This window comes from Candidatus Hydrogenedentota bacterium (assembly GCA_013359265.1).
GTDB lineage: Bacteria > Hydrogenedentota > Hydrogenedentia > Hydrogenedentales > SLHB01 > JABWCD01.
Genome location: JABWCD010000026.1, coordinates 1 through 57,671, shown reverse-complemented (window position 1 = coordinate 57,671; position 57,671 = coordinate 1). Strand labels below are relative to the sequence as shown.

Here is a 57,671-nt window from a genome sequence, read left to right as displayed (position 1 = left end):
AAGCTCGAAGGCGTGCAGGAGAAGCTCGACAAGCACGAGAAAAAGCTGGACAAGGTGAGCTAAGTTCCGCGCGCGAACTGCGGGTTGACTGCCTTGGCAGCGTTCCGTACCATTCCATGCTTCCAGGTATTCATACTCATTCCACCGGCTTGCCGGAAGGACCATCCACCCCATGGCGCGCGTAGAACTGAAGAACGTCTGCAAAACGTACCAGGGCGGCGTCCATGCCGTGAAGGACGCGACGTTTGTCATCGAGGACAAGGAATTCGTCGTGCTGGTGGGGCCGTCCGGGTGCGGTAAATCGACGACGCTGCGCATGATCGCGGGGCTCGAGGACATCTCCTCCGGCGAGATTCACATCGACGGCAAGATCGTGAACGACGTCGCGCCGAAGGACCGCGACATCGCGATGGTGTTCCAGAACTACGCACTGTATCCGCACATGACGGTGTACAAGAACATGGCGTTTGGGCTGATGCTGCGGCACTACGCGAAATCCGCGATCGAAGAGCGCGTGCGCGAGGCGGCGCGCATTTTGAGCATCGAACACCTGCTCGACCGCAAGCCGAAGGCCTTGTCCGGCGGCGAGCGCCAGCGCGTGGCGGTTGGACGTGCGATCGTGCGGCACCCCAAGGTATTCCTGTTCGACGAACCGCTGTCGAACCTCGACGCGAAGCTGCGCGTGCAGATGCGCGCGGAGATCAATAAGCTGCACAATCGCCTGCAATCGACGATGATTTACGTCACGCACGATCAGGTCGAGGCGATGACGATGGGCGACCGGATCGTGGTGATGCTCGGCGGGGTCGTGCAACAAATCGCAAGCCCCCTCGAACTGTACAACCGGCCCGTCAACAAATTCGTAGCGGGCTTCATCGGCAGCCCGCCGATGAATTTAATCGAAGGGAACATCGCCGCGGAAAACGGCACGCTCCAGTTCCGCGACGATTCGGGGGAAATTCGGCTGCACGTCGACGCGGCGCACCGGGCCGCCCTCGATTCGTATGTTGGCAAACGGGTGATCGTGGGAATTCGGCCGGAGCACTTTGGCGAGAACGCCGCTCAGTCGGCGCACGAAGGAAAGAGCATTACGACGAAGGTGGATGTGGTCGAGCCGATGGGTTCGGAAATCTACCTGTATCTGGCCGCGGGCAAACAAATTCTTACCGCGCGGGTGAACACGGAGCGCGAACCCGCCGTCGACAGCGCCTACGTGCTCGATGTGGCGATGGACAAAGCGCACTACTTCGATCCGCAATCGGAGAAGGCGCTCCGGTAGCGATTGCCCGGCGGGCGGAGACAGCCACCGGCCAAACGCGCCGGCGACAGTCCGCCGTGACGAGTTCCTTTCCAGTGTTCGTACCGAATATAATGCGCGTGTCGGCTGCACGGACTATATCGCAAGGAGATCGGGCTTGAAACGAATTGCAGTTGTCGCCATTTCATGCGTCGTTTTCGCGGGGTGCGCGACGGTGGGCGCGTCGTCGGACGGCGCGGTAATCCGCGCGAAAAACAAAGTTGCCCCCGCGCTCGTCCATATTCGCCCTGTAAAGGAAGTGTTCTCGCAGGGCAAGCGCGAGGAAGTCACCGTCATCGGCAGCGGGTTCATCGTGTCGAACGACGGCTACGTCGTCACAAACGAACACGTCGCGGGCGAAAGTACACTGGTGCGGTGCGTCTTGTATAACAAGGAAGAGTTTGACGCGGACGTCATCGGAGTGGACAAATACACGGACGTTGCCGTGTTGAAGCTGAAGAGCGACCGAAAAGATTTCGCGAAAGTCGCTCTCGCCACTTCGAAGAACCTCGAGGCCGGGCAGACCGTGCTTGCACTCGGAAGCCCGCAGGGCCTCGCGCGCTCGGTGTCAATGGGCATCATCAGCGTAACGGACCGTTACCTCGGCGGGCGCGACGAATCGATCGCCCCGTATAACAATTGGATTCAGACCGACGCGGCGATTAACCCCGGAAACAGCGGAGGTCCGCTGGTCAATCTCAAGGGACAAGTCGTCGGTGTGAACGCGCGGCGGCTCGGCGGCGCGGACAACGTAGGCTTCGCCATTCCCATCGACATCGCAAAACAGGTAATGGACCAAATCATCGCTAACGGGCAGGTGACGCGGTCGGACATCGGCGTGACCTTCCAGGAAACGATGAGCAAGACGGACGACCCGAAACAGCAGGGCGTCGTCATTGCGGACGTCGATCCGCTTTCATCCGGCGCGGAAGCGGGGCTCACCCCGGGAGATGTGATGCTGTCGGTCGATGGTGCGCCAACCAACGCCCGGTTCGAGGAGGACTTGCCTGCGGTTCGAAAGCTCATCGCCGATTTGCCCATCGATACGCAGGTGGCGGTCAAGGTCCAGCGCGGCGACGAACAAAAGGACATTGCGGTCACCACGCAGGCGCTGAGCGACCTGCGCGGTAAAGAAATCGAGTTCGCCGAGTGGGGCTTCACCGCGTCACAACTTACGCCGGCCATCGTGCGGAGAGCGCAACTCTCGTCGAGTAGAGGCGTCCTGATTTCGGGCGTCCAGGTCGGTTCTGTCGCGGGGAACGCGGGATTGCAGCAGGGCGACATCGCGCTGAAATTCGACGGCGCCGACATCGAAAACCTCGACGCGTTCGCTGCAAACGTGAAAGAGCGGATCGCGTCAAAGACGAAGCTCGTGCTGCTTCAGGTGAAGCGCGGCGCGCTGACGCGATTTGTGATTGTGAAACAGGGCGAGCCCGGGCCGGCCACGACCGAACAGCCCGCCAACGGAGAGAATGGAAATGAGTAGTCGATTGTCCGCCGCCGTTCTGGCGCTGTGCGCCGCGGCGCCCGCGATTGCCCAGGAATTCACTGCGAAGCAACTGCAATCGTTCTACGACAAGGTGTCGCCGGCGGTGTGCATCGTGAACTATTCGTCGAACGTGACGAACCCGAACACGGGCGAGATCAGCAAACGCAACACGCGCGCGCTGGGCCTCATCGTAAGCCCGAAGGGCCTCGTGATGGCGCACGGCCACATGCAAATAGAAAACTCGGAACCGTTCAGCATCAAGATTTCCGTGGGGCAAGGCGATAACGAGAAGGATTACGACGGCAAACTGCTGACCAAGCCGGACGACGTGAACATCTGCCTGATCGAGATCGTCAACGATCAGGATGTGTCGTTTCCGCACGTCGATTTTACGCCTGGCCCGCTGAACCTGGGCGATCCCGTGGCGCTAATCGGCCTGATGGGCGACACGCTGGACTTCAACCGGGCCATCGTCGTGCGCCGGATTGGGTCCGTGCTGGAAAAACCGCGCAAGACTCTCTGCCTTGACGAGCGGCTGCTGTTCGGCTACGTGGGTTCGCCGGTGATGGACCTTGCCGGGCGCATCGTGGGCGTCGTCGGGTTCGACCTGTCGACGCAGGAAGGCGGCGATCTGTACGTGCGCAGCGGGCACCCCCTGGTCTATCAATCGGAACTATTCGCGAAGTACATCGCGAACCCGCCGGGCGAAAGCGCCGCAAAGAATGGAAGCGACGGCGCCTTTCTGGGCGTGTTTTCGCAGCCGTTGACGGACGATCTCGCGGAGTACTGGAAACTGCCGACCAACGGCGGAATTGTCATCAGCACGGTCATGCCGGACTCGCCGGCAAGCGCGGCCGGATTGCAGCCGGGCGACGTGATCGTGAACTTCAACAACATCCCCGTGACGTTCAAGCTCGACCGCGAAGTCGCCAACTTCACGAAACTCGTGCGCGACGCGGGGGCGGGCACGCAAGTGCCCGTCAAACTCCTGCGCGGCGGTCAGCCGGTCGAGGCGACGGTGACGCTCGTCGAGCGGCCGAAGTCCGCGCGCGACGCCGGCGAGTTCGAGGACACCATCTTCGGGTTAACGGTGCGCGAGATCACGCAGGACCTGCGCGTCGTGCTGAACCTGGGCACGGACGTGGAAGGCGTAATCGTGCGGCGCGTAAAGTCCGGGTCGTGGGCCCAACTCGGCGAGATGATGCCGGGCGTGATCATCATGAACTTTGGCGGTCACCCGGTGAAATCGATCGAGGACTTCAAGGCGGCGGTCGAGAAAGTCGCGGAAGCCAAGCCGGCCGAGTTCACGGTATTTGCGCGGGTCGGCGCACGTACCGGTTTCTTCCGCCTGCAACCGCGGTGGAACACCGGGAATTAACGATGTGGCGGGCGGCAGGCATTGTGCTGTGCGCCGCGTGCGCGGCGTGTTCGCCCCCGCCCGAGAAACCCGGTCTGTTCGAGGAAGGCGAGCGCCTGTACTTGGAAGGCAATTATTCTGCGGCGGCACAGGCGTTCAAGTCGCGCCTGCTGGAGAAGCCGGACGATGCGGGGGCGCATTTTTACCTTGGCACGTGCTATCTCTACGACAAGAAGAACAACTGGCTGGGCATCGCGCAGGGCGAACTCGAAACCGCGCTGTCCCTGTTTGAGCGCCAGGGCAAAGTCAGCCCCGTGCCGCGGTTTGACGCCGAGTATTTCGAAATCATTTGCCACGTAAACAAGGCGAAGATTTATCTGCTGCTCGTGTCACTGCTGATTGACAATTCCATTCGCTACCGCGATTTCCGCGGCGGTTCGCTTGTACCCGCAATCATCGAGAAATGCGAAGAGGAGGCGCGGCGGGCCGAGCGCGTGTCTGCCACGCATCCTGACGTCGTCTGGCTTAGACAGGAATTGAAGAAACTCACCGACGAATTCGGCCCGATGCTGCGACCGCGCGCGACGCCGGTGCCACAATTCTCGGCGTGACGCGCATCATTTCAGACTTTCTGCCCATTGCGGCGCTGATTCGCCGCGAACTGATTTCCAGTCTGCGCCAGGCGCGCTATTTCTATGCCGTGCTGGTCGCGGTCGCGGCAGCCGCGATTGTCGTGTTCACGATGTGGCCGCCGGACCGGCCCATGCCGTGGCAGATGCGCAGCGCGTCGGAGAGCTTGTTCATCCTGCTTGGCGTGACGCTGGGACTGGGCGCGGCGGTGACCGTGCCCGCGCTCGCGGGAAGCAGCATCGTGTCCGAGCGCGAAGAGGAAACGTTCGAACTGCTCGCGATGACAACGGCGCGCCCGTGGCACGTGCTGCTCGCGAAGCTCGTCAACTCGGCCGGCCACTACCTGTTGCTGGTCGTGGCGCTCGCGCCGTTCGCCGCGTGCGCGTTCTTCCTGGTGGGCATGAACACCGAGGTGCTCTGGCGCACGCTGCTTATCGTTTCCACCACCGCCTTGGTATGCGCGGCCGCGGGCGTGCTTTGCTCAGCCAAATTGAAGAAATCCATGGCGGCCGTCGGCGTTAGTTATCTCGCGATGCTCTTCATACTTGGCCTGCCGGTGCTGTTGTTCCTTATCGTGCTTGAACTGCTGGGCGTTTCGATTGCCGATGACTTCTTCGACGGCGTCGGCATGTACACCATGCCGATCATCTCGTTTGTCGTGGCAATGGGCGGTGGACCGGGCAAGAGTTCGGCGACGAGTAGTGTTGTTGTTTGCAGCTTCTTCAACGTTTTTGTTGCCTTCGTGCTGCTCGTTGTCGCGCATGCGGCGGTCTACCGCAATTGGGGTATGTCCGTCGACACCGCGCCCGGGGAACGGACCTCCCCACAGGAGAGGGCGCGGGGCTACCTGCCTGCCCGGCGATTTGGGATAAATCTCAATCCGCTCTTTCTGCGCGAGCGGTGGTACGAGTATCCTCTGCGCGGATGGATGGGCGTGCTGCAGTTCTGGACCCCGCTTGGGCTGGCGTTTAGCGCGACCAGTCTAATCGTGCTGGTCCGCGTCGTCGAAGGCAAAAACGATGCAGAGGCCGCGCTCGTCGGTTGGCAATTCCTCGAAGGGATGCTTCTGCCACTGCTCATGGCGGCGCTGACAGCGAACATGTTCACGAAAGAGCACGAGCGTCAAAACTTAGATGCGTTGCGCATGACGCTCATGCGCCCGCTCGAATTGCTGTCGGGAAAGCTCATGGCGTCGTTGCGCGTCGCGGCGCTGCTGCTGGCGGGCGCTGCGGTTGGCTCCATACCGCTATTCTTGTTTGCATTGGTCTCCGCATTGGTCCCAGGCGGCTGGAATACGTTGTCTGTCGGGGAACATGTCGCGCTTGCGTTTATCATGTTCGTAGAGTGTCTTGCGGTGACGTGGATCGTGACCGCATTTTGCTCGCTCGTGGCGCGGCGCATGTCGTCCGCACTGGTAATGTCTTACGTACTGGGCGCATTCATGCTCGGCGGGATTGCGATACTGGTGATCGTCGTGGGCGAGGGACTGCGCCTGTACGATGTCGACAATTGGGTCGGGATGTTTTCCCCGTACTTCGCGTACGGCCTAATCTTTGACTCGCCAACGAACATGGACTCCCGCCTGGGCTGGACGATGTCGCACGTCTTGATTGCTGCGACGATTCTCATCTTCCTGGCCATCAACGCCCGCATATTTACTTCTCGCCACATGCAGGACAAATAGCGTCAGAGCCCGCGCGGTGCGGCGCTCGCCGCCGTGCCGGGTGGCGGCTGTGAGTCCGTTGCGCCGCGGAACAATAGTCGTTCGAACAGCGGCAAACGCCGGGCGTTTCGCGCCATCTTTCTCGCATTGCGCATGACCTCGTGCGGGTCCATAAGATAGTTGTCAAGCGGTTTACGACCGAGCTTGAGCATGACTTGGCCAATGGGGCGTTTGAGCTTGGGTTGGATAAGAATGCTCTCCACGAGCGCCTCGGCGCCCAGCGTGAGCAAGGGCCCGGCGCCATAGCGCGGTTGGCCGATCCCCACGACATATAGGTTCTTATGCCGCTGCGGAAAGATGCCGTTGACGAGGTCCGGGTATCCGTCTTTCCACGTCACGACTTCCGGCGCGAGGAACGGAATGCTCACGTGAAATCCCGTCGCGTAGACGAGCAGGTCCACCTCGATCTTCGTTCCGTCGACAAATTCGACGGTCTTGCCGTCCAGGCGCTTCACGTCCGGGTGTGGCGTGATGCGGCCATGCTTCAGGTAGTACAACAACTGAGAGTTGATAGTCGGGTGACGCGAAAACACCGGATAGTCCGGCTCCTGCAAACCGTAGCGAGACATTTTGCCGACGAAGATGCGCAGAAGGGTCCTCATGACAACCCCCTGCATCCATCCGCGCATCCAGGGGCGCAGAAATTCGATCGACGGTATGCCGGCGATCGTTTGCGGCATAATCCATATGCCGCACCGCATGCTGATGTGCGAGTCCTCGCCGAACCGCGCCGTTTCCACGGCGATGTCGCATCCGGAATTCCCGCCGCCGACTACAAGTACGCGCTTGCCCTTTAGGATCGCCGGTGACTTGTATTGCTTCGAGTGAATCGCCTCGCCGGTGAATTCGCCGGCATACTCCGGATACCGGCAGTCCCAGTGATGACCATTGCAGATGACCACGCCGCCGTAGATGCGCGCTTCGCCGGACGCGAGCGTCACCTCCCACGTGTCGTTGTCGGCTGGCGCGATCCACGTGACTTCGGTGTTGAATTCTATCGTGTCGCGCAGACCGAAACGGTCTGCGTAAGCGTTAAGATAAGCGAGCATTTGCGCCGCGCTGGGGAAGTCAGGCCAATCGGTTGGCATGGGAAAGTCGCCGTATTGCGTGGTCCTGCGCGACGAGATGATATGGACGGTCTCGTATACGCCATGGTACCAATTCCCGCCAAGCCTGTCGTCCGCTTCGAGTTGGTCGTACGCAATCCCGCGGCGTTTAAGCGCCGCAGCGACGGCAAGCCCGGTGAACCCGGCGCCGATGACGCAGTGCCGGTCCGATCGATCGACCGAATTCGACATCGCGATTTCCCCTACTTCTCGATCATCTTGGTCGTCCAGCGCCAGACCGCGCGGTTGCCGGCCGGCCAGATGCGGTTCAGCCAATAGCCGAGCCACGACTCGGGCGAAACGGGCACGATGGCAGTATTCCGTTTGATCGCCTTCACGATCGCGCGCGCAACCTTTTCGGGCCCATAATTGCGCCTGTTGTAGAAAGCCATAACTTTGCTGCGCAGGCGGTCGGCATCGTCGTGGCCGGTGATGCGTGCCGCTTTCGTAATGTTGGTTTTGATGATGCCGGGGCAAATCACGGAGACACCAATGTTGTGATCCCGGAGGTCGCTTCGCATGCACATCGACAATCCGAACACCCCGAATTTTGCGGTCGAGTAGCCCACAATATCGGGGGTCGGATTGAAGCCGAGCATGCTCGATACGTTGACAATGTGCCCGCCCGAACCGCGCGCGGCCATCTTTGGCGTGAAGAGGTGGCAGCCATGGATCACACCCCATAGATTGATGCCGACAATCCACTGCCAATCCTCGTACGAGGTCGAGAGGATCGTGCCGACGAGCCCCACGCCGGCGTTGTTCACGAGGATGTCCACTGCGGGCACAAGGGCGTGGACCTTGTCCGCGAACGCGCGCATCTCGTCAATCGACGACACATCCACGCGCTCGGCCAGCAAACATTTCGAGAGCGCATCGATCTCGCGCCGGACGGGGTCGAGCGAATCCGCGTTGATGTCGCAGACGATCAGCCGTGCGCCTTCACGTGCCAGTGCCAAAGCCGTCTCGCGGCCAATGCCGCTGCCCGCGCCCGTCACCAGCGCGACTTTCCCGGAAACGTCGCGCATGTCCCCTCCCGTCCACCACGGGTAGCGTATTGCTGCCGGTGAGCTGGTGTCAACGGCAATCGGGTGTCGAAAACGTTGCGCTTGGCGTTTTGACACTGCGATTGCGCGAACACGCTCGATTTGACGAAAGGGTATCTATCCGATCCGTTGGCCATCGGAAACCCGATTTCCGCGTATGTGCATTTGATACATTTCCCCCGGCTGTGATACCGTTTTCTGACTCTGCGCGTGGCAGGGGGCTTTTGACTGCCAGAAGCCCCAACGAGCTCCCCCGTTTCGGTAACTCATGGCGAAACCGCAAATCCTTGTCACCAATGACGATGGAATACAAGCGCCCGGTTTGGCGATCCTCGCGGAAGCGCTGGAGCCGTTGGGCGACGTTTGGGTGTATGCGCCGGACCGGCAGCAGAGCGCGGTCGGTCACGGGGTATCGCTTCACCGGCCGCTCCGCGTAACGCCGTTCAAACCGCGCTGGTTCATGGTGGACGGCACGCCGACGGACTGCGTGATGCTGGCAGTTCGCGACCTGCTCGAGGCGCGGCCGGACATCGTCGTCTCCGGCGTGAACCCCGGTGCGAACCTGGGCGATGACGTAACCTACTCGGGCACGGTCGCCGGCGCGTACGAAGGAATGCTGCTGGGCATCCACGCGGTCGCGGTCTCCGACGTGGCGTACGAACCGATGCACATGGAAACGTCCGGTGCCATCGCGCGCCAGATAGCCGAGAAGGTGTTGGCGACCGGCTTGCCGCCGGACACGATGCTGAACGTAAACGTGCCGGATGTGCCGGTCGACCAACTGCGCGGCGTGCGCGTAACGCGCATGGGCCGGCGGCATTACGAGGACGAGATCGTCCGGCGCGAAGACCCGCGCGGGCGCTTGTACTACTGGATCGGCGGGAACGCGCCGAGCCATATCGTCGAGCCGGGGACGGATTTCGACGCGATTGAGCAATGCTGCGTCAGCGTGACGCCGCTGCACCGTGACGTGACGAACCACGCGGCGCTCGAAGCGATGCGGGGAGCGTACGAGAAGTAATTCGATGCGGCACTGACCGCATTGACTATAGATGACACGACGCCGATGCGAATGGACAAAAGGAGCGATCGAACATGTGCGGAATCGTAGGGTACATCGGAAAGAAGAACGCCGTTGACATCATCATGTCGGGCCTGCACCGGCTCGAATACCGCGGGTACGACTCCGCGGGTGTCGCGGTCATTCGCAACGGGTCGCTCGATTGCGTCAAGAGCGTCGGCAAGCTCGTAAAGATGGATGACAAACTGAAGCAGAATCCCCTCGACGCGCCGCTGGGCATCGGCCACACGCGCTGGGCCACGCACGGCGTGCCGAGCGAAGTGAACTCGCACCCCCACTTCGACAACGACTTGGAGATCGCCGTCGTCCATAACGGCATCATCGAGAACTACCAGGAACTGCGCGAGGAACTGAAGAAGGGCGGCGCGAATTTCCGCAGCCAGACGGACACGGAGACCATCGCGCACCTCGTGCGGAAATACTACCAGGGCGATCTGTTCGCGGCGGTCAAGCGCGCGCTGCAGGACGTCGAGGGGGCATACGCCATCGGCGTCGTGTGCAAGAAGAACCCGGACGTGATGGTCGCCGCGCGTCATGGCAGTCCGTTGATCGTCGGTCTTGGCGATGGCGAGGCGTTTATCGCCTCGGACGTTCCGGCCATCATGAAGTACACGCGGAAAGTGCTGTACATCGACAACGGGCAAGTCTGCGAAATACGCCGCGACGGATACAAGATCGAGGACCTGAAAGGCAATCCCGTCAACCTGGAAGTGAAGACGGTCGACTGGGACGATAGCGCCGCGGAGAAGGAAGGGTATCCGCACTTCATGCTGAAGGAGATCAACCAGCAGCCGGACGTGATCAAGAACACCTTGCGCGGCCGCGTGACCGAAGGGTCGGACACCGTGCAGTTGCCCGACATGCAGGTGACGGAACAGGAACTGAAAGACCTCAAAAAGATCGTCATCGTGTCGTGCGGCACGGCGTGGCACGCGGGGCTGGTCGGCAAGTATCTGCTCGAGAAGTTTGCGCAGGTGCCGGTCGAAGTCGATATCGCGTCCGAGTACCGCTACCGCGATCCGATCGTGCACCCAAATACGATGGTGATCCCGGTGACGCAGTCCGGCGAGACCGCCGACACGCTCGAAGCGATTCGCATCGCGAAGAAGAAGGGCGCGAAAGTCGTTTCGATTGTAAACGTGGTGGGATCGAGCATCGCGCGCGAGTCGCACGGCGTCATCTACACGCAAGCCGGACCGGAGATTGGCGTGGCGTCGACGAAAGCGTACACCTCGCAGATCACGGCGTTTGCACTGTTTACCATTTGGCTCGGCGAGACGCGCGGCGTACTCACCAAGGCGCAGGGCCGCGAGATGATTGCGCATCTGCGCGCGATTCCGGACAAAATCCAGTGGTGCCTCGACCATCAGGAAGATGTCATCCGCTGCTCGAAGGACCCGAAGTATCTGAACGCGCAGAGCGCGCTGTACCTCGGGCGCAGCTACAACTTCCCGAGCGCGCTCGAAGGCGCTTTGAAACTGAAGGAAATCAGCTACATCCATGCGGAAGGTTATGGCGCGGGTGAAATGAAGCACGGCCCCATCGCGCTGGTCACCAACGAACTGCCGGTTGTCTGCGTCGCGACGAAGGGCGACGTGTACGACAAGATGGTCTCGAACATCCAGGAAATCCGCGCGCGCAGCGGGATTGTCCTTTCCGTCGCAACGGAAGGCGATGAAGCAATCAAATCGCACAGCGCCGACGTGCTGTACGTGCCGGATTGCTACGAGCCGTTCAGCCCGATCGTGGTCGCCGTGCCGTTGCAGTTGCTCGCGTACTACATCGCCACGAACCGCGGCTGCGACGTCGACCAGCCGAGGAACTTGGCGAAGAGCGTGACGGTGGAGTAACCTTCTACTCGCCCCATTCGAAGCGGCGGGTGCTGCGAAGCGCCCGCCGCTTTAGTTTTGCATGGATTTGACAAGTGACAAGCGACACGTTACACTATGACGTTGTGATTCGACATATTCGCAATAAGGCGCTGCGGGCGATATGGGAAAACAAATCCCATCGAGGTATTCCTTCCGAGCATTCCGAGAAAATCACCCGTATTCTGGATGCGCTTAATTTGGCATCGAAACCAGAAGATTTGAATTTTCCGGGCTGGCGCCTACATCCGCTTAAGGGCGATATGGTTGGATTTTGGTCTGTAACCGTTCGCGCAAACTGGCGCATCGTATTCAGGTTTGTGGAAGGCGATGTGACGGACATCGACTATTTGGATTACCATTGAAAGGACTTGCCATGAGCAAAAAGCGCCCGACTCACCCGGGCAAGTATGTTCGCCACGATTGCATCGAACCGCTGGGCCTGACGATAACGGCCGCCGCGAAGGCCCTTGGAGTAACGAGGCAAACGCTTACCAGTCTTGTAAACTGCAAGAGTGGCGTGTCGCCCGAGATGGCCGTGCGGCTTGAAAAGGTGTTCGGGAGCACGGCGGAAATGTGGCTGCGGCTGCAGACCGCATACGATCTTGCGCAAGTGATGAAACGCGCGTCCAAGATCAAGGTTAAGCGGCTCTATCCGGTCCGTGCACCGCAATCTCGCGTGGCGTAAGGCGCACCCAATCCAAACCCTCACAGAGTGTCTTTGTGCACTTCTGCGGTGTGCGCCTCGGGCGACCAGCCGTTAGCGGCATTGGGCGCGCGATCATTCCAGTTCTCGTGGCACCAACGAATGATCGGCACGCTGACGATCGCGAAGGGCAAGATCGCGAGTTCGATCCACCACATTGACATCGTGGTCACGGCGCCACTGAGGTGTGCGCCTCCTGCGACTCCGTCGAGCAGGGTAAAGATTACAAACCCGTAAACGACGAGGATGGGACGACTCCTTGCAGCGCCAAGCAAGATGAGCGCGCGCGTGGACACGTGACAGAGAATCGCAATGGTGCGTTCGGCGGGACCGAGCAGAAAGAACAGCGGCGTCGTCGCGGCTACTTTTTGAATCTGCTCGACAATGATTTCCGTGCCGGGCACACCGGCGATTGCGGCGCCTGCATTCGCCACGCCCGATAGCCCCAACAGCAGCGCTTCAAACGCGCCCGCGCCGACACCGATGGCGATTCCGCGCGTGGCATCTTGCGCCAGTTGTCTCCACACGAGCACTGCCGCGAGCGTGATGCCCATTTCAAAAATGCTGGACTCTATTCCGAGGTAGAGGCTCCCAAGGATGAGGTACGTGAATTGTCCGGTCCCCCCTTTAAGCGGCGGGAGGACGAACGGGTTCGCAATGAGCGCACAAACGACCTTCAAAACGACTGCGACGAACCAAATTCCCGCGCCGACCCAGTACCAGCGAAACTGTGGCCGGACCAAATACGAACAGATCGCCACCGACGACATCGCGACCAACATCATTCCGATGCCGGAGAAGAGCAAGAAATACAGATTTGCCGCGCCCATAAAACACTTCCCCCGATGGCCGACGCGCCGACGCTTGACTACGAGTATAGCGCGGATGGGATTATTCGTCGATCTTCAGGCGTCCCCATTTCTCGTAGCGTTCGTGTTCCTTCACCATCACCCACGCTGTAAAGGGCATTCCGACGACAAATGAAAAGACTACCGCGGGGATGAGGATTCGAGCGACGCTTCCGAGTGCGTACAGAGTAACGGCGGCGACACGTGGCGGCGCGGTGAGATACTCGACGAAGAGCCCGCCGAAAACAATAATCAGTAACTGCACTCCGATGAATGCATTCAACGAAATGACACGGAGAAACAATCCCGCCGAGTGCATCTTGGACAGATTACGCCGCAATCCGGTCACTTCGACCAGCACGTGTGCGATGAATGCACCCAGGCCAATCAAACATGGCATCAAGAGCAGGCTGGAGCACTGCGTGGGTAGGTCGTGCCATTCGTGTTCACCGGCGAAACCCGAGACCAACGCGGGGCCGTGATCAATGACGAAGAGTAACGCAATTAGCAAGACCGCAAACATCGTCATACATATAGTGCGTACGAGGACAAAATGTATGGCGCTTTCGTCGTGCGAACGATCGAACCAGGAGTCAAGTGTCGCAAACGGCAGCTTCACGAACAACATCCGTTCCAGGAACGGAACGGTCGCCTGCAGATCGTTGCGCAATGCCTCTGGATCGCCCAGTTGGGTCATTGCGAAGTCTTGTGCCTGCTGCTGCGTTGTCCCACGTGCCATGTCGTCTTCGCAGCGCCGTTCCAGATGCGCCAACAATTCCTCGCGCATTTTGTTCTTGCGCCGGCCGCCTGCTCGGATCGGTCGCACGATGCGCTCAATGTGTATTCGCAGCGCTTCCATGGTTAGGCCTCCACAATGCGATCCATAACGGACACGAAATTCCGCCAGGACTTTCTGCCGCGGTCGAGTTCGGCTATGCCTTTCTTCGTCAGACGGTAAATGCGGCGGCGTGGACCGCGGCGGGTTTCCTTCGCCGATTCCCAGCGGGCGGAGATGTGGCCAGATTGTTCCAGGCGGTATAACGCGGGATACAACGTGCCTTCCTTCAATTCGAGGGCTCCAGAACCGGCGTCCTCGATACGGCGCAGGACCTCGTATCCATGCGCTTCGCCCCGCGCGAGAACGGAAAGAATGAGCGTCGCGAGGTGGCCGCGCAGTTCGTCTCCGGATATCTTCGGCATGAATACTATTTAGACAGACTAAATAGTATTTGTCAAGAGGGCATTTGGTATGGTGGCGGCAGAGCGAGGGGAGCCATAGGAGGTATGGGAATGATGGGACACATGGGAGGCGGGACGTCTGTGTGCGGGACAGTGTCTGCACTACGTCGGAGCGTGTGCGCATGGGTTCCGATCACGATGACCATTTTAGCGGTTTCAATGGCGTTTGCGGACGCGCCTACACAACGCGAGGTGCTGAGCGGGATCACGACGGACCGGATCGTGCAGGGCGTACCGTACGATCTCGCGGGCAAGCGCGTCGTGTTTACTGATTGGTACTGCATCCAGCCGGGAGATTTGGATTGGCGCGACGCTTCCGGCAAGAGCGTGTACGTGCACGGCGATTCGGACCTGTACGAAGCCGAGCACGTGGGGATCAACGCGCCGCGGGGGATTCGCATCGCCGCACAGAAGCCGACAGTGAAGGGCCCGATTGATCTTCCGTATCGCACCATCATGCAGCACGACGGAAAGTACAAAGGCTGGACGTCGTCGGAGTACTGCGAGTCGACCGACGGCATGCAGTGGACCAGGACGCCGCTCGTGCTTGACACGGGCCACAAGGACGGCGTGTTTCACGTCTTCGTCGATCCGGTTGCGCCGCCGGAGGAACGCTACAAATCCGTCTGGGTGGGCCACATCACGCGGGCACAATTTGACGAATACCGCGCGAGACGGCCCGACGGGTGGGAACCGCGCGCGATATTTCTGTTGGGCGAAAAGGACGAAGTCAGTTGTATTCGCGGAAGCGTGTCGCCTGACGGAATCCTATGGACGATGCTGCCGGACCCGCTCGTTGTCGAATACAGCGATACGCACAACACGTGTTATTACGACGCCGCGCTCAAAAAGTACGTGATGTACACGCGCTACTGGTCCGTCGGACCACGGACGGACAAGCTGCCGCCGGACATTCGCGGTTCGTGGACGGGCGTTGGTCGCCGTGCCATTGGCCGGAGCGAGTCTCCGGACTTTCGCGCCTTCCCGCCTTCGACGATGATTCTCGAACCGGCGCCGGACATGCTGCCGTCGGAATCGCTCTACACAAACTGCCTCACGACCATTCCCGGCGCGCCGGATCAATATTTGATGTTTCCCACTATCTGGAATGCATCAATCGACGACACTACACGCATCGCGATGGCATCGAGCCACGACGGGGCCGTGTGGCATTGGACGCCGGGCGGGGACATTCTCGAAACCGGGCCTTTCGGCCAATGGAACGGCGGCTGCATCTGGGCGCACCCAAACCTCATCGAGCTGCCGAACGGAGATTGGGCCTTGCCCTATGTCGGGCACAACGTGCCACACAAATATCCACGTGGGAAGCGCGCCGGTGGAGGCGGCTATGCCATCTGGGAGAAAGGGCGCATGGTTGCCGTGCAGGCAGACGACTCTGGCGAGTTTACGATGATGCCGGTGATCGCGCCGGGGCGCGCGCTAAAAGTAAATGCATTAACGGATAGGGTCGGTTGGGTTAAAGTCGAAGTCGTGGGTAAGGACGGACGCCGCTTCGAGGATTGCGCGCCAATCGTCGGTGACCGGCACTGGATCCTGGTGAAATGGAACGACGCAGGCGATATGGGCGTGGACGCGGGACAGCCGGTCACATTGCGGTTTCGATTGAATCAGGCGAAGTTGTTCGGGATTGAATTCGAGTAGGGATCAATACGGCGGCGGAAGATGGGCCGATTCCCATCCTCCGCCGCGCGGTTACGCAGTACTACGTGCGTAATTCCGTTACTCGACTTCGATTGCCACGTAGCGCGAGCCGCCTTCGCCCTGCACGCGCAGCAATGTTGTGCCGTTCTTACCTTCTCCCAACGCGTCCTGGAATTGGCCCAGGTCCGCGACCGGTTTCCGGTTCACTTCCGTGATCAAATCGCCACTGCGAATACCGGCGCGCATCGCGGGCGAGCCCGGCACGACTTCGGTGACGAGCAATCCGGTCTTGCCTTCGTATCCGAACTGCTTGGCAAGATCGCCGGTCAACGGCTGTATGCCGATTCCCAGCTTGCCCTGCGACTGTTGCTTGCCGGAGGTCCGCGGCGACGCGGCGGCCATCTCTTCGCTGGTCTTTTCGCCAACCGAAACAGACTTCGTAATCCGCTCGCCGTTGCGCGCGATCGTCAGTTCGACGTTCTTGCCCTTGGGAGTCATCGCAATCTGCGTTCGGAACGCCCCGGTATCGCCCACGGCTTTACCGTTCAATTCGACGATCACGTCGTCCTGCTGCAGACCCGCCTCGGCCGCAGGCGAATCAGGCGCGACTTCCGCGACGAGGATGCCGCTGCTTTCTTTCGAGTCGAAGTACTTCGCAAGTTCCGGGGTCAGCGGCTGGATCACGATTCCGAGGAAACCGCGCGTGACCGTCCCGTTGTTCTTCAATTGGTCGGCAACGTACTTCACCATGTTGATTGGGATCGCAAAGCCAACGCCGTCGTTTCCGCCGCCGCGGCTCACAATCGCCGTGTTCATGCCGACGACCTCGCCGTGGATGTTCAACAGCGGACCGCCGGAATTTCCGGGGTTGATCGCGGCATCGGTTTGGATGAAGTCCGAGTAGAAATCGCCGTCAACGATGCGCACATCGCCGCGCCCGCGCGCACTCACGATGCCGGAAGTCACCGTGTGCGACAGACCGAACGGGCTTCCGATGGCGAGCACCCACTCACCCACGCGCAATCTGTCGCTGTCTCCCAGCTTTGCCACCGGCAGATCGCGTGCGTCAATCTTGATGAGCGCAACTTCCGTCTGCGGATCGGTACCGACAAGTTCCGCCTGGAACTCGCGGCCGTCCGTGAGCTTCACCGTCAACCGATCGGCATCGTTCGCGACGTGATTGTTTGTCAAAATGTAGCCGTCGGACGAAATGATGAAACCCGATCCTTCGCCCACGCGCATCGGCGCGTCAAACCGGTACCCGCGCGGGACCTTGAACATCGGCGGCAGCGGAAATCCAAAGAAGTTGTTCGGCTCGTCGCCGTCGTAGAAGCCGGCCGGCATCTGCGCGGGCTTCTTCTCGATCGTGATGTACACCACCGCGGGCGACGCATTGTCCACAACGTTCGCAAATGCAGTGCCGAGCGCCTCGACGGCCGCCACGGAATTCAGGTTATCGTTTGCGCTCGCCTGCGCCGGGGGCTGTTCCGCAAAGGTGTCGTTGCCCTTTGCCCTTCCGGGCATCAGAAACAACGTCGCCGCAACCGCAACAACCACGGCGCCTGCCCAAAAAAGGTTTCTCTTATCAGCCCACACACTCATACACTCTCTCCTTTCACCCGGTACGGACAAAATGTTCGGCGGGCTCTGGGCGCCGCCAGATATACCGGATCGTTTCATGCCTCTAGCAGTCGGCATGCCAATCATGCAAAAGTGCTGTAACTGATTGCGCCATTTAGCGTTGTTGGCTTGACTACAAAACAAAGTTCGCCCGGGCCATGCTCGATTTGAGGCACGGTGCTGCGGGATGGAAGAACTGCTGAAATGACGACTGTCGCCCAGCGAATATACCTTCTGCACACGAACTCGCGGTGCCGGAGGGTCGAATGACGTTTGCTGACTCGCTACGCCACGTTGGTCTGGGGATAATGGTTTGCGCCGCCGCAATCGTACCGGCGCTTACAATGGGCAGACGCGCCGCCGTCAGTCCGTTGCGCGTCGGCGATGTTGCGCCGCAACCGTGCCTATCCGACTGGTTGCAGGGAATCCCGATCGACTTCGACGCGCCGCATGGCGTTACCGTACTCGTCTTCTGGGGAACGTACTGCCCACCATGTCGCGACGCAATGCCGGTCCTGTCGCGCGCACAGGAGCGGTACGCGAAGGACGGCGTGCGCGTCGTGTGCGTGGGCCACGAATCGCGCGAGAAGACCGCCGCGTACCTCGGGCGGTTTTCGCCGCCGCTTCGGCAGTCGTTTGCCCTCGACAGCGGTTGGATTACCAGCAGGCTGTATCTCGAGGGGCTGGACGTTTTCGGTATTCCGCTCGCGGTCGTCGTCGCTCCGGACGGGACCATTGCTTGGCACGGCGACCCGCTGGACGAAGGCCTAATCGCGGCTATCCAGGGATCACTCGACAGTTCGAGCGCGCGAAAACTCCAGATTCGATTACGCTGACGTTTACGACTACGATTACAGGCGAACAGTGCGGTCAGATCGGTTCGCAATCGGAAGGGGCGGGCAATATGTCAAAATCCGGGTTCTCGTGTTGCGGAGGCAAAGAATGTTGCGGGGGCGGGACGGATTCAAGCGACGGTCTCCACCGGCGCGATTTCCTGAAGGCCGCCGCGGTCGGCGGTGTCGGCGCGGCAGCGCTGCTATCGGTCGAGCAGGCGAACGCTGCGGCGCAAGCGGTTGCGTTCGATCAGTGGAACGCTTCGCTGCTCGAACGGGGCGAAACGCGCATTTACCGCGGCGACGATCTGAAGCATATCGCAATGCCGCTGGGCGGTATCGGCGCAGGGCAAGTCTACCTGCGCGGGGATGGCACGCTTAACCCGTGGCAGAATTTCAACAACTTCAACAGCAACGCCATCGTCCCGGATTCGTTCTTCGCGGTGCGTACCAAGGACAGTCGCGGCGCCGTTCAGGCGCGCCTGCTGCAACTGGGCGATCGCGAAAACGCGAAGGGCGTGCAGGCTATCGAGTACTCGGGCGAGTATCCGTTTGCGTGGATTCGCTACAACGACGATGCGATACCCGTGCGCGTGGGCCTCGAGGCGTTCTCCCCGTACATTCCGCTAAACACAAAGGACTCCGGGCTGCCCGCGGTCCTGTTTCGGTTCACGATACACAACGACACGGACGCTCCCGTGGACACGGCGGTACTGGTGGCAATTCCGAATCTCGTGGGATGGGACGGGTATTCGCGGCCGGAGCCCGGTCCGGCAGACTCCGAATTCGGCGGAAACCGAAACGAAATGCTGCGGGCCGGCGGCGCGACGCTGCTCGATATGACCGTGTCCGAGGGCAATACGCATGAGTTGTCGGTCCCGATAAACCTGCGCACAAACGACGGCGATGTAGCGCGGCACATGCGGCACTGCACGAACGTAAAGGTGTACTACGGCCGCCCACTGCCGGCGCGCAAGGAATCGACGGAAGGCGACGTGTATTGGGTATCGGATATCAATGGGCGGCTCTCGGCGAACGAGCTTTCGGCATTGTTGGATGTTGTCGAGGCGGGAGCAACCGCCATCGTCACATGCGATGAGTTCTCTCTGATTCACGATGCGTTGAACCCGAAAAAAGCAGCCGCCAAGGCGGATATCTTCGAGAATTTTGAGACCGGCTCGTATGCGAACTGGAAGATCGAGGGCGACGCGTTCGGCGATGCGCCGGCGACAGGCACGTTTCCGGGGCAACAGAAGGTGTCCGGGTGGCAGGGTACGTATTACCTGAATTCGTGGGCGAACGGCGACGGACCCGTCGGCAAGGCAACGTCGCGCGAATTCACGATCGAAAAGCGGTTCATTCACTTCCTCGTCGGCGGCGGCGCGCACGCAAACGAGACCTGTATCAATCTCGTCGTGGACGGAAAGACAGTCGCTACGGAGGTCGGACAAAACACCGAACAGTTGCGTCCCGTCCGCTGGGACGCGTCCGAGCATCTAGGCAAAAAGGCTGTGATCGAGATCGTCGATACCAACACGGGCGGCTGGGGCCACATTCTGATCGACGACATTCAGTTCAGCGATGCGCCACGGCTGTCGCTGACCGACCCAGTGCTTGCGGAGCGATTGCGCAACGCGCTGCCGTTCACCGCGCGCGGCACGAAAGCCTATGACTTCAAAACGCGTGCGAAATCCGCGGAACAAAAGGAGTTGGGCGAGATCGAGTCGCCGCCGCGATGGACCGTGCGCGGTTTCAAGTTGAAGGACGGCGCAAAGATTATCACCCGGGACGAGCGCGGTGCGCCCCCCAGAATGATCGCCGGCCCATGCGGAAATGGCCGCCTCGTTATTACGAATGGCGCAATGCACGACGAGGCGCAAGGTAATACCAAGAAACTGTTGATTGGCGTCGTGCTCGCCAATGCCATCGAAGGGGCAAGATACAAACCGCAAAATGGCATTGCCGCGGATTCGCCGCTGGCCGGATCGATGGCGTTGGCGGTGCTGCCGGAGCGCGGTGTCGTCACGCAGGCGCTGCCGCAAGCGCAATCGTTTAGGGAGATACTCGATCAGTTCGCGGAGGGTGTACTCAAAGCGACTACAGGCGGCCCCAGTCCGGAGGGACGTTCATGGACGGGCGCATTGTCCGCGCACGTGTCGCTTGCCGCGAAGGAAGAGCGCACAGTGACGTTTGTACTTGCGTGGCACTTTCCAAACCGCACGCGCGATCTCGCCTACGGTTGGGGGCCGGAACGGTACCAGTACGACCACCGCCTCGGGAACCAATACAACAATTGGTTCAAGAGCGCGAAGGAAGTCGTCGCATACGTCTCGGACAATCACGCACGCCTTGTCGAGGAAACACGCCGGTTCCACACGACGTTTTACAACAGCACGCTGCCCCAGTATTACCTTGACGCGGTCATCGCGAACGCGTCGCTCACGCGATCGCCCATTTACGTGTGGCTTGAAGACGGTACCGTTGGCGGGTTCGAAGGCGCGGACCGCTGCTGTCCGATGAACTGCACGCACGTCTACAACTATGCCATGACAACCGCGTATACGTTCCCAGCGCTGGAGCGCAACGTGCGCGAGACGGACCTCCTCGTGCAGATGCATCCGGAAGAACACTACATCCCGCATCGCACGGTGTTGCCGCTGTCGCTGCCGCGGCTCGGCAAAAATATTGGCGGACCGGAGCATCCCGCACTCGATGGCGAACTCGGCACTGTACTGAAGACGTATCGAGAATGGCAGATGCACGGCGATCGCGCGTGGCTTTCGAAGGTGTGGGACCGCGTGCGGTTACTCATGCTGTATATCATGAAAGAGCATGACACCGACGGTGACGGCGTGATCAAAGGCGAGCAGCCGAACACCTACGACACGCACCTGTTCGGAAGCAATACGTTCATCGGTACGCTGTACCTTGCCGCGCTGCGCGCCGCGGAGGAAATGGCGAACGTCATGGGCGACAAGGATTCCGCCAAAACGTTTCGAGATCGTTTTGAAAAAGGCCGCGCGGGGTACGATGCGACGTGCTGGGACGGCGAGTACTACAAGAACGTGTTTGATGCGCCGAGCGCGGACGACAAGACGTACAACAGCAATAACTGTTACGGCCCCGGCTGTTTTTCCGATCAACTGCTTGGCCAATGGTGGGCGCACGTTTTAGGGCTAGGCTACGTACTTCCCGAGGAACGTGTGCGGCAGGCATTGTACGCCATCTACAAGCACAACTGGCGCGCGGACCTTACCGATCACAAGCACAACCAGCGCGTGTTTGCGGCAGGCACGGAGAAGGGACTGCTGGTCGGCTCGTGGCCAAAGGGCGGGCGGCCCGAACGGCCCATCCTGTACTGCGACGAGGTGTGGACCGGTATCGAGTATCATGTCGCCGCGACGATGTTATACGAGGGCATGGTCAACGAGGCGTTGCAGATCGTGCGAGGGGCGCGCGATCGCTACACGGGCAGCCAACGGAACCCCTGGTCGGAGATCGAATGCGGCCAGCATTATGCGCGCGCGATGTCGTCCTACAGCCTTATGCACGCCGCGGCGGGGCTCGTGTACGACGCGGGCGCCGCGCGCATTTCCATGGCGCCTCGGTTGATGCAACACAACTTCAAGGCATTCTTCACCGCCGCGAACGGGTGGGGGTCGTTGTCGCAACTGCGAAATAATAAGCTACAGCGCAACAGCGTCGAGGTGCGTTACGGGACCGTGGAACTGAAGGAGTTTGTCGTCGAAACGTCGCATACGACGTCGCGCCCGCAAGTGGCGTTCGAGGCGGGCCGCGAAAAAGCTAGGGGGACCGCGACGTTTACCGGTGGCGCGTGTCGCATTGCGCTACACAAACCCATTGTTCTCGAATCCGGCGACTCCATGAACGTCGTCTTGTCGTGGTAACCATGAAGATTCGCCGCCGCACATTCATCGCCTCCGCCGCGACCGCCGCAACCGCCGCGCTCGCGGCGCCTTCTCCATCGCGTAAGCCCAATCTCGTCTTCGTATTCGCCGATCAATGGCGCGCGCAGGCGACGGGCTATGCGGGCGATCCCAACGTTAAGACACCAAACATCGATCGGCTCGCCACCGAAAGTATCAATTGCCGTAACGCAATCTCCGGGTGTCCGGTTTGTTCGCCATACCGCGGCACGCTTATGACCGGCCAGTACCCCCACACGCACGGCGTGTTCGTAAACGATGTGCCGCTGAACAACGGCGCGACGTCATTCGCACAGGCGCTGAACGCCGCGGGGTACGCGACCGGATACATCGGCAAGTGGCACATTGACGGACACGGGCGGTCGAGTTTCATTCCGCGCGAGCGGCGGCAGGGCTTTGAGTTCTGGCGCGTGATGGAATGTACGCACGATTACAACAACAGCTATTACTACGGCGATGACGACACAAAATTGAAGTGGGACGGCTATGACGCCGTTGCGCAAACGCGCGAAGCGCAACGGTACATCCGGGAACGGCAGGACGACAAGCCGTTCGCGCTGTTCCTCTCCTGGGGACCACCGCACGATCCGTATGAGACCGCGCCGCCGGAGTACCGTGCGATGTACAACGCCGCGCGACTCATATTGCGCCACAATGTCCCGGGCGAGTTCGAGGCGACTGCGAGCCGAATCGCCGCCGGGTATTATGCGCACTGTTCCGTGCTCGACACCTGCGTAGGCGATTTGCTGAAGACTATCGACGACTGCGGTATCGCGGACGACACGTTGTTTGTATTCACGTCCGATCACGGCGATATGCTCGGGTCGCACGGCGAAACGCACAAGCAACGCCCGTGGGACGAATCGATTCGGGTGCCGTTTCTGTTGCGGTACCCGCGCCGATTCGGCCGCCGCGCGCGCAACTGCGACATGCTGCTGAACAGCGTTGATATCATGCCGACGCTTCTCGGTCTGTGCGATGCGCCGTTGCCGCAATCCGTTGAAGGGAACAATCGCTCGCGCGAGTTGTCGCGCAGCGGTGTCGATGACGAGGATGCCGCGCTGCTTGCGTGTTACGTTCCGTTCGGTCAATGGACCCGCGCGAAGGGCGGGCGTGAGTTTCGCGGCATACGCACGGCGCGCTACACGTACATTCGGTCGCTCAACGGACCGTGGCTGTTGTACGACAACGAAACCGATCCGTACCAACTGGCCAATTTGTGCAACGTTCCCGGTTACGAAAAGCTTCGGCGCCATCTCGATGCGATTCTTACCCGGAAACTCGACAAAGCCGGCGACACGATCATGCCGTCGCAGCATTATATCGACAAGTGGGGCTACACAACGGACGCGAATGAGACGGTCCGGTATGCGCCGTAATGGAAGCTCTTCCAACGCTCGGTTTATCTTCCGGTATCGTTGAGAAAGTCCTTGGAGGAGCAGAAGGCGCAAACCGATCAATTCGCGCGAGCGCTCGTCAAAAACGATTCGATTTGAGGCCTATATCGCGATTTCGGCGGCACGGTATCGTAGTGGTCGCCGCGGGTTTCGATGAAGTGCTTGGGTTCCGGTGCGCGCGCGTAGAGCGCCTTACCGTGAGCGATTGGGTATTGTGTGTCATCTATGCTGTGGATGATAAGCACCGGTGACTGTACCTTTCCAATCTTGTCAATGCAGCGAAAATGACTGCGCAAGAACCAGTCGGCGGGGAAGTACGGGAAATTCGAAAAAGCTGCGTCCGCCATGGAAGTAAACGTGCTTTCCAGGACGAGTGCTGCAGGTCTTACCTTCGATGCAAGGTCGCACGCGGCGGCGCCACCGAATGATTGACCCCATATGATAATCGAATCTGGCGGAAGGCTGCGCTGTTTCGTCAGGTAGTCCCACATCGCCTTCGCGTCGGCGTATACCCGCTCTTCCGACGGCGAGCCTGTGCTTTCGCCATAGCTGCCGTAATCGAAAATCAGTACGGAGAAATTCATTTCGCGGAACAGACGCGTAACATCAAGATGCGAGCCGACATTGCCGCCGTTACCGTGGCAAAGGAGAATTGTGCCACGGGCGTTTTCCATTGGGAGATACCAGCCGGTCGTCGTTTCGCCGTTCACGGGCATGACGATGTTCTCAAAGGCCCAACCAAAGTCGCCAGGTGTTCGTGTCACCTCGCGTGCGGACTGGTAGATCAGCGGCTGTTGTGCAAAGAAAAAGACGACGTAAAACACCACAACCACGACGGCAAATAGAACGAGCGCGCGCAACAGTACGTGAAGCGCCCGTTTCATTGCGGCGTTCCTTTAGAAGTCGTACTGGCCGATGTTTTCCTTGCTGAAGACAATCGGATCGCCGAGGATTATCTGATCGCCGTCGAGGATGCTGCGTTCGCCGAGCCGACCGGCTTTGAACGTCGTTGCGCCGGGTGTGAGATCGCCTTTGGCGGACGCGGTGGCGGCGTGAACGGCGAGGTAGCCAAGGTCGACCGGGTTCCACAGCACAAACTTCTTGACCGTGCCGTCGGCGATGTACTCCTTCATGCTGTTCGGAGTGGTGAGTCCGGTGAGGAACACTTTGTCGGCCATGCCGGACTTGCGAAGCGCTTCGGATGCGCCGGGGAGCGCGACGGACGTAATCGCGAAAATACCCTGCAAATCGGGGTAGGCCTTCAGCGAATCGGCGGTAACCTGCGTCGCGAGCGCGGGGTCCTCTTCCGAAACCTTCGGCGTTTCGGACAGATTCTTCAAGTTCGGATATTTCTCCTGGCGGTATTTTTCCATTTCCGCCATCCAGATATTTTGATTCGCGGCGGTGAGCGAGCCGGTGACGATGAGGTACTTCGCTTCGGGTCCGGCGCCTTCGGCCATGACGTCCATCAAGGCGCGCGCAACGCTTGCGGAGGTGCACTGGTTCACGAAGAAATCGCGCGCCTCCTTCTTCGCGTCGGCATCCCACGCGATGACCGTGATACCACGCTTGCGCGCCTTTTCGAGCACGGGTGCGATGGCGTCGGGATCGTTTGGCGCGACGGCGATTGCGTCGAATCCTTTCGCAATCCAGGTCTCGATCATCTGCACCTGGAGTTGAACGTCGTTTTTCGGCGGCCCGTCAAACACCACTTCGACGCCCAGTTCCGCGCCGGCCTCTTTCGCGCCTTTTTCCGTCGCGGTGAAGAAGGGAATGCCCACCAGCTTCGGCATGACACCGATGGTCAGTTTTTTTGCCGCGGCGGGTTTCGCGGGTGCTGCGGGGGCCGTCGCAGTTTCGGGTGGCGAAGCCGGGGTGGAACTCGATGCGGGTTGGCTCGGTTGGCATCCCGACAGCGCAACAATCGCCGCAATCACGAGGACCGCGAAGCGCGCCGGGCGCTGTGAATCCAAAATCCAAAATCCAAAATCCGAAATCTTCCTCATGCCCGTTCCCCTCTCGCACTGACCCATTCGTTGAACACCGCGGTGGCAATTAACAGTACGCCCACGAAAATGATGATGTACTGGGACTTTACGCCCGCCATTTCGAGCCCGTACTTCAGCATACCGATGATCAGCAAGCCGAGCAAAGTGCCCGTCACCGAAGCCCGGCCTCCGCTGATCCGTGTACCACCGACGACGACGCATGCGATGACGTCCAATTCGAGACCCTGCGCGGTGTCGGCCTTCGCGGTCGCGTAGAGGGCCGTGTGAAACAGCGCGGCGATGCCGCACAGCGCGCCACAGACCGTGTAGATGCCGAACTTCAGCCAGTTCGAACGTATGCCGGCGAATCGGGCGGCGGTCTCGCTTTCGCCCGTAAGTTCCGTAAACCTGCCGATCCACGTACGCCGCATGATAAGTCCGCCGGCAAGCACGACAACAGCCAGCGCAACAATGGGAGCCGGAACATATGCCGGCGAACCACCCAGCGGCAGCGAGAAGAGGTCACCTTGACTAATCCAGGTGAACCCGCCTGGAAAGCCGCCCTTCGGCGCGCCCTTACTGAAGCCCATCGCGATGCCCCTAAACAGGGCCATCGTCGCGAGCGTTACCACCAGCGGGGGGACGCCAAGCAGGCTGACGACACCGCCATTGACCGCTCCGGCGATTGCGCCGATGAGGATTGCCGCAAAAGAGGCGAGCGTGATCGGAGCGTGGAGATCTTGAAAAACAATGCCCAGCACGATTCCCGACAAGGCGACTATCGAGCCGACGGACAAATCGATCCCCGCGGTTGCGATGATAAAAGTCATCGGCACGGCGATGATGCCCGGCACCACCCAGTACCGAGCGCGATCGAGAATGTTGAACCAGTCGAAGAAGCCGTCGACGGTCAGACTGAATCCGGCAAACATGGCCAACAGCACGGCAAGCAGGGCGGCGTCCCGTCCGAGCAGCGCGCGCATCATGCGGGTTTCCGCAGCCGTTGGAGCGACGTATCCGTCACGACCGCGCCCAGTATGAGCGCGCCGACGAACAGGTTTTGCCAGTACGAGCTGATGCCGAGCAGGGTAAGCGCGTTGTACATGAGCGCGACGAGAAACGCGCCAAGCAGCGTGCCGAACGCCGAGCCGCGCCCGCCGAGAATATTTGTTCCGCCGATAACCGCGGCGGCGATTGCTTTCAATTCGAGACCGTCGCCAGCGTTCGATTGCACGTTGCCGTAGTATGCGCCGTGCATAATGGCGGCGATGCCGGTGAGCGCGCCCGAATAGGCGAAGACGAACAATGTCAGCTTGGTCTTTGAAAGTCCGATTAATCGTGCCGCGCTCTCGCTGTTGCCGATCGCGAGGGCCTTCCGGCCCACGAGCGTAAAGTGCAGGACAATGAACGTAACGAGCGTAACGGCGATGACGTAGTAACAGACCTTTGGCGCGCCGAAGAGTGTCCCATCGGCCAGCGCGCGGTACGACGCGGGAAGGTTTACGACTTCGCGCGCGCTTAACACGTATAGCATCGCCCCACGGTAGATGCTGATGCCGGCGAGCGTGACGATAATGGGATGAATGCGCGCGATGAGCGACGTAGCCGCGTTCAGCATGCTGAACGCGCACCCCAGTACGCATGCGGCCGCAACACATACCAAGGGGGGCGCCCCGTTCAGCGCGGCCATGCCGGCGATCGCGGCGATCAGCCCCATCATCGCGCCAACGGAGATGTCGATCCCACCCGCGCAGATAATCAGCATCGCGCCTTGCGCCATGATGCCCGGTAGCGCGGCGTTCGCCAGCACATCGAGCAGGTTTTGCGCGGTTGCGAATTGTTGTGGGCGCAGTATGGCCATGACTCCGCACAGCGCGAGCGTAATGGCGAGCAGGCCTCCCTCGCGAAACGCCGCGGCGCGCACCGCCGCGCTGCGCGTCGCCGCTGGCACGGTTTCCGCTGCACCTGATTTCGGCACAGCGGCAGTGGCAATGGCATGTTCTTCGTCGGATCGCGGGTCGAACTCACCCGTGATTTTCCCGGCTGAAATCGTTATAACGCGATCGCTCATCGCCATGATCTCGGGCAATTCCGAGCTGATCAGCACTACCGCGGCGCCGCGATCCGCCATGTCGTTGATGAGCGCATGAATCTCGGTTTTCGCGCCGACGTCCACGCCACGTGTCGGTTCATCGAGCAGAAACACCTTCGGTTCGACCGCCTGCCAGCGTCCAAACACAACCTTCTGTTGATTGCCACCGCTCAACGCGCCGATGGGCTGCTCGATCGACCGGGCGCGTACGCGCATGTCGCGCACGACTTTCTCGCCAAGCGCGACTTCGTCGCTACGTCGAATCCACGTCAGAGACGACAGGGATGGCAACGCGGCGACACTGGCATTCGCGCGCAACGGATGACTCCTGAACACGCCCTGCACAAGCCGGTCTTCGGGCAAATAGGCGATGCCGTGTTTTACCGCGTCGCGGGGCGAGGAAATGGAAGCTTCGGCGCCGTCCACCTTGACGTGACCCGAGCGCAATCGCCGAATTCCGAATACCGCCTGCGCGAGTTCGCTACGCCCCGCCCCGACAAAGCCGTAAACGCCGACGATTTCGCCAGCTTGCACGCAGAGCGACACGTCCTTGAACGCATTTTCCGCGTCGGTGGCGCCTACAACCTCAAACCGAAGCGCGCGTTCCGTTTCATGCGTCCGTTTGGGTCTCCGTACGGATTCGACGCGCGCACGTCCGATCATTAAGGAAACGATCTTCTCGATGGACAGTTCCGCCGTCGGGTGCGTCGCGACAGTCTCGCCGTCGCGCATGATTGTCACCCGATCGCAGAGCGCCGTGACTTCTTCGAGTCGGTGGCTGACGAAGACGATGGCAACACCCGCACCGCGCAACTCGCGCAATCTCGCAAAGAGGCTTTCGATTTCATTGCCGGTGAGCGACGCGGTGGGTTCGTCGAGAAACAGCACGCGCGCGTTGCGCGACAACGCGGCGGCGATTTCCGCCATCATACGGCGGGCGACCGAGAGACCGCTTGCCGGCGCGCGCACGTCGAACGATTCGCCCATTTCTGCGACCATGCGGGCGGCCGCGCGATGCGTTGCCGCCCAATTTATAAGTCCGAAGCGGCCCGTAACCAGCCCCTGCGACAACAGCATGTTTTCGGCAATGCTCAACTGCGGAAAGAGATCGGCTTCCTGGTGTACGACGGCGACGCCAAGCGCGCCAGCGTGACGCGGATTGGCGAGGTGTGCCGTGTTCCCATCGATTTCGACCGAGCCGGCGTCCGCACGCAACACCCCCGTGGCTATATTGATCAGCGTGCTTTTCCCGGCGCCGTTCTCACCGACCAGTCCGTGGATTTCCCCCGCCTGCACGTCGAGCCGAGCGCCGCGTAACGCGGGCGCACCGCCGAAGGCTTTTCGAATATCGATCAGGCGCAATGCCATGTCTGACATGATTGCCCGATGGTAGAGAGCAAGTCCCCAGGGGTTCAAATACCGAACATCTTCAAAGCATCCAATCGTGGGGGAGCCAGTTTGGCCCGCGCGAACGCTGAGATGGACAGGAACAAGTCGAACATACTATTCTGGGGATCGAATTAACAGGAATCGCACCCATGCAAAATACGTATACGGCCATGATTCAGCAGGACGAAGAATGGTGGATTGGCTGGATCGAAGAAGTCCCGGGAGTCAACAGCCAAGGCACCACGCGCACGGAGCTCATCGAAAACCTTCGTTCAGCGTTGGAAGAAGCCATTGAAATGAACAAGGCCGATGCGTTGGCTCTCGCCACCGGCTCGTACGTGGAGGAGTCGATTACGCTTTGAAGCGGAGGGAGCTGCTGGATCATTTACTTCGCGAAGGTTGTACTCTCGTTCGTGAAGGCGCGCGGCATTCATGGTGGAGCAACCCTGAGAATAATCGGCGTTCGTCGGTTCCCCGCCACAACGAAATTCCAAATCCCTTGGCCCTGAAAATCTGCCGCGATCTTGGAATCAAGCGACCATTTTGATTCGCGGAGTTCTTTCGGCGACACATCAGCGCAGGATGTCACGTCGTTACATCACTCCAATCGAGTCAACATTCCCCGATACACCAACCACTTCAAGCACAATTCAGGCCACTCCCCAACAGGATTACCGGGTGCGCGCGAGCCGCCCATACCAACACCGTGCTTGCCTTGTTCGAAGAGGTGCATCTCGACCGGCACACCTGCTTTGACGCACGCGTCGTAGAACAGCACCGCGTTCGACACGGAGACCGCCTGATCGGCCGTCGTATGCAGGATAAACGCGGGCGGCGTCTTCGAGTCGACGAAAAGGTGAGTTGAGCACTCCTTTACGAGGGCCGGATCGGGGTTTTCGCCCAGCAGGTTCCCCACGCACCCTGCGTGCGCCTCCGGCCCCTGCATTGTTATGACCGGATACACGAGGACGAGAAAGTCCGGCCGTGTCGGCACGCGCTCCACAGGATCGGTCGAGTCCGGCTTGCCGTCGACGTAATGAACGCCGGTCATCGCGGAGAGATGGCCGCCGGCGGAGAACCCGAGGATGCCGATTTTGCCCGGATCGATGTTCCATTCCGCCGCGCGCGAACGCACAATGCGGACCGCGCGCTGCGCGTCAAGTTGCGGCGCGGGATAGCGGTAACGCGGTCCCAGCCGATACTGGAGCACGAATGCGGAAATGCCGTTATTGTTCAGCCACTGCGCGACGTCGTGTCCCTCGTAGCTCATCGCCAAACCGGAGTAGCCGCCCCCAGGGCAGACCACAATTGCGACGCCCGTGTTCCTTTTTGCGGCGGCTGGATAGAGATACAGCGCCGGTTTGTCCTGCGGTTCTTCACCGACGGCGCCGGGCGCGCCATGCGGCCACACAAGCACCGATTCCACACCGCTTGGCGGCGCGCTATCCGCCGCCGAAACGAACAATCCCAACATGATCGCTGTCCCAACGAATCCCACGCTGTTGTCTCCTTAACATACCTGGTCCGGCTATCCGCCCAGCGCGTTCAGATTGCGCCGCGCGTCCTCGAATGACGGATCGATGCGAAGCGCCTCTCGAAATTCCTTCATCGCGTCATCCCGCCGACCCTTGGCGTTGAACACAATACCAAGAATATTGCGCAGTTTCGCGTCGTCCGGATATTGCCCGATGGCCTGCTTCAATACGTCAATCGCGTCGTCAACACGCCCGGATTTCCAGAGCGCCACACCGAGGTTTGCCGCAATGTCTGCGGCGAGGACAGCATCCCCCGTGCCCGACCGGTTCGCTTCCATCAGTACGCGCACGGCCTCCGCGTCACGATTCAACTGGATGAGACATATCCCGATCGCATTGCGCGTATCGACGTTTTGCGGATCGATCGCGCTTGCGCGCGCGAGTGCATCGAGCGCGGCGCCGGTGTTGCCCAACCGCATCTGGGCGATGCCGAGATTGTGGAACGCTCTTGGATCGTCCGGGTTAAGCGCCGCCGCCACCTCGAAATGCGGTACGGCCTTCGCATACTCCTTGCGCTCGAAGTACACCGCCCCAAGGTTTCGCTGCGCGCGTTCGTGATTCGGATTAACGGCAACCGCGCGCGCCCATAACGTTTCGGTGTTCTTCCAATGACCAATTTGTGACCACGTCAGCACGGCCCAAAACGCAAGTAGCGCGAGCGTGCTCACCGCCACGGGCGCGCGCACCCCACGGCCCGCCGTCGCGCGCGCGACTACCGCGTCCACGCCCCAAACGACGGCGATTGCGATTCCGATGGTCGGTATATACGTGTACCTGTCCGCCATCCCCTGCTCGCCAATGTGGACGAATCCGACGACGGGCACGAGCGTTCCAAGGTACCAAAGCCATCCCACGAGCGCGTACGGCGCGCGGTTCCGCGCTGCAACCGCGAATGCCGTCACCGCGGCGATCAGCGCGCAGCTTGCGGCAATGTCAAACGACGAAAGCGAATCCTTCGGATGCGGGTAGTCTATCGCAAGACCGCTGGGCCAGATCATCATCGCAATGTACCTCACATAGGAGACGGCGACATTGCCGAGGCGCATGTCCAAGGGCAGTTTGTCCAGCGATACGATCGCCTGGTGCTGGCGCTGCACGACAATCGTGACGACGCAACTTGCGGCAACCAGTGCGAACAGCGGCGCTTTTTCGATCGTCAATCGGACCGCGCCCGTTTCGAATCGCCGCAACGGCCAGTAATCGAGAAGCAGCAACACGCACGGTACGGTGACAAGCATGGGCTTTGTCATGAGGCCGAGCGCGAGCATAAGCAATAGTATCGCGTACCGCCCCGCCCCCCGCCGTCGCGCGTAGCGCTCATACGCGATGAGGCAGAGCATCCAGAACACTGTGCTCAACACGTCTTTTCGCTCGGATACCCACGCTACGGACTCGACGTGCGCGGGGTGCAGCGCAAAGATCGCGGCGACCGCCAGGCTAGGATAGAACCGTCCGGTAAGGCGCGCCAGCGCTACCGCGAGCAGGAGCGCGTTCGCGGTGTGCAACGTGATCGACGACAGATGGTGGCCCCACGCGTTCAATCCGAATAACTCGCAATCGATTGCGTGTGACAACAGCGAGATCGGTTGCCACGTCCCCGTTTCGCCCGTAGTGAATATTCCGCGCAGCCCGGCGATCGTGATTCCCTCTCGCACATGTTTGTTGTCGAACACGTAAAGGCCGTCGTCGTAATAGACGAAGTCGCAGAAAAGTGCGCGCGAGTACACCGCGAACGTGGCAAACCCGAGAATCGCGAGCCACGTGTATCGCGTGCGCGGCGATGGTCCACTGTGTACGGCGTTCGCCGTCATGGCGCCGGCGCCCTGGAATTCAGCGACTCGAGATACGCGATAACCATGTTCAATTCGTCCGATGCCGGCATTCGCGCGTGCGCTTCCGCCGCGCACGCACGGGCATCGTCGATACGGCCTAACTGAATAAGATAGCGTACGAGATTGACCGCAGCCTCTTGATTTCCAGGTCCGGTCTGCACCGCGCGTTCAAAGGCGGCAAGTGATTCGGTCTTCTTCCCCAACGCGTCAAGAGTCACGCCAAGATTGTTCCACGCCAACGAATATCCCGGATCGAGCGCCACCGCCGCCCGGTAGTGTTCCTCCGCCTTCTCGAAATTACGCAGTTCCTGGTGCGCGATCCCGAGGTGATACTGCGCCTCGGGTTCCCGATGGCGCTTGCGAACGGACATTTCCAGAAAGGGTATGGCTTCGGCGTACCGCTTCGCGTCTACCAGCAACAGTCCAAGCCCCATGTTACCCACGGGATTATCCGGCATCGCGCGCACCGTGTTTCGGTACAACGTCTCCGAATCGCGCCAAACGCCCATACGGTTCCACGTCAACACGGCCAGCACGGTGAGTATGGCGCTTGCCGCTAGCGGCAGGGCGCGTCGCAGCGCACGTGAATCAAAACCGGCGAACGCGTCGCGCGCGGCCCACGACGCCATCAACGAAATCCCAATCATGGGTATATACGAATACCGTTCGGCCATCGCTTGTGTCCCCACCTGAATAATCCCGATGACCGGCAGCAACGTGACCACGTACCACAACCAGCCCACAATGAGGTACGGTGCGCGGCGACGCTGCGTCCATGCGGCGACGGTAATGCCGAGCAGCACAAGCGTTGATGCAACTACGAAAAAGACCGATAAGCTGTCCAGCGGGTGCGGGTAGAAGATGAGAAGATCCGAAGGCCATAGCGTCTTGCCGATGTAACGGACATACGCCGTCACGGCGTTCTCCACGCGCAGGATGATGGGCAGCGTCTCGAAGGAAGAAGTCGCCTGCGCGCCACGTTGGACGACGATGGTCGCGACAGAAGCCGCGGCCGCCAATACGAACATTGGCAGCTTTTCCGCGGCGAGCAATGCGAAGCAGCGCAGTCTGTTCTCGGTGTGCACGCGGCGAAGCGGCCAATAGTCGAGCAACAGCAACACGCACGGCAGCGTGACGAGCATGGGCTTTGCCATCAGTCCCAATGCCATGACTGCCGTCGCCGCTGCGAGCCAACGCTTGCGCAGCGTCTCCGCCCACAGCGCATACGCATACAACGTCGCCATGAAAAACAGTGTGCTGAGCACGTCCTTGCGCTCGGCGACCCACGCCACCGACTCGACGTGCAGCGGATGGAGACCGAATACCGCCGCGGTAAACAGACTGGGCCCCGCGGCGCCGGTCATGCGCAACAAGGCCAATCCCAGCAGAAGCGTGTTCACCGCGTGAAACACTGCGCTCGTCGCGTGATGACCGCCCGCGTTCAGGCCAAACAGCTCGCAGTCGAGCATGTGCGAAAGCAGCGTCAACGGTTGCCAGGTGCCGGTCTCGCCCGTCGTGAACGCGTGCACAACGCCGGCCCACGTCAGGCCCGCGCGGACCTGTCCGTTCGCGGTGACGTAGACGCCGTCGTCGTAGGTTACGAAATCAAATGCGATCGTTCGGAAATAGAGTGCGCCGGTGACGAGCGAAAAAAGGACGAGCAAGGCGATCGGTTTGCTGGGGGGCTTCATCGCGGCCGTGCGTCGCGCCCGTTCTCCTCGGCAACGTAGACCGCCGGGTCGATGCGCACGAAGTGGCGCAGCACGAGTTCAGCGAACAGACCGATGCAGATGGTGAGCGCGCCGGTCGCGGCAAGCAACAGTCCCGCGGCGAACAGCGCCACGCCGACCGAAGCGTGCGATCCCGACCAGACGACAATGCCCGTCGCGAACAGCAGAAACCCGATCGCCTTTTGCGAGAATCCGAGCATTCCGAAGAAATGGCCGGGCGCATGGCGGTAGTGGGTGAGGAACCACATCGTCAACACGTCCATCGCACCGCGCGTGAAGCGTTCAATGCCGAATTTCGATTTGCCGTACCGTCGGCGGTGATGCTCGACGGGAATCTCGGTGACGCGGTAGTTCAAGTTTTGCGCGAGCACCGGAATCAGCCGGTGCATCTCTCCATACACCTGAATCTTCTTGACTACTTCCGCGCGCATCAGCTTGAAACCGCAGTTGACGTCGTGCAGCGGCACGCTGAACAGCCACGCCACGAACCAATTGTAGATGCGCGATGGCACCGTCTTGTGCGCGGGATCGTGGCGCACCGCTTTCCAGCCGCAGACCACGTCGTACCCTTCGTCGAGTTTTTCGATGAACCGCGGGATTTCCTTCGGCTCGTCCTGAAGGTCCGAATCCATCGTGAACACAAGCTCGCCGCCCGCCGCGGCGAATCCCGCCGCAAGCGCCGCCGATTTGCCGAAGTTTCCACGCAGACGCACCACTTTGACCGCCGGATTGGCCTCGCGCAACCGGCACATCACATCGTAAGACCCGTCGGTGCTGCCGTCGTCCACGAATAGAATTTGATAGTCGTGCGGCGCCGCGTGCTCGACAATGCCCGCGGTCAACGCCTCCAGCGTGTCGCGCTCGTTGTAGACCGGAATGACAAAGGTGATTTTCATGCGGCGGGCATTCTATCACGCACGAGAGGAGCGCGGAAGTTCGCGGCGTCTCTTAGAACTTCTAACAATAATGACGTCTTTGCGTTTACCCCGAAGGGGTTTCGGCGCGCAGCCCAGGGTTGGCCCGCCGAAGTCGCTTCGACGTAGGCGGGACTACCCTGGGTACCAACCACCCGCATTAGGGAATGTACCCTGAAGGGGTTTCGGCATTAATGTTAGAGGCTCTTATGCTTTCAATACGAGAATCCCGTTGGCGCTGATGGTTACGCTCGGGCCGACCGTTTCGCCGGTGATGAGGTCCGGGAAGGTGCCCGGCAATTTCAGGTGCTGCCGCTCGCCGGTGTGATTGAGCACAAACACAATACGCCCCTTTTCGCCCTTGTGCTGGACTACTTCCACGCCATCCGGAATTTCCTTCATGGGAAAATCGGGCAAGTGCTCCCCAATGAACAGTTCGAGGGTCTCGCGCGGAAGATACACGCCGATATAAATCACTTGGCCGTTGCCGACTCCGCGTCGCACAATTGCGGGTTTGCCCTTGAGCCGGCCATCGAGATACTCCGCGATCGGTTCCGCCCCGATCGGTTCGATCACTTCAAACCAACTCCGCACCTTGCAGGTCTGCGCGATGAGCGCGCCCCGCGCGAAGTTCAGCGTCTGCGGCGCGTCGCCGGGAGCCACGATAATCTCTTCGATCGTCGCGCCCGCGAGTGCCGCGAACAGGCCCGGCCTCGGGATCGTCGTCATCGCATTGGTCGTTTCGCGCGAACCGGACTGCGGCGTCAGGATGAGCGTACCGCCTTCCTTGACGTACTTCTCGAGCCGCGCGACAAGCGCGTCGTCCACAACCGTCAAACACGGCGCGATGACTACCGAGTATTTTTTGATCTCCGCGTCCGGATCGATCGTGTCGCAGACGTGGCCCTTGCGCTTCACCGCGCGATACAGGTCGAAGCAGTGGTCATCGTGGTGAAACCCCGGCAAGCCCGGCTGGGATTCGCTGCTCCACCGCGAGTCAAAACTGCGCATCAGCGCGACTTTCGCCTCGATGGCCACACCCTCGAGTTCCCGGCCGACCTTCGCAAACTCGTCGCCGGTGCGCAGCACTTCCTTGTAGCGCCGCCGGGGCTTGCCATCCCAGTCGAGCACACCCGGACGAAGATTGTCGTCGCCTCCCAACGGCGCGCGAAACGGATAAATGTAAACGCCGCTTGCGCCGGCCGCGGCCGCCTGCCAGCACCACCGCCGCAGTTCCGCCGGGTCAAGCGTTTCGCTCACAACACCGGGCCGATCCTGCCTCGCGCTGCACGACTGCTCCATCACCCAAAACGCGCCTGTCATCGAGCGCGCAATGTCGTGCCCGTACGATGCAATCAATCCATCCGTGCGATCCGGCGTGCTGACGCGCCCCGCGACGGTCACATGATCGGAAAGCTTGTGCAGGCGCAAATGGCCCGCGCGCGGGACGGCGTTGCACGTGATCTCATGACTTGGACAATTCGCTTTAAGAATATCCGCCTGGCGTTTGTAGTGGCCGATGAGCGAGTCCGAGCAGAACCGCGCAAAATCGATCCATTGTCCCGCATTTGTACGCCCGCGTTCGCTGCGCGGCAGCGTGACTTCGTTCCACTGCCGGACTTCCATGCCGCCGCTCGCCGAGAGCCACGCCTCGTTCAGCTTGTCCGTCGATTGGTACTTCGCCAACACCCACTGGCGGAACGCCTTCTCGCAATGCTCGCAATAACACCGCGCCGATCCCCCGCTGCCCAGCGCATTGTCAATCTGCCATGCGATGACGCCGTCAATCTTCGCGTAATGCCGCGCAAGGCTCTGCGCGACCGCGTCGGTGAGCATCTGAAACTCGGGCGCGTTCACGCAGCACGCGTGTGCCGCTGTCGTCGGCGCCTTGTGGCCGCGCGCATCCACGCGGACGACGCCCGGGTGACGGTTGTACACCCACATGGGCGCGATAGCCGTAGGCGTGCACAGCACCGTCGAGATGCCTTCCTTATGCAGCGTCGCAATGATCGGATCGAGCCACTCGAACCGGAACCGTCCCTGCTCCGGCTCGAACTTGCACCAGCACGCCTCGCCCATGCGTACAACGTTCATGCGCGCTTTGACCATCAGCTTGATATGGTCGGCAGCCTGCTCCGCTGTCCACTGCTCAGGGTGATAGCACGTCCCAAATCGAAGCATTCCGAAAGCCCCTCCCAGAATCCACGACCCCAACGATACCGCATCTTCTGCCTCGACGGGCGAATTGTATCACTCTTCGATTCTGAAACTCGGTTTCCGTGTGCGTCGTTCTGCCGCGTCAGCGGCGCACAAGACTATGCCCAAGTCGGACGGATTCGTACACGGCACGCGGCGCAGCCGACCCTGTCAAGTCATCAATGGCGCATGCTATACTGCGGCAATTCGTAACAAGCCCTGGAATTGTCGTTTGAAGCGTGCGTTGCAGATACTAATCGGCGTCGTGGTAGCGGGGTTCCTGGCATGGCTGCTGCTGCGCGGCGTGTCGTTTCAGGATTTGCGCGGCTCGCTCGGCAAAATGCATTGGGGCTGGATGCTCCTCGCGCAAGCGCCGATCTGGGCAAGTTTCTGGTTGCGCATCCAGCGCTGGAGCTACGTCGTGCGCGCCGTCCATCCCGCGACGTTCCGCGCCATGTTCAGCTCGACCCAGCTCGCCTTTCTCGTTAACTTCACCATTGGCATGCGCCTCGGCGAACTCGTACGCCCACTCGTCCTCAGCCGGCTGACCCGCATGACCTTCGCCAAAGCAATGGCGGTCAACACGCTCGACCGCGTAAACGACCTCATTGGTCTAATCGTCGTCATGCTCGTTGGCGTCGTCGCCTTCCGGCCGGACCACGACATCGTGTTACCGAAAGGTACCTTTGGCATCGCCGAACCCATCACCATCTCCAAGTCCATCGTCGTTACGGGCGGCGAAGGGTCCGCGCTGTTTCTCGCGGTTGTTCTCGGTTCGCTTGTGCTCATTTATCTGAATCAGAAGTTGATGTTGCGCATCACGAACGCTGTCGTCGGACTCGTCTCAAGGAAGCTCGCCGCGTTCACCTGCCACCTTATCGAACAGTTCGCGGACGGACTTCACGTCTTCCGCAACGTTGGCGACCTGACGAAGTCCGTCACCTTCAGTTTGGCGACGTGGTCGTGCTTCCTGCTCTCGTACGTTCTATTCTTCGAAGCCTTCGGTCTGGATTACCCGTGGTACGCCGCTTTCATCGTCCAAATCTTGTTGGCATTCTCCGTGAGCGCGCCCGGTGTTCCCGGAATGGTCGGACAGTTTCACATCCCCATCGTCGTCGGCATGCTCATGGCGATTCCGAACGCGCCCCTGCCGGACTGCGTTGCGCTCGCGATCGTGGCGCACATCTCCAACATGATTCCCATCACGTGCCTCGGCGCCTACGCGCTCTTCATAGAGGGGCTAAGCCTGGCCGAATTGCGGCACGAGGTCGAAGACGCGGAAGTCGAGGTCGAGCGGTTGGAGCGACCCGCGCAAACTCCCGGCGAACGCATATAAAGGCAAAAGGCGAAGGCCCATTTCGCCCTCGCCCTGCAAAGTCCATCTCCGGTCGAATTCTAATCCACCCACCTGGAAACTCGAGATAACTCTCGTCCAAGTATCCACCGGTTATGGGACGGGAATGTCCTCGATAAACCTTGCTTTCCAACTGCCGGCCGGCACGCATTTGATCTTGCCGGTCAGCGTAAACTCGCCGCAGACGAACGAACTCTGCGCTTTCTCGGGATTCGGTTTCTTGGACACCGGCCTCGCATGCTTCATAGGAATTCCTCCCATCAGCCACCTCGAGTCACCAATGGTGCATGCTACCACCAAAACAGGGTATTGAAAAGTCAGCTTTGGCCTACAAGCCTGGCGAGGCAATTATGGGATTCGGCGCATGGCCTTCCCGGTGGGCCCGGTTCCACCGTCGAATTCAACAAGCCACACCGACTCCGGTTGCATATCAAGCCGTACCACCATGTCTTCGTCTACGCGGCCACTTCGTACGATGCCTTCCTCGCTCCGGATGGAGAACGATCCAGGCCCCTGAATGTATTGCGTTGCGGAAATCGCAGTCGACATCCGGCGGCTGGCGGTATTTACCAGGAACACTCCGATGCGCCCGTCCGGAGCCTTCCAGGCCGACCCCATAACAACCGGCGTCTCCATCTCGTATTCCTTCACGTGCTCCTGCTGCCCCGCATAAATCGAGAGACGCGACACCGGAATCCGCTCCGTGGGCGCGTCGAACACAGGCGCGCGCAGCATCACGCCGTCTTGCAGGAAATCGCGCGCGGCGCGGCGCGCTCGCGCAAGCCGCACTATGAACGCGATCTCGTCCGCGCGTTCGGTCAGTTGTTCTTCCGTAAAATTCGCCAGCGTGATCTGCTGTCCCCACAGAAACGACCGCGCATGCTCCAACCGGAACTGATGAGCAAACTTCCGATCGAGTAGTCTCAGCGGCGCCTTCGGCGCAAACTCCGCTGGCCACAGATCGTCGTACGGCGGGTGCGTCAGCGAGGAATAGTTCCCGAATTGAATCGCGGAATCGTGGTACACGGCCTGAAACAGCGGCACAGGCTCCCATTCTCCCGGCGCCGCGTAGCGCTCACGACTCACCTGAAGACTCAACATCAGATCGAGATGCGGCAGCCACGCCTCTCCACACCCTTCGCCCGCCAACGTAACGGACAGTGCCTCGGCGCAACGCGACCGAATGTCCGCCGTGAGCGCTCGAAATCCGTCCATCCAAAACCGGCCGCCGCCCGGCGCATGACCGTGCGACGCGTCGTAGCACGACAAGCTCGCACACGCCTGATCCATATAGATGCCGTCTACACCGAGTTCGAGAATCGCGCGCTGCGCAAGGCCTGCGTACGTGTCGCGCCAAAACAGCGTCCCCATGCACATCGGCGCGCACGGCGCTTTCGTGAAAATGTTGTAGACCTCGACGTGCGGTTTGCCGTTCGCGTCCTTCACGCTGAACCGCTCCGCGCCTTCGCGCGTCCAACTCTCCGTGCGCATGCCCCAGAGCCGTTGGTTCATATACACAATCGCGTGCAGATCATTCTGGTGCGCGGATGCAACCGCTTCGCGAAACGCGTCAGAACCTTCGCGCGGTGGCAGGTACTCGGGAAATCCCGTGTCGTACGCGCAACCATGCCACCAATGCCAAAACACGCTGACCGGCAAGTTTGCCGCCGATTGCAGCGCCGCGGCAGGACCCAGCACGCCCGGCGAGCGGCCCCGGTTCCAAACCCAAATCCCCGTGTCGTTCACCCACGATGGGACCGCGCCGGACTTCAGCCGGCTTTCGCGCGCCCACGCCTGTGCGCCGCCCCACGCACGATACCGTTCCGCAGCCGAAAACCAGTCGCCCGAGAAAGGACCGACAAGGCAGTCGTAGTTCGACTCGAACCCGCGCTGGGCGGCGTCCGCTTCGGGCAGGTGCACGGCTTCCACTCCGAGGCCCGATTTACCGTCGCCGAACAACGCAAACTTCTTGCGTTGCGTGTCCGTATCGTTTGTTGCGAAGTAAAGCCCCGGCACCTCGCCGCCGTACACCGCGAGAAACTGCATCGAGAAGATTCCCGGATACTCCCACTCCCTCCGCCGCGCCTCGCCATCCGCGCCGTTGAGCTGTTGGCGCATGCGCGATGTTTGCTCGCCCATCCAGATCGGCACTGCGACATATTCGCGCTCGCGTGAGCGTACCTGCGCGATCCGCGGAAAATGAACGCGATCGATCGGCCGGCTCTCGTCGGCGTCTACGCGAATGCGCCATTCCGTAATGCTCGATCCGCTCGGTGCCGAAACGTGTGCCGTTACGGCCAGCCCACTGTCCGCGAAACCGCCCCACGTCAACTCAATCGACGGCGAACTCCCCGGATGCTCAGCAAACCCAAACTGCGTCGCATCCGTCGCGCGCAACGGCTGACTGCCCGCTTCCATGAAACCGATTTCCCACAGCGCCGCTGTATTCGATTCGACCAGGTCGTACCCTGTCGCCACATCGCGCAGGGATACGAGCGCCCCGTTCCGCGCATCGAACCGCAGGGAAACGGTACCGTTGTCCAGGTTCTGTCCATAGGCGACAACATGGAATAGAAAGAGTGCCGTAACCAGCGCGCGTCCATTTGTCATTGATTCGGGCTCCGATTCATTCGCATTGCGTTAGACTCTTGCCCCGTCGCCCCCGACTCGGGAACCGTCCCCTGCCCAGCAATCGTTGCGATCCTTGGGTCCTCTCGGTCCTTTTGGTCCTTTTGGTCCTCTCGGTCCTTTTGGTCCTTTTGGTCCTCTCGGTCCTTTTGGTCCTATTGGTCCTTTTGGTCCTGTGGGTCCTTTGGGTCCTTTGGGTCCCGTTCCTGGCCGCGGGACCCGATCTGCCCGACGCGCTCCTCCAACGCCTTACACCACGCTCCCCCGCACAAATCCGATGAACGCCTGCGCCGATTCGGACAACCGCTCTCCGCGCCGCGTGAGAATGCCCGAGTGAATCGGACGAATGGGATCGGCCAGTTCGCGCACCGCAATCTTTTGACCGCGCGTGACAACCCCGCTCGGCAACAGCGGCACGATGGCGATTCCCAGCCCCGCCTCGACCATGCGCACCACGATATCGGTCGTCGTCGTTTCCATCGCGATACGGGGCGCCAGTTCCCGCTCGTTGAACGCGTCCAAAATGTGTTGCCGCCCCGTCGATCCGCGCTCGAACAAAATGAATGGCTCTCCAACCAAGTCTCGAAGCCGCACGCGTTTCAATGAGAGCAAGCGATGCCGCGGCGGCGTGACAAGGCTCCAATTCATCGAGAACATGTGCTGATACGACAGTTCCGGCAACGACTCGTACGGCGCCGCGAATCCTATCGCTACCTCGGGGTCGCTTAACAGGACAGACTCGATCGTGCGCTCCGCGTGCGTGCTCAAACGTATGCGAATGTGCGGGTAACGCGCATGAAACCGCCGCACCGCGTCGATCAATACATAGCGGATCAGGTACTGGCTCGCCGCGACGTGCACGTCCCGCGTTTCCTCCGCCGCCCCGAATACCTCCGTCAGGTCGCGCGCGCGCTCCAGAAACGCGGCCGCGTGGGGAAGAAACTGCCGTCCCTGTTGCGTCAGCGGTGACGCGCGGCGAATCCCCTGGCTCTTTCGGTATAACTCGACCTTCAACCGCGCTTCGAGCGCAATGAGCCGGTTCCGCACGCCTTGTTCGGTGATGTGCAACACCTCGCTCGCGCCGCGCAGGCTGCCTTGCCGCGCCAGCTCGACAAATGCCGCGACTTGATCCGTCGACAGGGAGAGTAGTTCTCGTGCCATCGGCCCACTCGTCCGTTCCCGTCAGTCCATAATACAATTATTATCTTTATAAATGTACAAATAAACAACTATTCATCGTATTGCCCGCGCCGATAGAATGGTGCTCGACAAAAAACAATGCGCGAGGTGCCCCATGCTGAACCGAACGATTCCGGTCGCGTTCGTTGGCTTGTGCCTGAATGCCTCCTGCCTGCTTGCCTTCGCGCACCCGGGCTCCGGCATCGTCGCCGATGCGTCCGGCGATGTCTACTTCTCGGACACCGGCCACGGCATCTGGAAGGTGACCTCGGACGGGGCCGTCTCCTCACCGAGTCAAGCGCGCGGACACTTTCTCGCAATCGATCCCCAAGGCGCTTTCGCACAAAAGCACTTCTCCCATCTCGAGCGCGACGACGTAACCGTTGCCGCACGAGGGCCGGGCCTGCTTGTCGGCACGAGCTATCCGATAACGGTCGGCACGGACGGCGCATTCTACTACCCGCAGGTCAGGGGAAAAGGCAGAGTAAAGCTCATGCGAATGCCGCCCGGCGAGAAGGCGCAATTGTTCGCGGAACTGCCGCCCGCAAAGGAGAAAAGCTACACCGGCGAGGAAGTCGCAGCAGAGTGGGTGTGGGGTATGGCCGCCGGCCCTGACGGCTCGATCTATTACACGGAAAAACACGCCGTACGAAAAGTCGCGCCGGACGGCAAGGTTTCCACCGCGGCCGATAACGTGAAGGTCCCCGATTGCGAGCACCCGCCCGCAGTGACCGAATCGCACGTCGAGCCGGGACTATACGGAATCGCTGTCGCCGATGACGGTTCCGTTTACGTTGCGGCGGCCGCGTGCAGTGCGTTGCTCAAGATCGCGCCGGACGGGACGGTGTCCGTCGCGTTGCGCGCCACCGACGGCTGGTCGCCGCAAGGCGTCGTTGTCGCCGGGACTACCGTTTACGTGCTCGAATACGATTACATCAAGACGGACAAGCGCGAAGATTGGCTGCCACGCGTCCGAAAGCTCGCGCCCGACGGCAACGTCACCGTCATCGCCGAGATTGACCCGGAGGCTCGCCACGCCGCCGCGAAATCGTCCCGGCAACAATAGGGAGCCTTGCTCGCCATGTGCCAGACTCCGCCGCCGCGCTTCGACCGCGCGGCACCGCATCCGTGAGTTCCGGTTCGCTCTACAAGGCCGTCTGGCGCTGGCATTTCTATGCCGGCCTCTTCTCCATGCCGGTTCTGCTTACGCTGTCGGGAACGGGCGCGATTTACCTCTTCGACACGCAGATCGAGGAGATACTGTACCGCGACGATTATTTTGTCGAGCCCCCAAATACCGCAATGAAGAGCGCGTCGGCCCTGCGCGATGCCATCACGATTGGAGAAGAGGAACAGCTCATAACCTATTTTCCGCCCGCCGCACCCAATCGATCCGCCGCCTTCTCGCTCCTGTACGACCGCAATAAGATTCGCAACGTCTACGTCAATCCGTATACCGGCGCGGCGCTCGGAGAGATCAAGAGCGACGCGCGCATCATGGATACGATCAAGCGGATTCACGCACTGGAAATCTTCGGCGGGTTCGCCAACCGGCTCGTCGAATGCGTCGCGGGCTGGACCGTCGTCTTATTCGTTACCGGCGCGTACCTCTGGTGGCCCCGTAGCGCGTGGCGCACCGCGCTGAGCGTTCGCGGCCGCCCCGTCCAACGCACGTTCTGGCGCGACGTGCACCGCGTGATCGGCATCGCCGCGGGCGGCGTACTCTGTCTGCAAGCCGTCACGGGCCTACCCTGGTCCCGCGTCTGGGGCGAAATTTCGCAACGATTGATCGATGCCACGGGACAGGGGATTCCGCCGATGGTCCGCAATGATCGGCCGCAATCGACAGGTGACGCGCGCGCCGTGGACATCGGATTGGACCGCGTGGTCGCAATCGCCGAGGAGAAGGAATTTCCCCCAGGCTACGGTGTTTCGATTCCATCCACGCCGCAAGGCGTGTACACCATAATGAACCTCATTCCGGACGACCCCGCCGGGCAGCGCGTCGTCCACATCGACCGCTATTCCGGCGCGGTGATCGAGGACATCGCATTCAGTGCGTACGGCGCGGCTTCAAAAATTCGCGAATACGGCTACGCGTGGCACCAAGGCAACCTTCTCGGTACTGCGAACCGCTTGCTGCTGCTCGCGGCGTGCGTTTCCGTGTGGGCCCTTGCCGCAACCGGCATCGTCATGTGGTGGAAACGCCGCCCGGAACGCGGCGGACTCGCAACGCCGCCACTCGCGGACCGCCGCGAGGCGCGCCTTGTGTTCGCAATCACTGCGCTGGTATCGCTCGCGTTCCCGCTCACGATGGTCTCGTTGCTCGTCCTCGCCGCGATGGACGCGTGCGTTAGCGCCCTTCGGCCCGAACGCCGAACGCCCGGCGTTCAACCATGAATCCGCGGCGGACTTTCCCGGTCGCTCAAGGTTCACGCGCGGAATTGCCTCCGCTTGCACGCCGTTGGAATCACTCCGGGGTAGTGTCCCAATTTGGTTTGCGCTTTTCGTTGAACGCCGCAATGCCCTCGCGGGCTTCACGCCCGGCCCGGACCGCCTTGTGTTGATTCAGCGCCCAGGCGAGATCGTTTTCGAGCGGCTTGGGCCACAAATCGTTGAGCATTTGCTTCGAGTGCGCAAGCGCGCCCGGCGCGCCTTTGAGGATTACGCCGGCAAGATTCAGTGCCGTATCGAAAGCGTTCCCCCGCGGCACGACCCGATTGACGAGGCCGACGTCCTTCGCTCGATGCGCATCGACAAGCTCGCCGAGCAATAACAGTTCGCGCGCATCGCGTTCGCGGAGTTGGCGGCGCAGGACCGTCATGACAAGCCCCGCGACCAATCCGCGCCGTACTTCCGGGTATCCGATTCTCGCGTCTTCCTCGGCGACGACGATGTCGCACGCGCTCATGAGCCCCGCGCCGCCGGCAACCGCCGCGCCGTGCACCGCCGCAATCGTCACCGCGCGCGACTGCATCACGGATTCGAGCGCCTGCGCGATCGACTGGGCGGACGCTTGCGCATTTGTCGGGTCCGCCGCCTCGGCAAGGTCCAGTCCCGCGCAGAACACCGGCCCCGCGCCGCGCAGCACGATTACACGCGCCTGCCGCATATGCGCGTCCTCGATCGCCTTGCACAGCGCGTCCAACAGCGGAATGTTGAGCGCATTTCGTTTTTCCGGCCGGTTAAGCGTGATGGCAACAATGTCACGCTCAAGCGGCTCCACGACGACAAGTTGTTCCGGCATAAGACCCCTTCACGAGTTGCACTATTTGGAATTATGCCGCGTGGCAGTGTCAAACTGGCCAACGTCCGCAAAAAGCGTCGGGGAGAAATAATTGTCAAGGTTGACCTGTTTTGTGCACCAGTGCGAATTGAGGTAGCGAGGGGCGATGCAGTCTGCGGTCTATAAGACCTGTTCGTCCCATAGGTCCCATAGCGCTCATTGCTCGCATCAGAAAGGAAACGGAATCCCGTGCCCGCTCCCAGGATTCTCGCCTTCGCAGGAAGCCTCCGCGCGGAGTCGTACAACAAGAGGCTCGTGAAGATCGCCGCAAAAGGCGCCGAAGCCGCGGGCGCCCAGGTCACCCATCTCGACCTGCGCGACTATCCGCTACCCGTGTTCGACGAGGACTTGGAGAAGGCGGAAGGCATGCCCGCAAACGGCCGCAAGATCAAGGACCTCATGCTCACGCACGACGGCTGGCTCCTGTCCTGCCCCGAGTACAACAGCTCAATCACCGCCGTTCTGAAAAACACGATCGACTGGGCCTCGCGCAAGGAGGAAGGCGAAACGCCGCTCCAATGTTTCGCGGGCAAGGCCGTCTGCATCATGAGCGCGTCCCCCGGCGCTCTCGGCGGTCTGCGCGGACTCGTCGTCGTGCGCATGCTGCTCAATAACATCAGCATGATCGTGCTGCCGGATCAGGTCGCGGTTCCGCAGGCAATGAATGCGTTCAACGCAGATGGCGCCCTGGTCGATACGAAGAAGCAGGCAGACGTGACGAAGCTCGGCGAAAAGCTTGCCGCCTTTCTAACGAAGCACAAGACCTGATGCAAGCGGGTGGGGTAGGTGGGCCGGGTGGGGCGGGTGGGGTAGGTGGGCTGGGTGGAGTAGGTGGGCCGGGTGGGGTAGTTGGGCCAGGTGAGGCGGGTGGGGCGAGGCTCCGTCCGAGCCACATCTGCGTCCTCCTAAAAAGGCCAGAGCGGCTCCCCGCAGCGGACTGCCCGCCGCCGCACTTCCAAACTGCGGGATCAAACGTGTGAGAAAGCCTGTTCGAAATCGGCGATTAGGTCGTTCACGTCTTCGAGACCGACGGACACGCGCACAAGGTTCTGCGTAATGCCCGACGCCGCGCGCGCGTTTTCCGGCATGGACGAATGCGTCATGGTCCAAGGATGTTCGATCAGCGACTCGACGCCGCCGAGCGAAATAGCGAGCGTGAACAGCTTCGTGTTACTCACCAATCGAAACGCCTCGTCGCGGTCGCCTTTAACGTTGAACGAAAACGTACCCCCGTAGCCCGTCATCTGTTTCTTGGCGAGCGCATGTTGCGGGTGTGATTCGAGGCCGGGGTGCAACACGACTTCGACCTTCGGGTGCGCTTCGAGCCAGCGCGCAATCTCGAGCGCGCTGCGGTTGTGCTCTTCCATGCGCAGCGCGAGCGTCTTGATCCCGCGCAGCACGAGAAAACAATCCATCGGCCCCGCGCATGTGCCCATCGCGTTCTGCAAAAAATATATCTGCTTGGCGAGATTCTCGTTGTCCGTGACCAGCGCGCCCCCCACCACGTCCGAGTGCCCGTTCAGGTACTTCGTGGTCGAATGCATAACGACGTCAATGCCGAATTCCAGCGGCCGCTGAAAGTACGGTGAGCAGAACGTGTTGTCGCACGCGGTCACAATGCCGCGCGATTTCGCGATGCCCGCGATCGCCTTCAAATCGAGCAGGTTCATCAGCGGATTTGTCGGAGTTTCAAGCCAGACGCATTTCGTTTCCGGTCGAATCGCGCCCTGCAACGCAGCGAGATCGCGCAGATTCACGAAATCGATCGCCACGCCCTTCTGCGCGATTACGCGCGTCAACAAGCGGTACGTCCCGCCGTACAGATCGTCATGAACGATTATATGATCGCCCGCGCCGTACATCGCGAAGAAGGTTGTCTCCGCCGCCATCCCCGTGCCAAAGACGTACCCATGGCTGCCACCTTCCAGGGCGGCAATGCAGTCCTCGAGCGCCTTCCGCGTGGGATTGCCGCTGCGCGAATAATCGAACGGCGGCGGCTCGTTCGCCCCGCGAAACGCGTACGTTGACGTCTGGTAAATCGGCGTCATCACCGCGCCGTAGGTGGCGTCTGGCTTTTGCCCAGCATGAATCGAGAGTGTCTTAAAGTGCATATGAACCTTCCGTATTCTAAACGTGCTCGTGCTCCTGCTTCGTCATCGTAATCGTTCGTCGAACGTTCGAGCGCCGAGTGCAATGACGAGCAGAAGCACGAGCACGGGATTATAGATCAATCGACCTCAGCCGCAGCGCATTCGATATGACCGACACGCTGCTCAGGCTCATCGCCGCCGCCGCGATCATGGGGCTAAGAGTCATTCCCGTGAATGGATACAAGACCCCCGCGGCAATCGGCACACACGCCGCATTGTACGCGAACGCAAGAAACAGGTTCTGCCGGATGTTCCGCATCACCGCGCGGCTCAGATGACGCGCGCGCACGATCCCGCGCAGGTCTCCTTTCACCAGCGTCACGCCCGCGGACTCGATCGCCACGTCCGTGCCCGTACCCATCGCGATGCCTACATGCGCCAGCGCGAGCGCGGGCGCGTCATTCACGCCATCCCCCGCCATCGCGACGGTTCGCCCGCCGGATTGCAGTCTCTTGACGATATCGCCTTTCGCCTGTGGCAACACACCAGCCTCGACATCGGCGATGCCCAACTGCTTCGCCACCGCATCGGCCGTGCGGCGGTTGTCGCCGGTGACCATCACTACGCGGACACCCGCCTTCTCGAGTTCTTCGAGCGCGTGTTTCGTCGTGTTCTTGATCGGATCGGCAATTCCCAATACGCCGGCGACCTTGCCACCTACAGCAACAAACACGGCAGTTTGTCCGACGCCGCGCATTTCATCAACGGCGTTGGCAACGCTGCCCAAATTGATTTGTAGCGTCTCCATCAACCGATCGTTGCCCAGAGCCACGCGCTTGCCCGCGAGCGTGCCGGTCACGCCCTGCCCCGGCTCGTACGAAAACGCGTCAACACTCCCAGGCTCGCCATCGGCCGCATCCCGCGCGAAGTCCAGAATCGCGCGCGCCAGCGGATGTTCGCTGTTTCGCTCGAGCGCCGCGGCCGTCGCAATGACGTCGCGCTTGTCAAAGCTTGGCTCTATGCGCACATCGACTACTTTCGGCTTTCCTTCCGTGAGCGTTCCCGTCTTGTCCACCACGATGGTGTCCACCCGCTCAAACGTCTCCAACGCTTCCGCATTGCGAATGAGCACGCCCGCCGACGCGCCGCGCCCCACGCCAACCATGATCGACATCGGCGTTGCGAGACCCAACGCGCACGGACACGCAATGATCAGAACGGACACTGCGCTGACCATCGCGTACGCCAGCCTCGGCTCCGGCCCGAATATCATCCATGCAGCGAACGCCGCCATTGCGACGAGCACCACCGCAGGCACGAAATAACCCGAGACCGTATCCGCCAGACGCTGAATCGGCGCGCGGCTGCGCTGTGCCTCCCCCACCATGCGCACAATATGCGCGAGCAACGTATCGGAGCCGACCTTCTGCGCGCGCATGGTAAAGCTGCCGGTGCCGTTTACCGTACCGCCGGTCACAAGATCGTTCGCCTCTTTCTCGACCGGAATCGGTTCTCCCGTAATCATTGACTCGTCAATCGCGCTGCGCCCGTCGATCACCGCGCCATCCACCGGCACGCGTTCGCCGGGCCGCACGCGCAATACGTCGCCCACGGCGACCTGATCGAGCGGCACGTCGCTCTCATTCCCGTTTGTATCGACGCGGCGCGCGGTCTTCGGCGCCAGCGAAAGCAGCGAGCGAATGGCGTTGGACGTCTTCGCGCGCGCTCGCAGTTCGAGCACTTGACCCATCAGTACCAGCGTGACGATCACCGCCGCCGCCTCGAAGTACAGCGGCGCGGCGTGGCCGTGCCCGCGCATCTCGTGCGGAATCAGATTGGGGAGGAGTAGCGACACGACGCTGAACCCGAACGACACGCCCGTGCCCAGCGCGATCAGCGTGAACATATTGAAATGCCGCGATACGATGGATACCCAACCGCGCTGGAAAAACGGGAAGCCACCCCACAATACGACAGGTGCCGCGAGGACGCATTGTATCCAGCCCATCACCCGCGCCGGTATCGCAGTCAGAGGCGAACCGGGAATCATTTCGCCCATGCTCAAAAAGAAGAGTGGCAGCGTGAGTACGGCGCAAATCCAAAAGCGCCGGCGCATGTCGTCCAACTCGGGATTCGGCGGCTCTTCCGCCGAAATCTCCTCCGGCTCGAGTGCCATCCCGCACTTCGGACACGACCCAGGCCCGATCTGCCGTACCTCCGGGTCCATCGGACAAATGTAGACTCGCCTGTCGCTCCCATCGGTTTTAGCGGCCGCAGGTGCGTGTGGCACGCTGAACAGATATCCGTTCGGGTTCGCGGCAAACTTCGTCTTGCACGACTCCGAGCAGAAGTAATGCGTTTGCCCGAGGTGCTCATGCGAGTATTTCGCCTTCTCGGGATTGACCGACATCCCGCAAACCGGATCGACCACCTTTACGCTGTGGTCTACGCGCGGCGATTTCGATACGTATTGTTCCGGATTTGCGTCAAATTTTGTCTTGCATCCCACGCTGCAAAAGTAATATTCGACGCCTGCGTGGTCCGAATGCCCCCTGGCGGTTTTCCGGTCCACGGACATCCCGCAGACCGGGTCGATTGCGGGCTGCGGCGGTTCCATCGAGGGCCGTGCCGGCGTATTGGAACAACAGTCCATCATCGCTTCCTGCTTGTGAACACGAGAATTCGAGCGCGCCACACGTTGCGGGGCCGCCGTCTGTCCGCTACAGTAGATGCGCGCTGCAATAACGGAGTCAACACTATGACGTTTCGTGCGTATTCCATGTGTGTGCTGCTTGCCGCGTTCGCGTTCGGCTGCGCGACCCATCCGCCACTTCCAAAGGCCGCGCCCGAAACGGCAAAACTCCCCTCGGAAACCAAACCGCGCCCCGACTACCACAATCTGCCCTACGGCCCGCACGAGCGCAACGTACTAGACCTCTGGCAGGCGAAAACAAAAGCGCCCGCGCCCGTGCTGATCTTTCTGCACGGCGGCGGCTTCGTCGGAGGCGACAAGTGGACCTTGCACAACGACCTCCTGCAGCAGTGTCTCGGCGCCGGCATTTCGGTGTGTACCGCGAACTACCGCTACTCCACGCAGGAGCCGTTCCCCGGCCCTATGCTCGACGGCGCGCGCGTCGTGCAATTCCTGCGCGCGTACTCGCGCCAACTTCACATCGACCCCGAGCGTGTCGCGCTCAGCGGCAGTTCCGCCGGCGCAGGCATGTCGCTGTGGATCGCGTTTCACGACGACATGGCCGCTCCGGACAGCGACGACTTCGTCCTGCGCCAATCCACGCGCGTGTCCGCCGCGTGCGTATACGGCGCGCAGAGTTCCTACGATCCGCGCTGGGTGCGCGACGTGGTCGGGGGCCGCGCCTACGAACATCCCGCGTTGCCGACGTTCTACGGATTGAAATTGGAGGAACTCGACACGCCGCGAGCGTACGCGCTATACGAGCAGGCCGCTGCAATCAACCATTTGACCAAAGACGACCCCCCGGTAATGATGTTCTACTCCGAGCCCAAGCAACCCTTGAAGCCCGGACCCAACACGGGATTGCGCGTCTATTACGACGGGTTCGGTAAACAGGCCGATGGCCTCGACAAACCGGGGTGGGGAATCCACCACATCAAGTTCGGCTACGCGCTCAAAGAGCAGATGGATTCGCTCGGCATCGAGTGCGTTGTCCGCCACGCGGACGATTATCAGGGGCAACCCCAGGGCGAGTCGCCAACGTATCTCGAACTCGTCGCGTTTTTGAAGAAACAATTCGATCTCGAGTGATCGCCGCGAGCAGTTCGCGCAAATTATCGCTCAATACCAGGACCGCACTGCTGCACCATGGACGTTCCGGCAAGCATCCGATATGACCATGCGCGTGGACCCATCTACGGTTGGTTCAGCGCGAAGGGCCTGTACCGTCTCATGCTGCCACACACGAACGGCGGCGCGGAACGGCGCAGCGTGCTGCACTCCGCGGCGAACGACGCGCGCGTGTGGGAACTGAACGCCGCCCTCGAGCGCTACTTCGCGGGCATGAACGAATCCTTCGCGGGTGTGCCGCTGGACTTCGACGCCGCCACCGCGTTCCAGCGCGAAGTATGGGAAGCGGCGCGCCGAGTCACATGGGGTACGTCGGCCACCTACGGCGATCTCGCGCTGCGCCTCGACAAACCGAAGTCCGCGGCGCGCGCAGTCGGCCACGCCCTCGGGCAAAACCCAATCGCTATCCTCGTCCCCTGCCATCGATTCATCGGCGCGGACGGATCGTTGCACGGGTTTGCGGCGGGGCTGGAGTGGAAGCGCGAACTGCTGCGGCTCGAAGGCGTATTGCTCTACTGAAACGACCCGCGGCGATTACTGCGCGGACCGCCGCGCGAAGCGGTACACCACCAGAGAAACGACGATTACCGATCCCACGATCATCAACAATCGGCGCGACGACGGGGGTATGCCAGACGCATCCGCGGCCTCCTGCGTAACGGGCAATGCCGGTACCTCGCCGGGGCCGACGGCCGACGGGGCGCCGGCGGGTGCCGCGGCGATCATCGGCCGCTCGACCGCGCTCGCTTCCGGAGCATTAGTCGTCGCCGGCGTTTCGGATGCAGCCTCATCCGAGTCGTCGAATTCTTCAGCGCCGTCGCGGAGCGCGGCGCGGTTCGCAATACGTGCCGAACCGCTCAACGCCGCGCGCGAATTCTCCAACTGCTGCGCGGCGCGATTCATTCGCGCCACCCCATCGACCGATGCGCCGTCCAACCGTCCCGGCTCGCGCGAGGCCGAAGCAACGACCATCGGCGTCACGCGCGGCGATTCGGTTTCCGGCCGATTGGGCTCGCTTGGCGACCCCACGGGCACACCCGGTACTGGTGTCGTCGGAGCATCCGGCGTCGAAACCGGCGGCGTCGGCGTCGGAATCGGCTCTTCATTGTCCGGTTCCGCGGGGGGCGGAGTCTCGTCAGACGGCGGCGGCGTTTCGCCCTCGTCATCGTTGGCAGGCGGGGGCGGGAAGATCACCGTCTGGCTGCTCCCCTGAGAATCGATCTCCTGGCCCTCGACCGACGCGAACGTGGTCTGTTCGATGGTCACATTGCTCTGGTTCGAGTCCGGATGCGCCTTCTTCGTAAGCGTTATCGACGCGATTTCGCCGTTTGACACCGTCGTCTGGTTCATCCCGAACAACATGACCACATAGTTGCCAGGGCTGACTTCGTTCGACTCGACCTGCTTGCGCGCAGCCTGAGCGACGTCGCTGGCCTCGGCGCTGACAGGCGTGAAGACTGCGGGATCGTAGTTGAGCGTGAAGTCCAGTGCAGCCACGCCCCCGCCGGTATCGCCTTCGAGTACGACGGGGAGAACAACCTGATTCCCCTCGACCTGGGGCACCCCGACGCGGAGCGTTCCAGCGAAACAGACCGGGGCAATGAGCAGAGTTATTACGCTGATGCGTAACGACTTACGAAACATCGACTTCTCCTGCCAGGCCCCAAGCACCATCGTACTAACGGCGCGCGCACGGTCATCGTTGACATTTGTGCCCGCCGCGCCGGAACCACATTGAATCACAACGACCCCGCCAGCGGCACACGATCTCGCGCGGCCGGTTCAATTCTTCCATATTTTCGGCCATCACGTCGCAGTGGCTTTGGCCAGTCATTGCACTTGGAAACAAGGATTCCTAATTGTTCATGGCATCTATCTCGAATTCGCAATCCACTATCCGATTCGGTCTGAGCGGACAAAATCAGAATCGGTCAAACCGCCAGACGTACGGGTTGCGCTTGGGGAAGATTGTGTGGAAAAGGGTCCGCGCGTCGGCTGTCATGATGCACCGTCGTTCGTCAAGGACGTCGCCCGGGTGGCGATATCCCGTGACAAGGTGCATCAGGTCGCCGTTCTTGAGGCCAATCTTGCACGCGCCCGGCGTGGTGGACACGTCGATCGCGCCACGGTTCGCGCGCACGCGGTATGCCGATTTGGCTAGAACCAGCGTGAACTCGGTCCGCAATTCGCGCGCAACGCTCTTCGAAAGCAGACTGTCCCATTCCGGGACCATCGATTCCAATGTTTCGGCTACATTGATGAACGCCATCATGCCGCCGGCGTCGTGATCGATGCGCGCCTCGTGAGTCGAATTGAATTGCGAGAGGAACCTCGCGAGCGGGTGCGCCGGCGGAACGCAAAACCGAATGTGCGCGATTTCCTCCGCGTGCGCGATGCGCGCCGCTTCGCGTACCACCGCCGCGCAGACTCCCGGTTCGCTGACACCGGCCTCCGTCACATACAACATGCCGCGTTCGACGATCGCGTACAAATACGCGACGGCCTTTCCCTGATCGTCCTTCAACAAACGCCACTTGTTCCATCGGCCCCATTTGTTGTGCAGGTGTGCCGCGGTACGGACCATCGAACAAACCGAATTCGAGTCGTTCGCGCTGTGCATCTTCTGAATCAGCGGGATCTCGCCCGGCGTGGCGAGGTGCGCCTTGAACGGGTTCTCGAAGGTGCGCGCCTCGGACGTGTCCATGAGTATCGTGTAATCCACCAGCGCGGAGACGTAGCCAAACCGGTGATAGAAGTTCGGAATGCCAAACAGCATCGAGACGTGGTACCCGTGCTCCCGCATGTACGCCATCGTCTCTTCAATCAGCTTGCGGCCGATGCCGCGCTTGCGGTGGCGCTCGGACGTTGCGACCCAGCCAAGTCCGCCCATCTTCAAGCGCGCTTCGCCGATGCGCACCGTATCCGTCGTGAGGTGTAGCGCGCCGAGCACTTCGCCCTTGCGGACCGCCACGCGCGTGTGCTCCGGCCGGAACGCGGGATACCGCCACGAACATTCCTCGAGCCAATGTTTCGTCGCGAGGTCCCCGTTGACAATGTGCGCCGCGGACATCAGATCCAGCGCTCTGCGCAATTCGTCGCGGGATTCGACCGGTTTGATGGTTACTTTCATGCCGATTCACTGCCTTGTCGGGTGAATTCTACCACTCCCGCCGTTACCCGCACGAAACGACGCCCGGCCCTTCCTGAAGCGAATCGCGAAGCGTGATTCACGCGTTGGGAATCGAATACGATGACGCGGGAAGAGAGGGGGACGTCATGCTACGCAACACGCGGGTGGAGATACTCAGAAAACTGCACAACATTGTCGGCGCGGGCGTGCCGGTCATCGGCGCAGGGGCGGGCACCGGCATCAGTGCAAAGTTCGAGGAAGAAGGCGGCGCGGACCTTATCGTCATTTACAATTCCGGCCGGTACCGCATGGCCGGCCGCGGCTCGCTCGCCGGTCTAATGCCCTACGGCGACGCGAATGCAATCGTGATGGACATGGCCGGCGAAGTACTGACCATCGTGAAACACACGCCCGTGCTCGCGGGCGTGTGCGGCACGGACCCGTTTCGACAAATGGGACACTTCCTGCGCGCCGTAAAAGACATCGGATTTGCGGGTGTGCAGAACTTTCCGACGGTCGGCCTCATTGACGGCGTGTTCCGCCAGAACCTCGAAGAGACCGGGATGAGCTACGACCTCGAAGTGAAGATGATCGCCACCGCGCACCAACTCGATCTGCTCACAACGCCGTATTGCTTCGGTCCGCGAGACGCCGAGAAAATGGCCGAGGCCGGCGCCGACATCGTGGTCGCGCACATGGGCCTGACGACGAAAGGCTCCATCGGCGCGAATACGGCACTGACGCTCGACGACTCGGTACGGCGTGTACAGGACATCGCGGACGCCGCGCACGGGGTTAAGTCGTCCGTGCTTGTACTGTGCCACGGAGGACCAATTGCCTCACCCGAAGACGCCGCCTACGTATTGAAGCGTACAAAAGGCGTCCACGGATTCTACGGCGCGTCCAGCATGGAACGCCTCCCTGTCGAGACGGCGATTCGGGACCATGTGCGGCAGTTTAAGGGTATCCGGTTGGGTTAGTTCATACTCGTCTGATACAAGCCATGCGAGTAGGAAGACCTATGGGATGCAGGGGCCAATCGGGACCCAAAACAACCGGCGGTTGCTGGCAGTCAACAGGCAACTTGCGTAAGCTCTTTGGCTGAGTCAGCCATGCACATTCAAGACATACTCGCCACAAATTCCACAACCTTCTCGTTCGAGTTCTTTCCTCCCAAGACCGAACAGGGCGCGGACGAACTGTTCACGAACATTGCGGAGTTCGAGGCGCTGCAACCGTCGTTCGTGTCCGTCACCTACGGCGCGGGCGGGTCGACGCGCGAGTTGACGCACGATCTTGTCGTGCGCATTCACGGCTCGACGTCGCTCGATCCGATTCCGCACCTCACCTGCGTATGCCACAGCGAAGGCGAGATTCGCGAAATCGTCGCGCGCTATGCACAGGAGGGCGTGAGCAACATCCTCGCGCTGGGCGGCGATCCGCCGCGCGGGATGGAAAACTACGATCGTTCTCGGGACGCGTTTCGCCACGCCGCGGACCTCGTGCGGTTCATTCGCGCGTTCAACGATTCCGGCGCGCATGCGGACAAGCGCGGGTTCGGAATCGGCGTCGCGGGATTCCCCGAAGGCCACCCCACAACGCCGAACCGCCTGCTCGAAATGGACCACCTCAAAGCGAAAGTGGATGCCGGGGCGAATTACATCGTCACACAGCTCTTCTTCGACAACCGCGACTTCTACGACTTTCGCGAGCGCTGCGAGTTGGCCGGTATCAACGTGCCGATCATTGCCGGAATCATGCCGGTCACGTCCGTGAGCGGGCTCAAACGCATGGCGGAACTCGCCGCTGGCGCGCGGTTCCCGGCGCCGCTACTGCGCTCCCTGCGGCGCGCCGGCGACAGCGCGGACGCCGTCAAGCGCGTCGGCGTTCATTGGGCGACAGAACAATGCCGCGACCTGCTCGATCACGGCGTACGCGGCATACATTTCTACACGCTGAACAAGTCGGACGCAACGAAACATATCTATCTCAGCCTCGGCCTGCGCAGCGACGGCTAAAGCAATTCGAGATAGTACGTAGCTGAATTTTCGTGCCCGTACTGTTCCGAAAATAGACCTCTAAGATATCCTGCTCGTATTGCTTTGAAATTTGAGATTTCAAATCTGAAATTGAATTCTCATGACTTCTTGGTATCCGAAAGGGCATACCCGCTACGACCTTTCGCAACCTGCTCCACTCCCATGAATTTGAAATTCGCACGATTCGTCGTGCTCGTGCTCGTGCTCGTGCTCGTGCTCGTGCTCGTAATCGTAATCGTAATCGAGCATTCGAACTCCCGCACAACCTCTATGCGCGTTCAACCCTTCAAACGAATTGGGATTCACAACACCAGAGCAATTCGAGATACTACGTAGCTGAATCCTCGTGCCCGTGCTGTCCCGAAAATAGACCTTTAAGACATCCTGCTCGTGTTGCTCTGAAATTTGAGATTTCAAATCTGAGATTGAATTATTCTGGCTTCTTGGTATCCGAAAGGACACACCCGCTCCGACCTTTCTTAACCTGCTCCAGTCACATGAGTTCGAAATTCGCACGATTCGTCGTGCTCGTGCTTCCATGAGAAGGTAAATCAACCTTGACCGGCGTGGCGGTCTTCCTTGTTGGGTCCGTATCCGTTTCGCCTTGCTTCCATTCG

At 60.9% G+C, this 57,671-nt stretch carries 47 protein-coding genes (1 of these 47 running past the window's edge); 24 read left to right on the top strand and 23 right to left on the bottom strand.

Features of this window, described 5'->3' with window-relative positions:
• The 6 genes from HUU46_20205 to HUU46_20180 form a co-directional block, all read left to right on the top strand.
• Positions 1-63, top strand: partial view of a tetratricopeptide repeat protein gene (locus HUU46_20205; GenBank protein ID NUM55970.1) — the 3' portion only. It extends 1,620 nt beyond the left edge of the window; the window shows 63 of its 1,683 coding nt (coding positions 1,621-1,683); its start codon lies beyond the left edge, outside the window; its stop codon occupies positions 61-63.
• A gap of 109 nt (positions 64-172) precedes the next feature.
• On the top strand, positions 173-1,279 hold the full coding sequence (gene ugpC, locus HUU46_20200) for a sn-glycerol-3-phosphate ABC transporter ATP-binding protein UgpC (GenBank protein NUM55969.1): 1,107 nt from the start codon (positions 173-175) through the stop codon (positions 1,277-1,279).
• Positions 1,280-1,415: 136 nt separating this feature from the next.
• Positions 1,416-2,783: a trypsin-like peptidase domain-containing protein gene (locus HUU46_20195; GenBank protein ID NUM55968.1), complete on the top strand. Its 1,368-nt coding sequence runs from the start codon at positions 1,416-1,418 to the stop codon at positions 2,781-2,783.
• On the top strand, positions 2,776-4,164 hold the full coding sequence (locus HUU46_20190) for a PDZ domain-containing protein (GenBank protein ID NUM55967.1): 1,389 nt from the start codon (positions 2,776-2,778) through the stop codon (positions 4,162-4,164). The genes HUU46_20195 and HUU46_20190 overlap by 8 nt, the downstream gene beginning before the upstream one ends.
• Before the next feature lie 2 nt (positions 4,165-4,166).
• Complete coding sequence (locus HUU46_20185; protein NUM55966.1) at positions 4,167-4,754, top strand: hypothetical protein; 588 nt, start codon at positions 4,167-4,169, stop codon at positions 4,752-4,754.
• A complete protein-coding gene (locus tag HUU46_20180) occupies positions 4,751-6,457 on the top strand; it encodes an ABC transporter permease (GenBank protein NUM55965.1) in 1,707 nt (568 codons plus the stop codon). Before HUU46_20185 ends, HUU46_20180 begins: the two co-directional genes overlap by 4 nt.
• A gap of 2 nt (positions 6,458-6,459) precedes the next feature.
• On the opposite strand, the gene HUU46_20175 is transcribed toward HUU46_20180, so the two are convergent.
• Both HUU46_20175 and HUU46_20170 read right to left on the bottom strand, forming a co-directional pair.
• Positions 6,460-7,794 carry an NAD(P)-binding domain-containing protein gene (locus HUU46_20175; protein ID NUM55964.1) on the bottom strand — a complete coding sequence of 445 codons (1,335 nt, stop codon included), beginning with the start codon at positions 7,792-7,794 and terminating at the stop codon, positions 6,460-6,462.
• A gap of 11 nt (positions 7,795-7,805) precedes the next feature.
• Positions 7,806-8,630 (bottom strand): SDR family NAD(P)-dependent oxidoreductase, encoded by an 825-nt coding sequence (locus HUU46_20170; protein NUM55963.1) that lies wholly within the window; start codon positions 8,628-8,630, stop codon positions 7,806-7,808.
• A gap of 286 nt (positions 8,631-8,916) precedes the next feature.
• Between HUU46_20170 and surE the strand changes: the two genes are divergently transcribed.
• The 4 genes from surE to HUU46_20150 all read left to right on the top strand — a co-directional run bounded on the left by surE (position 8,917) and on the right by HUU46_20150 (position 12,285).
• Positions 8,917-9,669, top strand: a complete 753-nt coding sequence (gene surE / locus HUU46_20165) for a 5'/3'-nucleotidase SurE (GenBank protein NUM55962.1) — start codon at positions 8,917-8,919, stop codon at positions 9,667-9,669.
• Positions 9,670-9,743: 74 nt separating this feature from the next.
• Positions 9,744-11,579: a glutamine--fructose-6-phosphate transaminase (isomerizing) gene (gene glmS, locus HUU46_20160; protein ID NUM55961.1), complete on the top strand. Its 1,836-nt coding sequence runs from the start codon at positions 9,744-9,746 to the stop codon at positions 11,577-11,579.
• Between the two features lie 104 nt (positions 11,580-11,683).
• The gene (locus HUU46_20155) at positions 11,684-11,962 is read left to right on the top strand and encodes a type II toxin-antitoxin system RelE/ParE family toxin (protein NUM55960.1); all 279 of its coding nucleotides are present in this window, start codon (positions 11,684-11,686) and stop codon (positions 11,960-11,962) included.
• An 11-nt stretch (positions 11,963-11,973) separates the two neighbouring features.
• Complete coding sequence (locus HUU46_20150) at positions 11,974-12,285, top strand: HigA family addiction module antidote protein (GenBank protein NUM55959.1); 312 nt, start codon at positions 11,974-11,976, stop codon at positions 12,283-12,285.
• 20 nt (positions 12,286-12,305) lie between these two features.
• Here the strand turns inward: HUU46_20150 and HUU46_20145 are convergent, their stop codons facing one another.
• From HUU46_20145 to HUU46_20135, 3 genes are all read right to left on the bottom strand, one after another.
• On the bottom strand, positions 12,306-13,133 hold the full coding sequence (locus tag HUU46_20145; protein NUM55958.1) for a YhfC family intramembrane metalloprotease: 828 nt from the start codon (positions 13,131-13,133) through the stop codon (positions 12,306-12,308).
• 61 nt (positions 13,134-13,194) lie between these two features.
• Positions 13,195-14,010, bottom strand: coding sequence for a hypothetical protein (locus tag HUU46_20140; protein NUM55957.1), 816 nt, complete (start codon positions 14,008-14,010; stop codon positions 13,195-13,197).
• Positions 14,011-14,012: 2 nt separating this feature from the next.
• A complete protein-coding gene (locus tag HUU46_20135; GenBank protein ID NUM55956.1) occupies positions 14,013-14,351 on the bottom strand; it encodes a helix-turn-helix transcriptional regulator in 339 nt (112 codons plus the stop codon).
• A 177-nt stretch (positions 14,352-14,528) separates the two neighbouring features.
• Here HUU46_20135 and HUU46_20130 point away from each other — a divergent pair, with 177 nt between their 5' ends.
• On the top strand, positions 14,529-16,052 hold the full coding sequence (locus HUU46_20130; GenBank protein NUM55955.1) for a hypothetical protein: 1,524 nt from the start codon (positions 14,529-14,531) through the stop codon (positions 16,050-16,052).
• Positions 16,053-16,130: 78 nt separating this feature from the next.
• Here HUU46_20130 and HUU46_20125 read toward each other — a convergent pair whose 3' ends face one another.
• Entirely contained in the window at positions 16,131-17,654 is a 1,524-nt protein-coding gene (locus HUU46_20125; GenBank protein ID NUM55954.1) for a DegQ family serine endoprotease, read from the bottom strand.
• Between the two features lie 284 nt (positions 17,655-17,938).
• Between HUU46_20125 and HUU46_20120 the strand changes: the two genes are divergently transcribed.
• From HUU46_20120 to HUU46_20110, 3 genes are all read left to right on the top strand, one after another.
• A complete protein-coding gene (locus HUU46_20120) occupies positions 17,939-18,508 on the top strand; it encodes a TlpA family protein disulfide reductase (GenBank protein NUM55953.1) in 570 nt (189 codons plus the stop codon).
• 68 nt (positions 18,509-18,576) lie between these two features.
• Entirely contained in the window at positions 18,577-22,413 is a 3,837-nt protein-coding gene (locus HUU46_20115; GenBank protein NUM55952.1) for a twin-arginine translocation signal domain-containing protein, read from the top strand.
• 2 nt (positions 22,414-22,415) lie between these two features.
• On the top strand, positions 22,416-23,831 hold the full coding sequence (locus HUU46_20110; protein ID NUM55951.1) for a sulfatase: 1,416 nt from the start codon (positions 22,416-22,418) through the stop codon (positions 23,829-23,831).
• Between the two features lie 77 nt (positions 23,832-23,908).
• On the opposite strand, the gene HUU46_20105 is transcribed toward HUU46_20110, so the two are convergent.
• The 4 genes from HUU46_20105 to HUU46_20090 form a co-directional block, all read right to left on the bottom strand.
• On the bottom strand, positions 23,909-24,733 hold the full coding sequence (locus HUU46_20105) for an alpha/beta hydrolase (protein ID NUM55950.1): 825 nt from the start codon (positions 24,731-24,733) through the stop codon (positions 23,909-23,911).
• Positions 24,734-24,745: 12 nt separating this feature from the next.
• Entirely contained in the window at positions 24,746-25,642 is an 897-nt protein-coding gene (locus tag HUU46_20100) for a substrate-binding domain-containing protein (protein ID NUM55949.1), read from the bottom strand.
• A 209-nt stretch (positions 25,643-25,851) separates the two neighbouring features.
• Positions 25,852-26,823 (bottom strand): ABC transporter permease, encoded by a 972-nt coding sequence (locus HUU46_20095; GenBank protein ID NUM55948.1) that lies wholly within the window; start codon positions 26,821-26,823, stop codon positions 25,852-25,854.
• Positions 26,820-29,306, bottom strand: a complete 2,487-nt coding sequence (locus HUU46_20090; protein NUM55947.1) for an ATP-binding cassette domain-containing protein — start codon at positions 29,304-29,306, stop codon at positions 26,820-26,822. The genes HUU46_20095 and HUU46_20090 overlap by 4 nt, the downstream gene beginning before the upstream one ends.
• 161 nt (positions 29,307-29,467) lie before the next feature.
• On the opposite strand from HUU46_20090, the gene HUU46_20085 reads away from it, so the two are divergent.
• The gene (locus HUU46_20085) at positions 29,468-29,680 is read left to right on the top strand and encodes a type II toxin-antitoxin system HicB family antitoxin (protein NUM55946.1); all 213 of its coding nucleotides are present in this window, start codon (positions 29,468-29,470) and stop codon (positions 29,678-29,680) included.
• Positions 29,677-29,865, top strand: a complete 189-nt coding sequence (locus HUU46_20080) for a type II toxin-antitoxin system HicA family toxin (protein NUM55945.1) — start codon at positions 29,677-29,679, stop codon at positions 29,863-29,865. Before HUU46_20085 ends, HUU46_20080 begins: the two co-directional genes overlap by 4 nt.
• A 51-nt stretch (positions 29,866-29,916) precedes the next feature.
• Here the strand turns inward: HUU46_20080 and HUU46_20075 are convergent, their stop codons facing one another.
• The 5 genes from HUU46_20075 to HUU46_20055 form a co-directional block, all read right to left on the bottom strand.
• Positions 29,917-30,792, bottom strand: a complete 876-nt coding sequence (locus tag HUU46_20075) for an alpha/beta hydrolase (protein ID NUM55944.1) — start codon at positions 30,790-30,792, stop codon at positions 29,917-29,919.
• Between the two features lie 54 nt (positions 30,793-30,846).
• On the bottom strand, positions 30,847-32,664 hold the full coding sequence (locus tag HUU46_20070; protein ID NUM55943.1) for a tetratricopeptide repeat protein: 1,818 nt from the start codon (positions 32,662-32,664) through the stop codon (positions 30,847-30,849).
• Positions 32,661-34,376: a tetratricopeptide repeat protein gene (locus HUU46_20065; protein NUM55942.1), complete on the bottom strand. Its 1,716-nt coding sequence runs from the start codon at positions 34,374-34,376 to the stop codon at positions 32,661-32,663. The genes HUU46_20070 and HUU46_20065 overlap by 4 nt, the downstream gene beginning before the upstream one ends.
• The gene (locus HUU46_20060; protein ID NUM55941.1) at positions 34,373-35,311 is read right to left on the bottom strand and encodes a glycosyltransferase family 2 protein; all 939 of its coding nucleotides are present in this window, start codon (positions 35,309-35,311) and stop codon (positions 34,373-34,375) included. Before HUU46_20060 ends, HUU46_20065 begins: the two co-directional genes overlap by 4 nt.
• 225 nt (positions 35,312-35,536) lie before the next feature.
• Positions 35,537-37,510: a beta-galactosidase gene (locus tag HUU46_20055; GenBank protein NUM55940.1), complete on the bottom strand. Its 1,974-nt coding sequence runs from the start codon at positions 37,508-37,510 to the stop codon at positions 35,537-35,539.
• A 247-nt stretch (positions 37,511-37,757) separates the two neighbouring features.
• Here HUU46_20055 and HUU46_20050 point away from each other — a divergent pair, with 247 nt between their 5' ends.
• Positions 37,758-38,861: a flippase-like domain-containing protein gene (locus tag HUU46_20050; protein NUM55939.1), complete on the top strand. Its 1,104-nt coding sequence runs from the start codon at positions 37,758-37,760 to the stop codon at positions 38,859-38,861.
• 111 nt (positions 38,862-38,972) lie between these two features.
• Here HUU46_20050 and HUU46_20045 read toward each other — a convergent pair whose 3' ends face one another.
• The 3 genes from HUU46_20045 to HUU46_20035 all read right to left on the bottom strand — a co-directional run bounded on the left by HUU46_20045 (position 38,973) and on the right by HUU46_20035 (position 42,668).
• A complete protein-coding gene (locus HUU46_20045; protein ID NUM55938.1) occupies positions 38,973-39,125 on the bottom strand; it encodes a hypothetical protein in 153 nt (50 codons plus the stop codon).
• 102 nt (positions 39,126-39,227) lie between these two features.
• The gene (locus tag HUU46_20040) at positions 39,228-41,489 is read right to left on the bottom strand and encodes a hypothetical protein (GenBank protein ID NUM55937.1); all 2,262 of its coding nucleotides are present in this window, start codon (positions 41,487-41,489) and stop codon (positions 39,228-39,230) included.
• Positions 41,490-41,756: 267 nt separating this feature from the next.
• Positions 41,757-42,668, bottom strand: coding sequence for a LysR family transcriptional regulator (locus tag HUU46_20035; GenBank protein ID NUM55936.1), 912 nt, complete (start codon positions 42,666-42,668; stop codon positions 41,757-41,759).
• 133 nt (positions 42,669-42,801) lie between these two features.
• Between HUU46_20035 and HUU46_20030 the strand changes: the two genes are divergently transcribed.
• Positions 42,802-43,752 carry a hypothetical protein gene (locus tag HUU46_20030; GenBank protein ID NUM55935.1) on the top strand — a complete coding sequence of 317 codons (951 nt, stop codon included), beginning with the start codon at positions 42,802-42,804 and terminating at the stop codon, positions 43,750-43,752.
• 17 nt (positions 43,753-43,769) lie between these two features.
• Positions 43,770-45,086 (top strand): PepSY domain-containing protein, encoded by a 1,317-nt coding sequence (locus HUU46_20025; GenBank protein NUM55934.1) that lies wholly within the window; start codon positions 43,770-43,772, stop codon positions 45,084-45,086.
• Between the two features lie 70 nt (positions 45,087-45,156).
• On the opposite strand, the gene HUU46_20020 is transcribed toward HUU46_20025, so the two are convergent.
• A complete protein-coding gene (locus HUU46_20020) occupies positions 45,157-45,933 on the bottom strand; it encodes an enoyl-CoA hydratase/isomerase family protein (GenBank protein NUM55933.1) in 777 nt (258 codons plus the stop codon).
• Positions 45,934-46,161: 228 nt separating this feature from the next.
• Between HUU46_20020 and HUU46_20015 the strand changes: the two genes are divergently transcribed.
• Positions 46,162-46,740, top strand: a complete 579-nt coding sequence (locus HUU46_20015) for an NAD(P)H-dependent oxidoreductase (GenBank protein NUM55932.1) — start codon at positions 46,162-46,164, stop codon at positions 46,738-46,740.
• A gap of 200 nt (positions 46,741-46,940) precedes the next feature.
• On the opposite strand, the gene HUU46_20010 is transcribed toward HUU46_20015, so the two are convergent.
• Together HUU46_20010 and HUU46_20005 are read right to left on the bottom strand one after the other, a co-directional pair.
• Positions 46,941-48,083, bottom strand: a complete 1,143-nt coding sequence (locus HUU46_20010) for a PLP-dependent transferase (GenBank protein ID NUM55931.1) — start codon at positions 48,081-48,083, stop codon at positions 46,941-46,943.
• 109 nt (positions 48,084-48,192) lie between these two features.
• The gene (locus HUU46_20005) at positions 48,193-50,718 is read right to left on the bottom strand and encodes a heavy metal translocating P-type ATPase (protein ID NUM55930.1); all 2,526 of its coding nucleotides are present in this window, start codon (positions 50,716-50,718) and stop codon (positions 48,193-48,195) included.
• A gap of 102 nt (positions 50,719-50,820) precedes the next feature.
• Here HUU46_20005 and HUU46_20000 point away from each other — a divergent pair, with 102 nt between their 5' ends.
• Together HUU46_20000 and HUU46_19995 are read left to right on the top strand one after the other, a co-directional pair.
• Entirely contained in the window at positions 50,821-51,846 is a 1,026-nt protein-coding gene (locus tag HUU46_20000; GenBank protein ID NUM55929.1) for an alpha/beta hydrolase, read from the top strand.
• 57 nt (positions 51,847-51,903) lie between these two features.
• Positions 51,904-52,404 carry a methylated-DNA--[protein]-cysteine S-methyltransferase gene (locus HUU46_19995; protein NUM55928.1) on the top strand — a complete coding sequence of 167 codons (501 nt, stop codon included), beginning with the start codon at positions 51,904-51,906 and terminating at the stop codon, positions 52,402-52,404.
• Between the two features lie 15 nt (positions 52,405-52,419).
• Here the strand turns inward: HUU46_19995 and HUU46_19990 are convergent, their stop codons facing one another.
• Entirely contained in the window at positions 52,420-53,529 is a 1,110-nt protein-coding gene (locus tag HUU46_19990; protein ID NUM55927.1) for a hypothetical protein, read from the bottom strand.
• Positions 53,530-53,806: 277 nt separating this feature from the next.
• Entirely contained in the window at positions 53,807-55,015 is a 1,209-nt protein-coding gene (locus HUU46_19985) for a GNAT family N-acetyltransferase (GenBank protein ID NUM55926.1), read from the bottom strand.
• Between the two features lie 146 nt (positions 55,016-55,161).
• Between HUU46_19985 and HUU46_19980 the strand changes: the two genes are divergently transcribed.
• Both HUU46_19980 and metF read left to right on the top strand, forming a co-directional pair.
• Positions 55,162-55,995, top strand: coding sequence for a phosphoenolpyruvate hydrolase family protein (locus tag HUU46_19980; protein NUM55925.1), 834 nt, complete (start codon positions 55,162-55,164; stop codon positions 55,993-55,995).
• A 132-nt stretch (positions 55,996-56,127) separates the two neighbouring features.
• Complete coding sequence (metF, locus tag HUU46_19975) at positions 56,128-57,033, top strand: methylenetetrahydrofolate reductase [NAD(P)H] (protein NUM55924.1); 906 nt, start codon at positions 56,128-56,130, stop codon at positions 57,031-57,033.
• Positions 57,034-57,671: the final 638 nt, after the last annotated feature.

Coding starts and splice junctions, on each gene's coding strand:
- ugpC (NUM55969.1), top strand. CDS start 173: ATGGCGCGCGTAGAACTGAAGAACGTCTGCAAAACGTACCAGGGCGGC.
- HUU46_20190 (NUM55967.1), top strand. CDS start 2,776: ATGAGTAGTCGATTGTCCGCCGCCGTTCTGGCGCTGTGCGCCGCGGCG.
- HUU46_20185 (NUM55966.1), top strand. CDS start 4,167: ATGTGGCGGGCGGCAGGCATTGTGCTGTGCGCCGCGTGCGCGGCGTGT.
- HUU46_20175 (NUM55964.1), bottom strand. CDS start 7,794: ATGTCGAATTCGGTCGATCGATCGGACCGGCACTGCGTCATCGGCGCC.
- HUU46_20170 (NUM55963.1), bottom strand. CDS start 8,630: ATGCGCGACGTTTCCGGGAAAGTCGCGCTGGTGACGGGCGCGGGCAGC.
- surE (NUM55962.1), top strand. CDS start 8,917: ATGGCGAAACCGCAAATCCTTGTCACCAATGACGATGGAATACAAGCG.
- glmS (NUM55961.1), top strand. CDS start 9,744: ATGTGCGGAATCGTAGGGTACATCGGAAAGAAGAACGCCGTTGACATC.
- HUU46_20150 (NUM55959.1), top strand. CDS start 11,974: ATGAGCAAAAAGCGCCCGACTCACCCGGGCAAGTATGTTCGCCACGAT.
- HUU46_20145 (NUM55958.1), bottom strand. CDS start 13,133: ATGGGCGCGGCAAATCTGTATTTCTTGCTCTTCTCCGGCATCGGAATG.
- HUU46_20140 (NUM55957.1), bottom strand. CDS start 14,010: ATGGAAGCGCTGCGAATACACATTGAGCGCATCGTGCGACCGATCCGA.
- HUU46_20135 (NUM55956.1), bottom strand. CDS start 14,351: ATGCCGAAGATATCCGGAGACGAACTGCGCGGCCACCTCGCGACGCTC.
- HUU46_20130 (NUM55955.1), top strand. CDS start 14,529: ATGACCATTTTAGCGGTTTCAATGGCGTTTGCGGACGCGCCTACACAA.
- HUU46_20125 (NUM55954.1), bottom strand. CDS start 17,654: ATGAGTGTGTGGGCTGATAAGAGAAACCTTTTTTGGGCAGGCGCCGTG.
- HUU46_20120 (NUM55953.1), top strand. CDS start 17,939: ATGACGTTTGCTGACTCGCTACGCCACGTTGGTCTGGGGATAATGGTT.
- HUU46_20115 (NUM55952.1), top strand. CDS start 18,577: ATGTCAAAATCCGGGTTCTCGTGTTGCGGAGGCAAAGAATGTTGCGGG.
- HUU46_20110 (NUM55951.1), top strand. CDS start 22,416: ATGAAGATTCGCCGCCGCACATTCATCGCCTCCGCCGCGACCGCCGCA.
- HUU46_20105 (NUM55950.1), bottom strand. CDS start 24,733: ATGAAACGGGCGCTTCACGTACTGTTGCGCGCGCTCGTTCTATTTGCC.
- HUU46_20100 (NUM55949.1), bottom strand. CDS start 25,642: ATGCCGAAGCTGGTGGGCATTCCCTTCTTCACCGCGACGGAAAAAGGC.
- HUU46_20095 (NUM55948.1), bottom strand. CDS start 26,823: ATGATGCGCGCGCTGCTCGGACGGGACGCCGCCCTGCTTGCCGTGCTG.
- HUU46_20090 (NUM55947.1), bottom strand. CDS start 29,306: ATGTCAGACATGGCATTGCGCCTGATCGATATTCGAAAAGCCTTCGGC.
- HUU46_20085 (NUM55946.1), top strand. CDS start 29,468: ATGCAAAATACGTATACGGCCATGATTCAGCAGGACGAAGAATGGTGG.
- HUU46_20075 (NUM55944.1), bottom strand. CDS start 30,792: ATGTTGGGATTGTTCGTTTCGGCGGCGGATAGCGCGCCGCCAAGCGGT.
- HUU46_20070 (NUM55943.1), bottom strand. CDS start 32,664: ATGACGGCGAACGCCGTACACAGTGGACCATCGCCGCGCACGCGATAC.
- HUU46_20065 (NUM55942.1), bottom strand. CDS start 34,376: ATGAAGCCCCCCAGCAAACCGATCGCCTTGCTCGTCCTTTTTTCGCTC.
- HUU46_20060 (NUM55941.1), bottom strand. CDS start 35,311: ATGAAAATCACCTTTGTCATTCCGGTCTACAACGAGCGCGACACGCTG.
- HUU46_20055 (NUM55940.1), bottom strand. CDS start 37,510: ATGCTTCGATTTGGGACGTGCTATCACCCTGAGCAGTGGACAGCGGAG.
- HUU46_20045 (NUM55938.1), bottom strand. CDS start 39,125: ATGAAGCATGCGAGGCCGGTGTCCAAGAAACCGAATCCCGAGAAAGCG.
- HUU46_20040 (NUM55937.1), bottom strand. CDS start 41,489: ATGACAAATGGACGCGCGCTGGTTACGGCACTCTTTCTATTCCATGTT.
- HUU46_20035 (NUM55936.1), bottom strand. CDS start 42,668: ATGGCACGAGAACTACTCTCCCTGTCGACGGATCAAGTCGCGGCATTT.
- HUU46_20030 (NUM55935.1), top strand. CDS start 42,802: ATGCTGAACCGAACGATTCCGGTCGCGTTCGTTGGCTTGTGCCTGAAT.
- HUU46_20020 (NUM55933.1), bottom strand. CDS start 45,933: ATGCCGGAACAACTTGTCGTCGTGGAGCCGCTTGAGCGTGACATTGTT.
- HUU46_20010 (NUM55931.1), bottom strand. CDS start 48,083: ATGCACTTTAAGACACTCTCGATTCATGCTGGGCAAAAGCCAGACGCC.
- HUU46_20005 (NUM55930.1), bottom strand. CDS start 50,718: ATGATGGACTGTTGTTCCAATACGCCGGCACGGCCCTCGATGGAACCG.
- HUU46_20000 (NUM55929.1), top strand. CDS start 50,821: ATGACGTTTCGTGCGTATTCCATGTGTGTGCTGCTTGCCGCGTTCGCG.
- HUU46_19995 (NUM55928.1), top strand. CDS start 51,904: ATGGACGTTCCGGCAAGCATCCGATATGACCATGCGCGTGGACCCATC.
- HUU46_19990 (NUM55927.1), bottom strand. CDS start 53,529: ATGTTTCGTAAGTCGTTACGCATCAGCGTAATAACTCTGCTCATTGCC.
- HUU46_19985 (NUM55926.1), bottom strand. CDS start 55,015: ATGAAAGTAACCATCAAACCGGTCGAATCCCGCGACGAATTGCGCAGA.
- HUU46_19980 (NUM55925.1), top strand. CDS start 55,162: ATGCTACGCAACACGCGGGTGGAGATACTCAGAAAACTGCACAACATT.
- metF (NUM55924.1), top strand. CDS start 56,128: ATGCACATTCAAGACATACTCGCCACAAATTCCACAACCTTCTCGTTC.